Source organism: Pseudomonas palmensis (assembly GCF_017848315.1).
GTDB classification, from domain to species: Bacteria; Pseudomonadota; Gammaproteobacteria; order Pseudomonadales; family Pseudomonadaceae; genus Aquipseudomonas; species Aquipseudomonas palmensis.
In genome coordinates this window covers 1-50,300 of sequence record NZ_JAFKEC010000038.1, presented here as the reverse complement: position 1 = coordinate 50,300, position 50,300 = coordinate 1, and the positions used below count along the sequence as shown (strand labels likewise).

Annotated in this window: 44 protein-coding genes and 1 pseudogene; 22 read left to right on the top strand and 23 right to left on the bottom strand. The window is 65.7% G+C overall.

Going from position 1 to position 50,300, the window contains the following annotated elements:
- A partial coding sequence (locus JZZ72_RS18775; RefSeq protein WP_210014888.1) for a TPM domain-containing protein occupies positions 1-614 on the bottom strand: 614 nt, incomplete at its 3' end.
- A complete protein-coding gene (locus tag JZZ72_RS18770; protein ID WP_210014887.1) occupies positions 614-1,210 on the bottom strand; it encodes a LemA family protein in 597 nt (198 codons plus the stop codon). The genes JZZ72_RS18770 and JZZ72_RS18775, both read right to left, overlap by 1 nt.
- Before the next feature lie 184 nt (positions 1,211-1,394).
- Here JZZ72_RS18770 and bglX point away from each other — a divergent pair, with 184 nt between their 5' ends.
- The 6 genes and pseudogenes from bglX (at position 1,395) to JZZ72_RS18740 (ending at position 9,565) form a co-directional block, all read left to right on the top strand.
- On the top strand, positions 1,395-3,689 hold the full coding sequence (gene bglX, locus JZZ72_RS18765) for a beta-glucosidase BglX (protein ID WP_088515508.1): 2,295 nt from the start codon (positions 1,395-1,397) through the stop codon (positions 3,687-3,689).
- Positions 3,690-3,752: 63 nt separating this feature from the next.
- Positions 3,753-5,510, top strand: coding sequence for a sensor histidine kinase (locus tag JZZ72_RS18760; RefSeq protein ID WP_043860785.1), 1,758 nt, complete (start codon positions 3,753-3,755; stop codon positions 5,508-5,510).
- Positions 5,504-6,847, top strand: a complete 1,344-nt coding sequence (locus tag JZZ72_RS18755; protein WP_078479560.1) for a sigma-54-dependent transcriptional regulator — start codon at positions 5,504-5,506, stop codon at positions 6,845-6,847. The genes JZZ72_RS18760 and JZZ72_RS18755 overlap by 7 nt, the downstream gene beginning before the upstream one ends.
- A gap of 163 nt (positions 6,848-7,010) precedes the next feature.
- On the top strand, positions 7,011-8,327 hold the full coding sequence (locus tag JZZ72_RS18750) for an MFS transporter (protein WP_043860783.1): 1,317 nt from the start codon (positions 7,011-7,013) through the stop codon (positions 8,325-8,327).
- A 319-nt stretch (positions 8,328-8,646) separates the two neighbouring features.
- A pseudogene (locus JZZ72_RS18745) lies at positions 8,647-8,853 on the top strand (hypothetical protein); the annotation flags it as partial.
- Between the two features lie 106 nt (positions 8,854-8,959).
- Complete coding sequence (locus tag JZZ72_RS18740) at positions 8,960-9,565, top strand: flavin reductase family protein (protein ID WP_210014885.1); 606 nt, start codon at positions 8,960-8,962, stop codon at positions 9,563-9,565.
- Here the strand turns inward: JZZ72_RS18740 and JZZ72_RS18735 are convergent, their stop codons facing one another.
- Positions 9,566-9,796, bottom strand: coding sequence for a hypothetical protein (locus JZZ72_RS18735; RefSeq protein ID WP_054914791.1), 231 nt, complete (start codon positions 9,794-9,796; stop codon positions 9,566-9,568). It abuts the gene before it with no gap.
- Between the two features lie 40 nt (positions 9,797-9,836).
- Positions 9,837-10,145, bottom strand: coding sequence for a putative quinol monooxygenase (locus JZZ72_RS18730; RefSeq protein WP_058540919.1), 309 nt, complete (start codon positions 10,143-10,145; stop codon positions 9,837-9,839).
- A 204-nt stretch (positions 10,146-10,349) separates the two neighbouring features.
- Here JZZ72_RS18730 and JZZ72_RS18725 point away from each other — a divergent pair, with 204 nt between their 5' ends.
- On the top strand, positions 10,350-11,276 hold the full coding sequence (locus JZZ72_RS18725) for an AraC family transcriptional regulator (protein ID WP_054914792.1): 927 nt from the start codon (positions 10,350-10,352) through the stop codon (positions 11,274-11,276).
- 78 nt (positions 11,277-11,354) lie between these two features.
- Here the strand turns inward: JZZ72_RS18725 and JZZ72_RS18720 are convergent, their stop codons facing one another.
- Both JZZ72_RS18720 and JZZ72_RS18715 read right to left on the bottom strand, forming a co-directional pair.
- A complete protein-coding gene (locus tag JZZ72_RS18720) occupies positions 11,355-12,791 on the bottom strand; it encodes an aldehyde dehydrogenase family protein (protein WP_210014884.1) in 1,437 nt (478 codons plus the stop codon).
- The gene (locus JZZ72_RS18715) at positions 12,785-14,425 is read right to left on the bottom strand and encodes a 5-guanidino-2-oxopentanoate decarboxylase (protein WP_210014883.1); all 1,641 of its coding nucleotides are present in this window, start codon (positions 14,423-14,425) and stop codon (positions 12,785-12,787) included. The genes JZZ72_RS18720 and JZZ72_RS18715 overlap by 7 nt, the downstream gene beginning before the upstream one ends.
- Positions 14,426-14,538: 113 nt before the next feature.
- Between JZZ72_RS18715 and JZZ72_RS18710 the strand changes: the two genes are divergently transcribed.
- Complete coding sequence (locus tag JZZ72_RS18710) at positions 14,539-15,405, top strand: LysR substrate-binding domain-containing protein (protein WP_210014882.1); 867 nt, start codon at positions 14,539-14,541, stop codon at positions 15,403-15,405.
- Between the two features lie 205 nt (positions 15,406-15,610).
- Here the strand turns inward: JZZ72_RS18710 and JZZ72_RS18705 are convergent, their stop codons facing one another.
- Together JZZ72_RS18705 and JZZ72_RS18700 are read right to left on the bottom strand one after the other, a co-directional pair.
- The gene (locus tag JZZ72_RS18705; protein ID WP_043860774.1) at positions 15,611-16,225 is read right to left on the bottom strand and encodes an NAD(P)-dependent oxidoreductase; all 615 of its coding nucleotides are present in this window, start codon (positions 16,223-16,225) and stop codon (positions 15,611-15,613) included.
- 29 nt (positions 16,226-16,254) lie between these two features.
- Positions 16,255-17,139, bottom strand: a complete 885-nt coding sequence (locus tag JZZ72_RS18700) for an MBL fold metallo-hydrolase (protein ID WP_104571996.1) — start codon at positions 17,137-17,139, stop codon at positions 16,255-16,257.
- A 105-nt stretch (positions 17,140-17,244) separates the two neighbouring features.
- Between JZZ72_RS18700 and JZZ72_RS18695 the strand changes: the two genes are divergently transcribed.
- A complete protein-coding gene (locus JZZ72_RS18695; RefSeq protein ID WP_104571995.1) occupies positions 17,245-18,153 on the top strand; it encodes a LysR family transcriptional regulator in 909 nt (302 codons plus the stop codon).
- Positions 18,154-18,227: 74 nt separating this feature from the next.
- A complete protein-coding gene (locus JZZ72_RS18690) occupies positions 18,228-18,401 on the top strand; it encodes a hypothetical protein (RefSeq protein ID WP_167400210.1) in 174 nt (57 codons plus the stop codon).
- On the opposite strand, the gene JZZ72_RS18685 is transcribed toward JZZ72_RS18690, so the two are convergent.
- Positions 18,394-19,272 (bottom strand): helix-turn-helix domain-containing protein, encoded by an 879-nt coding sequence (locus JZZ72_RS18685; protein ID WP_078479554.1) that lies wholly within the window; start codon positions 19,270-19,272, stop codon positions 18,394-18,396. The genes JZZ72_RS18690 and JZZ72_RS18685 overlap by 8 nt on opposite strands.
- A 139-nt stretch (positions 19,273-19,411) precedes the next feature.
- Between JZZ72_RS18685 and pobA the strand changes: the two genes are divergently transcribed.
- Both pobA and JZZ72_RS18675 read left to right on the top strand, forming a co-directional pair.
- Positions 19,412-20,602 (top strand): 4-hydroxybenzoate 3-monooxygenase, encoded by a 1,191-nt coding sequence (gene pobA / locus JZZ72_RS18680; protein WP_078479553.1) that lies wholly within the window; start codon positions 19,412-19,414, stop codon positions 20,600-20,602.
- Positions 20,603-20,710: 108 nt separating this feature from the next.
- Positions 20,711-22,114 (top strand): MDR family MFS transporter, encoded by a 1,404-nt coding sequence (locus JZZ72_RS18675; protein WP_210014889.1) that lies wholly within the window; start codon positions 20,711-20,713, stop codon positions 22,112-22,114.
- On the opposite strand, the gene JZZ72_RS18670 is transcribed toward JZZ72_RS18675, so the two are convergent.
- Entirely contained in the window at positions 22,115-22,999 is an 885-nt protein-coding gene (locus tag JZZ72_RS18670; protein WP_210014881.1) for a DMT family transporter, read from the bottom strand.
- Between the two features lie 151 nt (positions 23,000-23,150).
- Positions 23,151-23,783, bottom strand: a complete 633-nt coding sequence (locus tag JZZ72_RS18665) for a TetR family transcriptional regulator (protein WP_043860768.1) — start codon at positions 23,781-23,783, stop codon at positions 23,151-23,153.
- Between the two features lie 261 nt (positions 23,784-24,044).
- On the opposite strand from JZZ72_RS18665, the gene JZZ72_RS18660 reads away from it, so the two are divergent.
- The 4 genes from JZZ72_RS18660 to JZZ72_RS18645 all read left to right on the top strand — a co-directional run bounded on the left by JZZ72_RS18660 (position 24,045) and on the right by JZZ72_RS18645 (position 31,260).
- Positions 24,045-25,196, top strand: coding sequence for an efflux RND transporter periplasmic adaptor subunit (locus JZZ72_RS18660; protein ID WP_054914799.1), 1,152 nt, complete (start codon positions 24,045-24,047; stop codon positions 25,194-25,196).
- Positions 25,197-25,199: 3 nt separating this feature from the next.
- Complete coding sequence (gene ttgB / locus JZZ72_RS18655; protein ID WP_043860766.1) at positions 25,200-28,355, top strand: multidrug efflux RND transporter permease subunit TtgB; 3,156 nt, start codon at positions 25,200-25,202, stop codon at positions 28,353-28,355.
- Complete coding sequence (locus JZZ72_RS18650; protein WP_043860765.1) at positions 28,352-29,806, top strand: AdeC/AdeK/OprM family multidrug efflux complex outer membrane factor; 1,455 nt, start codon at positions 28,352-28,354, stop codon at positions 29,804-29,806. The genes ttgB and JZZ72_RS18650 overlap by 4 nt, the downstream gene beginning before the upstream one ends.
- Positions 29,807-30,006: 200 nt before the next feature.
- Positions 30,007-31,260, top strand: a complete 1,254-nt coding sequence (locus tag JZZ72_RS18645) for an OprD family porin (protein ID WP_058540912.1) — start codon at positions 30,007-30,009, stop codon at positions 31,258-31,260.
- A 97-nt stretch (positions 31,261-31,357) separates the two neighbouring features.
- Here the strand turns inward: JZZ72_RS18645 and JZZ72_RS18640 are convergent, their stop codons facing one another.
- Complete coding sequence (locus JZZ72_RS18640; RefSeq protein ID WP_210014880.1) at positions 31,358-32,260, bottom strand: TauD/TfdA dioxygenase family protein; 903 nt, start codon at positions 32,258-32,260, stop codon at positions 31,358-31,360.
- 181 nt (positions 32,261-32,441) lie between these two features.
- Here JZZ72_RS18640 and JZZ72_RS18635 point away from each other — a divergent pair, with 181 nt between their 5' ends.
- The gene (locus tag JZZ72_RS18635; RefSeq protein ID WP_210014879.1) at positions 32,442-33,368 is read left to right on the top strand and encodes a LysR family transcriptional regulator; all 927 of its coding nucleotides are present in this window, start codon (positions 32,442-32,444) and stop codon (positions 33,366-33,368) included.
- Here the strand turns inward: JZZ72_RS18635 and JZZ72_RS18630 are convergent.
- A complete protein-coding gene (locus JZZ72_RS18630) occupies positions 33,325-34,371 on the bottom strand; it encodes an ABC transporter substrate-binding protein (protein ID WP_210014878.1) in 1,047 nt (348 codons plus the stop codon). The two genes, JZZ72_RS18635 and JZZ72_RS18630, sit on opposite strands and share 44 nt — an antisense overlap.
- A gap of 268 nt (positions 34,372-34,639) precedes the next feature.
- Between JZZ72_RS18630 and JZZ72_RS18625 the strand changes: the two genes are divergently transcribed.
- The 3 genes from JZZ72_RS18625 to JZZ72_RS18615 are packed head-to-tail and all read left to right on the top strand — an operon-like array spanning position 34,640 to position 38,658.
- Positions 34,640-36,226, top strand: a complete 1,587-nt coding sequence (locus tag JZZ72_RS18625) for an ABC transporter permease (protein WP_210014877.1) — start codon at positions 34,640-34,642, stop codon at positions 36,224-36,226.
- On the top strand, positions 36,223-37,047 hold the full coding sequence (locus tag JZZ72_RS18620; protein ID WP_043860759.1) for an ABC transporter ATP-binding protein: 825 nt from the start codon (positions 36,223-36,225) through the stop codon (positions 37,045-37,047). Before JZZ72_RS18625 ends, JZZ72_RS18620 begins: the two co-directional genes overlap by 4 nt.
- Positions 37,048-37,056: 9 nt before the next feature.
- The gene (locus tag JZZ72_RS18615; protein WP_210014876.1) at positions 37,057-38,658 is read left to right on the top strand and encodes an arylsulfatase; all 1,602 of its coding nucleotides are present in this window, start codon (positions 37,057-37,059) and stop codon (positions 38,656-38,658) included.
- Here the strand turns inward: JZZ72_RS18615 and JZZ72_RS18610 are convergent.
- Positions 38,630-39,322: a Crp/Fnr family transcriptional regulator gene (locus JZZ72_RS18610; protein ID WP_054914803.1), complete on the bottom strand. Its 693-nt coding sequence runs from the start codon at positions 39,320-39,322 to the stop codon at positions 38,630-38,632. The genes JZZ72_RS18615 and JZZ72_RS18610 overlap by 29 nt on opposite strands.
- Before the next feature lie 89 nt (positions 39,323-39,411).
- On the opposite strand from JZZ72_RS18610, the gene JZZ72_RS18605 reads away from it, so the two are divergent.
- Complete coding sequence (locus JZZ72_RS18605; protein WP_210014875.1) at positions 39,412-39,936, top strand: Mpo1 family 2-hydroxy fatty acid dioxygenase; 525 nt, start codon at positions 39,412-39,414, stop codon at positions 39,934-39,936.
- 85 nt (positions 39,937-40,021) lie between these two features.
- Here JZZ72_RS18605 and pcaC read toward each other — a convergent pair whose 3' ends face one another.
- From pcaC to pcaR, 9 genes are all read right to left on the bottom strand, one after another.
- Positions 40,022-40,414 (bottom strand): 4-carboxymuconolactone decarboxylase, encoded by a 393-nt coding sequence (pcaC, locus tag JZZ72_RS18600; protein ID WP_043860755.1) that lies wholly within the window; start codon positions 40,412-40,414, stop codon positions 40,022-40,024.
- Between the two features lie 10 nt (positions 40,415-40,424).
- Positions 40,425-41,216: a 3-oxoadipate enol-lactonase gene (gene pcaD / locus JZZ72_RS18595; protein WP_054914805.1), complete on the bottom strand. Its 792-nt coding sequence runs from the start codon at positions 41,214-41,216 to the stop codon at positions 40,425-40,427.
- Positions 41,217-41,227: 11 nt separating this feature from the next.
- The gene (locus JZZ72_RS18590; protein WP_210014874.1) at positions 41,228-42,592 is read right to left on the bottom strand and encodes a 3-carboxy-cis,cis-muconate cycloisomerase; all 1,365 of its coding nucleotides are present in this window, start codon (positions 42,590-42,592) and stop codon (positions 41,228-41,230) included.
- 12 nt (positions 42,593-42,604) lie between these two features.
- Entirely contained in the window at positions 42,605-43,894 is a 1,290-nt protein-coding gene (locus tag JZZ72_RS18585) for an MFS family transporter (RefSeq protein WP_054914806.1), read from the bottom strand.
- A 120-nt stretch (positions 43,895-44,014) separates the two neighbouring features.
- Positions 44,015-45,220, bottom strand: coding sequence for a 3-oxoadipyl-CoA thiolase (pcaF, locus tag JZZ72_RS18580; protein ID WP_173925075.1), 1,206 nt, complete (start codon positions 45,218-45,220; stop codon positions 44,015-44,017).
- The gene (locus JZZ72_RS18575; protein WP_043860750.1) at positions 45,217-45,996 is read right to left on the bottom strand and encodes a CoA-transferase subunit beta; all 780 of its coding nucleotides are present in this window, start codon (positions 45,994-45,996) and stop codon (positions 45,217-45,219) included. Before JZZ72_RS18575 ends, pcaF begins: the two co-directional genes overlap by 4 nt.
- Positions 45,993-46,853, bottom strand: a complete 861-nt coding sequence (locus JZZ72_RS18570; protein WP_043860749.1) for a CoA transferase subunit A — start codon at positions 46,851-46,853, stop codon at positions 45,993-45,995. The genes JZZ72_RS18575 and JZZ72_RS18570 overlap by 4 nt, the downstream gene beginning before the upstream one ends.
- A gap of 236 nt (positions 46,854-47,089) precedes the next feature.
- A complete protein-coding gene (locus tag JZZ72_RS18565) occupies positions 47,090-48,436 on the bottom strand; it encodes an MFS transporter (RefSeq protein WP_043860748.1) in 1,347 nt (448 codons plus the stop codon).
- Positions 48,437-48,720: 284 nt separating this feature from the next.
- Positions 48,721-49,596, bottom strand: coding sequence for a pca regulon transcriptional regulator PcaR (gene pcaR, locus JZZ72_RS18560; protein WP_173925037.1), 876 nt, complete (start codon positions 49,594-49,596; stop codon positions 48,721-48,723).
- 343 nt (positions 49,597-49,939) lie between these two features.
- Here pcaR and JZZ72_RS18555 point away from each other — a divergent pair, with 343 nt between their 5' ends.
- Positions 49,940-50,140, top strand: coding sequence for a hypothetical protein (locus JZZ72_RS18555; protein WP_043860747.1), 201 nt, complete (start codon positions 49,940-49,942; stop codon positions 50,138-50,140).
- Positions 50,141-50,300 lie beyond the last annotated feature (160 nt).

Below are 50,300 nucleotides of genomic sequence, written 5' to 3'. Positions count from 1 at the left end.
CCGCGGCCACCCCCGCCAAGGCCCTGCAGGGCGAACACGATGATGATCATCAGGATGAACAGGCCCACCGCCCAGACCGGCGCACCTTGCTGCTGCGCCTCGTCTGCCAGAGGTCGCGCCGGCTCGTCCAGCGGTGCGCCGCCCAGCACCTGAAGGATGGCCGCCGTGCCAAGCACGATGCCCTGGCTGAAGTCGCCACGGCGAAACGCCGGGGTGATCACGCTGTTGATGATGACCGAGGCCTGGGCATCGGTCAGGCGGCCCTCCAGGCCATAGCCGACTTCGATGCGCAGCTTGCGCTCCTGGGGGGCGACGATCAACAGCGCACCGTTGTCCTTGCCTTGCTGGCCGATGCCCCAGTGGCGCCCCAGCTGGTAGCCATAGTCCTCGATGGCCTGCCCCTGCAGGCTGGCCAGGGTCACCACCACGACCTGCTCGCCGGTGGCCTGCTCGTGGGCCTTGAGCATCTGCTCAAGCTGGCTGCGGGTGGCGCCGTCGAGCAGCTCGGCCTGGTCCACCACCCGTGCACTGAGCGCCGGGAACTGGGGCGCGGCCCACAGCCAGCCGCTCGCCGCCAGCAGCACCAGCAGCAGCGCCGCCTTGAGCACACGCATCAGAATTTCACTTCAGGCGCTTTGCCGGCATCGGCGCTGGTGGCCTCGAAGTTCTCGCGCAGCGGCATGTCGCTGTACATCACGCTGTGCCACAGGCGCCCGGGGAAGGTACGGATCTCGGTGTTGTAGCGCTGCACGGCGGCGATGAAGTCCTTGCGCGCCACCGCGATACGGTTTTCCGTACCCTCGAGCTGGGACTGCAGGGCCAGGAAGTTCTGGTTCGACTTCAGGTCCGGGTAACGCTCCGAGACCACCATCAGGCGCCCCAGCGCACCGCCCAGCTGGGCCTGTGCGGCCTGGAACTGGCGCAGTTTTTCAGGATCGTCCAGGGTGCTGGCATCGACCTTGATCGAGGTGGCCTTGGCCCGCGCTTCGATGACCGCGGTCAAGGTGGCCTGCTCCTGCCTGGCGTAGCCTTTGACCGTTTCGACCAGGTTGGGAATCAGGTCGGCACGGCGCTGGTACTGGTTCTGCACCTGGGCCCAGGCCGCCTTGACCTGTTCGTCGTATTGGGGAATGTTGTTGATGCCGCAACCGGCCAGCAGGCTGGCCAGTGCCAGCACCAGCCACAACCGTGCTCTGTTCGATACCTGCATTGTCGCTACGCTCCGTGAGTGCTCGAAATGCGCCGGACTTGAGGCATAATCCGACGCCGCCGCTGGATCGTGATGGCCCAATCGGCTAAAAGATGCCCCAGCAAACTACAACAATAGCCGCTTCCCCAACTTCGGCTTGCCAGTCTGCACCGTGACGACTGCCGCAGCCTTGAGAACAGAATTCATGAACAAGCTGTGTTTGCTGGGCCTGCTCGTCAGCCTGGCCAGCCAGTCGGCCTTCGCTGACTCGCCTGCCGCCGCGCCATTGCAAGACAAACAGGCGTTCATCGCCAACCTGCTCAAGCAGATGAGCGTCGAGGAAAAGATCGGCCAGTTGCGCCTGATCAGCATCGGCCCGGAAATGCCGCGCGAGAAAATCCGCGAGGAAATCGCCGCCGGGCGCATCGGCGGTACCTTCAACTCGATCACCCGTGACGAGAACCGGCCCATGCAGGACGCCGCCATGCGCGGGCGCCTGAAGATCCCGATGTTCTTCGCCTATGACGTGATCCACGGCCACCGCACCATCTTCCCGATCAGCCTGGGCCTGGCCGCCAGCTGGGACATGCAGGCCATCGCCCAGGTCGGCCGTACCTCGGCCCTGGAAGCGGCCGCCGACGGCATCGACATGACCTTCGCGCCCATGGTCGACATTGCCCGCGACCCGCGCTGGGGCCGTACCAGCGAAGGCTTTGGCGAAGACACCTACCTGGTGTCGCGTATCTCCAGGGTGATGGTCGAATCGTTCCAGGGCCGCAGCCCGGCCAACGCCGACAGCATCATGGCCAGCGTCAAGCACTTTGCCCTGTACGGCGCGGTGGAAGGCGGGCGCGACTACAACACGGTCGATATGAGCCCCACGCGCATGTACAACGAGTACCTGCCGCCCTACCGCGCCGCCATCGATGCCGGTGCCGGCGGCGTGATGGTGGCGCTGAACTCGATCAACGGTGTGCCCGCCACCTCCAACACCTGGCTGATGAACGACCTGCTGCGCCGCGACTGGGGCTTCAAGGGCGTGACCGTCAGCGACCATGGGGCGATCACCGAGCTGGTGCGCCACGGCGTGGCCGCCGATGGCAAGCAGGCGGCGCAGCTGGCGATCAAGGCCGGCATCGACATGAGCATGAACGACACGCTGTATGGCCAGGAACTGCCGGGGCTGCTCAAGTCCGGCGCGGTCAGCCCGGCCGAGCTGGACAACGCGGTGCGCGAGATTCTCGGCGCCAAGTACGACATGGGCCTGTTCGCCGACCCGTACCGGCGCATCGGCCAGGCCAAGGACGACCCGGCCGACACCTATGCCGACAGCCGCCTGCACCGCGACATCGCACGGGACGTGGCGCGTCGCAGCCTGGTGCTGCTGGAGAACCGCCAGCAGACCCTGCCGCTGAAAAAGTCCGGCACCATCGCCCTGGTCGGCCCGCTGGCCGATGCCCCGATCGACATGATGGGCAGCTGGGCCGCCGCCGGTCGCCCGCACCAGTCGGTGACCGTGCGCGAGGGCCTGCGCCGTGCCCTGGGCGACAAGGCCAGGGTGCTCTACGCCAAAGGCTCGAACGTGACCGGCGACAAGGCCGTGCTCGACTACCTCAACTTCCTCAACTTCGACGCCCCGGAAATCGTCGATGACCCGCGCCCGGCTGCCGTGCTGATCGACGAAGCGGTCAAGGCCGCCAGGCAGTCGGACGTGGTGGTGGCCGTGGTCGGCGAATCGCGGGGCATGTCCCACGAATCGTCCAGCCGCACCACCCTGGAGATCCCGGCGGTGCAGCGCGAGCTGATCAAGGCCCTCAAGGCCACCGGCAAACCGCTGGTGCTGGTGCTGATGAACGGTCGCCCGCTGTCGCTGGCGTGGGAGCGCGAGCAGGCCGACGCCATCCTGGAAACCTGGTTCAGCGGCACCGAGGGCGGCAACGCCATCGCCGACGTGCTGCTGGGCGACTACAACCCCTCGGGCAAGCTGGCCATCACCTTCCCGCGCTCGGTGGGGCAGATCCCGATGTACTACAACCACCTGCGCATCGGCCGCCCGTTCACCCCCGGCAAGCCCGGCAACTACACCTCGCAGTACTTCGAGGAGCCCAACGGCCCGCTGTACCCCTTCGGCTACGGCCTGAGCTACAGCACCTTCAGTGTGTCGGCGCCGAGCCTGTCGAGCACCACACTGAAACAGGGCCAGAGCCTGGAGGTCAGCGTGCGCGTGAAGAACACCGGCCAGCGTGACGGCGAAACCGTGGTGCAACTGTACCTGCAGGATGTGGCCGCCTCGATGAGCCGCCCGGTCAAGGAACTGAAGAACTTCCAGAAGCTCATGCTCAAGGCCGGCGAGGAGCGCACCCTGCACTTCACCGTGCAGCCGGACGACCTGAAGTTCTACAACAGCCAGTTGCAGTGGGTTGCCGAACCTGGCGAGTTCAACGTCCAGGTCGGCCTGGACTCCGAAACCGTGCAACAGCAACGCTTCGAGCTGCTGTAAGTCGCTGTGACGTTCACGGGGAAGTGCCTGGCAGCCTTCCCCCCTGCCAGGGTACTGCTTGCCATGCCGTTCACTTACCGCGCCGTGCGACTGGGCCTGATTCTGCTGCTGATCACCGCCGGCACCCTGCTGGCCGCTGGCTGGGCGATGAATCAGGCCAAGCGTCAGGCCATGCTCGACGATACCCAGCGGGCCAGCCAGCAACTGGCGCTGTACGCCAACTCGCTGCACACCCTGATCGAACGCTACCGCGCCCTGCCCGCTGTGCTGGCGCTGGACTCCGAACTCATCGCAGCCCTCGGTGGCCCGGTGGGCGAAGCGACCCAGGACGCGTTGAACCGCAAGCTCGAACGCATCAACGGCGCCGCCAGGTCGTCCACCCTCGAACTGCTCGACCACACCGGCCTGGCCGTGGCGGCCAGCAACTGGCGCCTGCCTACCACCTACGTGGGGCAGAACTACGGCTTTCGACCGTACTTCAAGCAGACCCGCACCCAGGGCAGCGGGCGCTTCTATGCAGTGGGGGTGACCAGCGGCATTCCCGGCTACTTTCTGTCCAGCGCGGTGCTGGGCGACCAGGGGCGGTTTCTCGGGGCCATGGTGGTCAAGCTGGAGTTTCCCGAGCTTGAGCGCGAATGGCGCCAGGGCAGCGACGTGCTGCTGGTCAGCGACGCCCGAGGGATCATCTTCCTGGCCAACCAGGATGGCTGGCGCTACCGCGAGCTGAACCCGCTATCGGCGGCCGATTTCAATGAGCTGGACGCCACCCGCCAGTACGACAAGAAGTCGCTCTTGCCCCTGCAGCGCCAGGTGCTGACCCGCTTTGACGACAACAGCCACCTGGTGCGCGTTCAGCGCCCCGAAGGCGACACCGACTACCTGTGGGAAAGCCTGCCGCTGGAAGCCGAGGGCTGGACCCTGCACCTGCTGCGCACACCGCGCACCGGGGATGACGAGCGCAACGCCGGGCTGACGGCCGCCGCCGTCTGGCTGACCCTGGTGTTCGCGGTGCTGTTCATCAGCCAGCGCCTGCGCCTGGCCCGCCTGCGCCAGCGCAGCCGCGACGAGCTCAAGCGCCTGGTGGAGGAACGCACCCATGAACTGCGCATGGCTCAGGAGGGCCTGGTGCAGTCGACCAAGCTGGCGGCGCTGGGGCAGATGTCCGCCGCGCTGGCCCACGAGCTCAACCAGCCGCTGACCACCCAGCGCATGCAACTGGCCACCCTGCGCCTGCTGCTCGACAGCGAGCGCCTGGACGAAGCACGCCAGGCCCTGCAGCCGCTGGACCAGATGCTCACGCGCATGGCGGCCCTTACCGGACACCTGAAAACCTTTGCCCGCAACAGCCCCAGCGGCCTGCGCGAACGTCTGGACCTGGCCACCGTGGTCGACCAGGCGCTACAGTTGCTCGACCCGCGCATCCGCGCCGAGGGCGTCAGCACCGCGCTGTACCTGGCGCGTCCGGCCTGGGTACGCGGCGACGCCATCCGCCTGGAACAGGTGCTGATCAACCTGTTGCGCAACGCCCTGGACGCCATGGCCGACAAAACCTGGAAACACCTGGAGATCCGTATCGAAAAGCAGCATGACCACTGGCACCTGAGCGTGCTCGACAGCGGCGGCGGCATCAAGCAGGAGCACCTGGGCTGCGTGTTCGACCCATTCTTCACCACCAAGCCGGTGGGCGAAGGGCTGGGCCTTGGGCTGGCGATTTCCTACGGCATCATCCATGAAGCCGGCGGACGCCTGCAGGTCGACAACCAGCCCGGCGGTGCGCGTTTCAGCCTGACCCTGCCCTGCGACCCGGAGCCTGCATGCTGAATGCGGTGATTGTCGTCGACGACGAGGCCAGCATCCGTACCGCGGTGCAGCAGTGGCTGAGCCTGGCCGGCTTCGAGGTGCAGCTGTTCGAACGTGCCGAGGCGTGTCTGGCACAGCTGCCCGAGCATTTTCCCGGGGTGATCCTGAGCGATGTGCGCATGCCCGGCATGGGCGGCCTGCAACTGCTGGAGCAACTGCAGGGGCGTGATGCCGACCTGCCGGTGATTCTGCTTACCGGGCATGGCGACGTGCCGATGGCGGTCGAAGCCATGCGCAATGGCGCCTACGATTTTCTGGAAAAGCCCTTCAGCCCCGACAGCCTGCTCGGCAGCCTGCGCCGCGCCCTGGAGAAACGCCAGCTGGTGCTGGAGAACCGCCGACTGCATGAACAGGCCGACCTCAAGGTGCGCCTGGAAAACACCCTGCTGGGCATGTCGCCTGGCCTGCAGCAACTGCGTCGCCAGGTGCTGGACCTGGCCGGGCTGCCGGTCAATGTGCTGATACGCGGCGAAACCGGTAGCGGCAAGGAGCGCGTCGCGCGGTGCCTGCATGATTTCGGCCCGCGGGCCGACAAGCCGTTCGTGGCGCTCAACTGTGCGGCGATCCCTGAGCAATTGTTCGAGGCCGAGCTGTTCGGACACGAGAGCGGCGCCTTCACCGGCGCCCAGGGCAAGCGCATCGGCAAGCTCGAATATGCCAACGGTGGCACGCTGTTCCTCGACGAGATCGAGAGCATGCCGCTGGCCCAGCAGGCCAAGCTGCTGCGGGTGATCCAGGAGCACAAGCTCGAGCGCCTGGGCGCCAACCAGAGCATCAGCGTGGACCTGCGCATCATTGCCGCCACCAAGCCCGACCTGCTGCTCGAAGCCCGCGCCGGGCGCTTTCGCGAAGACCTGGCGTACCGTCTGAACGTGGCCGAACTGCGCCTGGCGCCGTTGCGCGAGCGGCGCGAAGACATCCCCCTGCTGTTTGCCCATTTTGCCCGCGCCGCCGCCGAGCGCCTGGGCCGCAGCGCCGCCGACCCCAGTGGCGCACAACTGGGCCGGCTACTCAGCCACGACTGGCCGGGCAACGTGCGCGAACTGGCCAACGCCGCCGAGCGCCACGCCCTGGGGCTGGACGATGCGCAATCGGCGGCAGTGGCGCATACCGGGCAATCGCTGGCTGCCCAGCAGGAAGCCTTCGAGGCCCAGTGCCTGCGCGCCGCCCTCAGCCGTCATCAGGGCGACATCAAGGCGGTGCTCGAGGAGCTGCAACTGCCCCGACGCACCCTGAACGAGAAGATGCAACGCCACGCACTGGTGCGCGAAGACTTCCTCGAACGCCCCGGCTCATAGGCGGATTCTTGCCTATCGCTGCGCCGCCAATGAGCGGATTTCCGCTCATTCAACCTGCCAAACCCTTCTAAACCGGGCCTTCACTGGCTGGCACGGGTCCTGCTATGGCTCTGTCAGGCCGCGTTTACACGCGCACCACAAAAACAACTAGAAGGTTGCTTCAATGGATAACTCCACCTCTCTGCCTGCTGGGGCAGCGGCCGCACCCGCTGAAAAAACCACCTCCAGCCGCCTCAAGTCGATTTTCTCCGGCTCCATCGGCAACATGGTCGAATGGTACGACTGGTACGTCTACGCGGCGTTCTCGCTGTACTTCGCCAAGGCCTTCTTCCCGGCCGGCAACACCACCACCCAACTGCTCAACACCGCCGCGATCTTCGCCGTGGGCTTCCTGATGCGCCCGATCGGTGGCTGGCTGATGGGTATCTATGCCGACCGCAAGGGCCGCAAGGCCGCGCTGATGGCCTCGGTACTACTGATGTGCGCCGGCTCCCTGGTCATCGCCCTGACACCCAGCTACGAAACCATCGGCGTCGCCGCGCCGGTGCTGCTGGTGATCGCACGCCTGATGCAGGGCCTGTCGGTGGGGGGTGAATACGGCACCTCGGCCACCTACCTCAGCGAGATGGCAACCAAGGAGCGTCGCGGTTTCTTCTCCAGCTTCCAGTACGTCACGCTGATCTCCGGCCAGCTCATCGCGCTGGCGGTGCTGATCATCCTGCAGCAGACCCTGACCACCGAGCAGCTGTACTCGTGGGGCTGGCGCGTACCCTTCGTGATCGGCGCGCTGTGCGCGGTGGTGGCGTTGTACCTGCGTCGCGGCATGGAAGAGACGGCCTCGTTCACCAAGAAGGAAAAGGCCAAGGAAAGCTCGATGCGCACCCTGCTGCGCCACCCCAAGGAACTGGCGACCGTGGTCGGCCTGACCATGGGCGGCACCCTGGCGTTCTACACCTACACCACCTACATGCAGAAGTACCTGGTGAACACGGTGGGCATGAGCATCAGTGACTCGACCATGATCTCGGCGGCCACCCTGTTCCTGTTCATGTGCCTGCAGCCGGTGATCGGCGGCCTGTCGGACAAGATCGGCCGTCGCCCGATCCTGATCGCCTTCGGTGTGTTGGGCACCCTTTTCACCGTGCCAATCCTGACCACGCTGCACACCATCGAGACCTGGTGGGGTGCGTTCTTCCTGATCATGGCAGCACTGATCATCGTCAGCGGCTACACCTCGATCAACGCGGTGGTCAAGGCAGAGCTGTTCCCCACCGAGATCCGTGCGCTGGGCGTGGGCCTGCCGTATGCGCTGACCGTGTCGATCTTCGGTGGCACGGCCGAGTACGTGGCACTGTGGTTCAAGAGCATCAATATGGAGACCGGCTACTACTGGTACGTCACGGCGTGCATTGCCGTCTCGCTGCTGGTGTACGTGTTCATGAAGGACACCCGCAACAACTCTCGGATCGAGACCGACTGATCGGTTTGCTGCAGTAGACAAGGGGCCTCCAGCGATGGAGGCCCCTTTTTTGTGGGCTTAATTCGGCATTAATGCGGGTGCGCGATGCTGGGTTCACTCAGAACCGAGTCGTCCTCTTCGCTGTCAAGCCAGCTCCCACAGAATGCTTCGGCGCTCGCAAAACACTGTGGGCACTGGCTTGCCAGCAGAGGCCAACCTCTTTCTGATGTATCGATTTAATAGATTCATATAGGCAATATTTTGCGCTTTTTAATCAAATTAACGGGCGTAAAATCAAACCCATAGCAACAGACAACCCCTCACCACCGGAGCAACCCCCATGAAAACCAAACTGATGCTGGCCCTCACCTTCTCTGTCCTGGCCGCCAACGCTTTCGCCGAAGACGGCTTCGACCGCACCAACGCGCACAACTTCGCCGTGGAACACGCTCAGCCCGCCACCGTGGCAGAAGACGGTTTCGATCACACCAACGCGCATCGCTTCGTCGAAGATAGCTTCGACCGCACCCAGGCCCACCGCATCAGCTGACAGCCGATGCAGCGCCACAGCCCGGCTTCGGCCGGGCTTAGTCATTTTCAGGGCCGGCAACTGTTGGCACACTAGGCGCACCCTCCGCCCACAAGGCCCGATGATGTACTACTACGAACCCGCAAAAGGCCACGGCCTGCCCCACGACCCGTTCAACGCCATCGTCGGCCCGCGCCCGATCGGCTGGATCTCCTCCCAGGCCCGCGACGGCCGCCTGAACCTTGCGCCCTACAGTTTTTTCAACGCCTTCAACTACATTCCGCCGATCATCGGGTTCTGCAGCGTCGGGCGTAAAGACAGCCTGAACAACATCGAACAGACCGGCGAGTTCGCCTGGAACCTGGCCACACGCCCGCTGGCCGAGGCCATGAACCAGAGCTGCGCCGCCGTGGCGCCAGAGGTCGACGAGTTCGCCCTGAGCCAGCTGACCCCGGCAGCCTCCAGGGTGATTGCGGTACCCCGGGTGCAGGAAAGCCCGGTGTCGTTCGAATGCAAGGTGACCCAGATCGTGCAACTGCAACGTGCCGACCAGGCGCTGGTGCCAAGCTGGCTGATTCTGGGCGAAGTGGTAGCGGTGCACATTGCCGAGCACCTGCTCAAGGAAGGGATCTACGACACCGCGGCCGCCGAGCCGATTCTGCGCGGCGGCGGCCCGGCGGATTACTTCGAGCTGGGCAACCTGTTCAAGATGGCCCGCCCGCAGGCCTGATCACCAGATCAGTTCGGCGTCGTCACTGACGCCGTTCAGGCGCTGCAGTTCGACCACTGCAGCGTCATCGGCCTCCAGTGCGGTCTTGAATACCTGCCCTGGCAGCACCTTGTGAAAACGCGGTGCGCCGCCAGCGCCCAGGGCCTTGACCGCGATCGCGGCGCTGTAGCCACCCTCGCCCGGCACCACCGCCGAAACAGCCTCGAATACGTCGAATTCTTTACGTGCCATTGCCTCTCACATCCACATCGGTTGCCGGAAAGGCGCCATTCTAACTCGCCGGCTGCTCGGTGAACGTCTGCAGGTCGAGGCTGTGCACCACCCGCGCCTGCACCAGTTCACCAAACAGCTGCAGGCTGGGCGAGGCAAAGTAGTCGTGCAGCGCCGAAGTATCGGCCCACACTCCGTTGAGCAACCACAGGTCGGCATCGCAGGTGGAACGCTGCACGCTGAAATGCAGACACCCCGGGGTTTGCCGCGACGGTTCGAGCAGTTGCTGCAGGCGCACGCCCAGCTCGGCCGAACGGCCGACGCTGGCGCGCACGAAGGAAAGATGGCTGACCGGTTGTGATGACGTCATGTGCGGTGCTCCTTGAAGCGGCCAGGGAAGAAAACCCAGGCTGCCAAGGCTACGGCCCAGGCCACGCGCGGCGTTAGGCGATTCCTGTCGACGGCTTGCCTGATTCTGCACCCGTCGCAGGATCAGGCAAGAACCGCGCAGCATTCGGCTAGCGCCCCGGCGTGCGCGAACCTATGCTGCGCCCATCGGCAGAGGAACCCGCACATGTCAGCCCCAGACCCCACCCCACCGTTGCTGGACCCGGCCCTGGAGCTTCTGCGCCAGGAACTGGCCGGGCTGGTCGTTCGCCACTGCCCCAGCGGCACGGTGCCTTCGGCCATCGCCGACCTGCACCTGAGCCGCTACGAGCAGAGCACCCGCTCGATGCCGACCCTGGCGCAGCCGGCGCTGTGCATCCTGGCCCAGGGCCGCAAGGAGATCTGCCTGGGCGACGAGACCTATGTGTACGACCCGCTGCACTACATGGTGGTGTCGGTGGCGATGCCGATCAGCGGTGCACTGCTGGAGGCCAGCCCGCAGAACCCCAGCCTGGGCATTCGCCTGGACATCGACCCGGCCGAGATCAACAGCCTGATCGCCGAGGCCGGGCCGATGGGCGTGCCGTCGCAGCCGTCGTCGCGGGGGGTGTTCATCGAACGCCTGGACACCCAGATGCTCGATGCATTGCTGCGTCTGATCCGCCTGCTGGATACGCCCAAGGACATTGCCGTGCTGGCGCCGCTGATCCGTCGCGAGATTCTCTATCGGCTGCTGCGTGGGCAGCAGGGTGCGCGGCTGTACGAGATCGCCATGGCCAACACCCAGACCCACCGCGTGTGCCAGGCCATCCAGTGGCTCAATGATCATTTTCAGCGCCCGCTGCGCATCGACGACCTGGCACGGGAGGTAAACCTGAGTGCCTCGACCCTGCACCACCGGTTCAAGGCGGTGACCTCGATGAGCCCGTTGCAGTATCAGAAGCAACTGCGCTTGCAGGAAGCGCGGCGGCTGATGCTCAACGATGGGTTGGAGGCGTCGGTGGCGGGGTATCGGGTGGGCTATGAGAGCCCGTCGCAGTTCAGCCGCGAGTACAGCCGGCTGTATGGCGCGCCACCGCTGCGGGACATGGCAAGGTTGCGTAGCGCGCTCTAGATCGCTTTCGCCGGCAAGGCCGGCTCCTACAGGCAGTACGCGGTCGCCTGTAGGATCCGGCCTTGCCGGCGAAGAACGCTACACCGCCCTCACCACATGCTTGACCTCCTGAAAAGCCGCCAGCCCCCAGGGCCCCAGCTCGCGCCCCAGGCTGCTCTGCTTGTAGCCACCCCACGCTGCCTGCGGGAAGATCACCTGCGGTGCGTTGATCCACACCAGCCCGGCCTGCAGTTGGTCGGCCACCCGTTCGGCGGCCGCCGGGTCTGCACCTACCACGCTGGCCACCAGCCCGAACTCGCTGTCGTTGGCCAACGCCACCGCTTCGGCTTCGCTGGCCACCCGACGCACGCACAGCACCGGGCCGAAGATTTCCTCGCGCCACAGCGCACTGTCCAGCGGTACCTCGGCAAACACCGTGGGCTCGATGAAGTACCCAGCAGCGTGTTCGAGCGGCTTGCCACCGCACAGCAAGCGCGCGCCGCTGTGCACGCCACGCTCGATGTGCCCCAGCACGCGCTGGTACTGGGCCTGGTTGACCAGCGGCCCCATGTCGCTGTCGCCGGCAAATGGGTCACCCACCCGGATCGCCGCAGCCCGTGCCTTCACCCCGTCGACAAAGGCGTCGTACAGCGCATCGGCCACCAGCACGCGGCTGGTGGCCGAGCACATCTGCCCGGCATTGAAGAAGCCGCCGGCGCAGGCCAGCTCGAGCGCAAGCTCCAGCTCGGCCGACTCCAGCACCAGCAATGACGACTTGCCGCCCAGCTCCAGGCTCACCCCCTTGACCGTCTCGGCCGCGCGCTGCATCACCTGCACGCCGACCGCATTGCTGCCGGTGAACGACACCTTGGCGATACGCGGGTCGCTCGTCAGCGGCGCCCCCACCGCCAGCCCGGTGCCGCACACCAGATTGAACACCCCATCCGGCAGGCCGCATTCGGCGATGATCCGGGCCAGTTCCAGCTCGGCCAGGGGCGTGACCTCCGACGGCTTGAGCACCACGCAGCACCCTGCCGCCAACGCCGGGGCCAGCTTCCAGGCGGTGGTCACCATCGGGAAGTTCCACGGCACGATCAGGCCGACCACACCGCACGGCTCGCGACGCAGGCGGGCGCTGAAATCCTCGCTGGGCAAGGCCAGCGGCTGGTCCTGCTGCCTGTCAAGCGCCTGCGCCAGGCCCGCGTAGTACTCGAACGTCGCCACCACATCGTCGACGTCCATCGCCGACTCGGCCAGGGGCTTGCCGTTGTTGCGCGATTGCAGATCGATCAGCCGCTCGCGGCGGGCCTCCACACCCCGCGCGATCCTGTGCAGCAGCTCGCCACGGTGCGCCCCGGTGGTGCGCGACCAGCCGGCAAAAGCGGCCTGCGCCGCCGTGGCGGCACAGGCCACTGCATCGCCATCGCCCCCGGCCACCTCGGCCAGGGACTGCCCGGTGCTCGGATTGATGACCGTGAGCGGCTGCGCGCCGTGATGCCACGCGCCCTCGATGTAGATACCGGGCAGGTTCAGCATGGTTGCACCGCCTGCATCCACGCTGCCTGGTCGACCTCGATCAGGCTCGGGCCACTGCGTTGGCGGGCACGCAACAACGCCTCGCGCAGTTGCGCCACCCCGCTCGCCGCTTCGGCGGCGCAACCGAGGGCCTTGGCCACGCCAATGAAATCGGGGGTGTGGATATCCACGCCCACCGGTTCGATGGCGCGGTTGAGCATGTACTTCTTGATCTCCTCGTACCCCTGGTTGTTCCACAGCAACACGATCAGCGGCACCTGAGCCTCCACCGCACTGGCCAGCTCCGGCAGGGTGAACTGCAAGCCGCCGTCGCCGATCAGGCACACCGCAGGCAAGCGTCGATCCGCCTGCTCCGCACTGCCCAGCCACGCGCCCATGGCCGCCGGCAAGGCGTAGCCGAGGGTGCCGTAGCCGGTCGAGGCGTTGAACCAGCGGCGCGGCTGGTCGAGGTCCAGGGTCAGGTTGCCGGTGTACACCGGCTGGGTCGAATCACCGACCAGCACGGCATCGGGCAACGTCTGCAGCACGCTGTCGAGGAACAGCGTCTGCGCCCGCGTGGCCGCATCCCATTCGCTGGCCAGGGTATCGCGCAGGCGCGCTGCCCGCGCCGCGCCCCACTCGCCTTCGCGCGGTGGCGCCGGCTGCTCGGCCAGGGCCAGCAACAGGGCCTGCGCCGCCTGCTCTGCATCGGCTACCAGTGCCACCCTGGGCGGGCAGTTGCGCACGCACTGGTCCGGGTCGATGTCGATGCGCAGCAGGGCGCCGGGGATCTCGAAGCCGCCCTTGAAGGTGACGTCATAGTCGGTTTCGGCCAGCTCGGTGCCGATCGCCAGCACCACGTCGGCCTCGCGCACCAGTGCACGGGTCGCCACCAGCGACTGGGTGGAGCCGATCAGCAGCGGGTGCCCGGAGGCCAGCACGCCCTTGGCATTGATGGTGAGTGCAACGGGCGCCTGCAGGTGCTCGGCCAACCGGGCGAGTGCGGGGCCTGCGTCGATGGCACCGCCACCGGCCAGGATCAACGGGCGGCGGGCAGCGGCCAGCAGCGCCGCCATGCTCGCCACCGGCCCTGGCGCGGCACCGGCGCGGGCGATGTGTACCGGCTCGCAGCCAAGCAGGTGATCGGCGTCTTCGACCAGCACGTCCAGCGGGATCTCGATATGCACCGGGCGCGGGCGCGCGCCCTCGAATACCGCAAAGGCGCGGGCCAGCACGGCCGGCAGGTCATCGGCGCTCATCAGTGTGTGCGAGAACGCCGCCACACCGCTGACCAGCGCGCCCTGGTTGGGCAGCTCGTGCAGCTTGCCGCGACCGCCGCCCAGGGCATTGCGCGACTGCACGCTGGAGATCACCAGCATCGGGATCGAGTCGGCATAGGCCTGGCCCATGGCGGTGGTGATGTTGGTCATGCCCGGGCCGGTGATGATGAAGCACACCCCAGGCTTGCCACGGGTACGGGCAAAGCCGTCAGCCATGAAGCCTGCGCCTTGCTCGTGGCGCGGGGTGATATGACGGATGGTCGAGCCGGCAAGGCCGCGGTACAGCTCGACCGTGTGCACGCCGGGAATGCCGAAAACATGGTCGACGCCATAGTTTTCGAGGAGTTTTACCAATACTTCGCCGCAAGTCGCCATGGTGGTCTGCCTGGAATCATTCTGGAACAAGGTCTGATTGGACCCGCCAGGCGCTACCAGCACAATGCAAAAATCCTCATACTAGCTATGTCTACAGATCATGGCTTACCCCGATGAAACGCCTGCCTCCCTTGCCTGCCCTGCACACCTTCCTGATCACTGCGCAATGCTGCAACTTCACCCGTGCGGCGCAGCAACTGCACCTGACCCAGGGCGCGGTGAGCCGCCAGATCGCCGGCCTGGAAGCACACCTGGGCTACGCGCTGTTCGTGCGCCAGGCACGCGGCCTGAGCCTGACCCGCGAGGGCCAGGACTGGCTGCCGCGGGTGCAGCAGGTATTCGGGCTGATCGAGGAAGGCGTGCAGCAGGTGGGCGCGCAGCGCACCACCCTGCAACTGAAGGCGCCGACCTGCGTGATGCGCTGGTTGCTGCCGCGCCTGATGGAATGGCAGGCGCTGCACCCCGAAGTACCGGTGGAGCTGACCACCACGGTGCAGCACGGGGTGGATTTTCGCCGGGAAGCGTTCGATGCGGCGGTGGTGTATGGCGCCGAGCCTGATCCGGCCCTGCAGGTACTGAAGCTGTTCGATGAACAACTGACACCGGTGTGCGCGCCGCAGTTGCCGTTGTGCACGCTGGATGATCTGCAGCAGCACATGCTGCTGCACCCGGCGCGGGACGAGAAGGACTGGGCGACCTGGCTTGGCGCAGCCGGCGTGCAACTGCCCAGGCAAGGCCGGCGCCAGCATTTCGAAACGTTGGACATGGCCATGTCGATGGCGTCCCAGGGCACCGGGGTGGCGATAGGGGATTGGGCGTTGATCGGCGATGACCTGGCCAGCGGACGGCTGGTGATGCCGTTCGACCTGCGGGTCAAGACCGGCAAGGGCTATTACCTGGTGCGGCCCGCGCAGGCGGCGGCGCCGGGGTTGATGGCCTTGCTGGAGTGGTTGGGCGGGCAGGCAGGGGCACCGCGTTGATGCATTCGCCGGCAAGGCCGGCTCCTATACCTGTAGGAGCCGGCCTTGCCGGCGAATGCTTTCTAGGCTCTGTACGAAAAGCCTTGATACTCGGTGATGCTGCGTTGAAAACAGCCTCGGAATGCTCATTTACAACCCGTAAACTCCGCTTCCTCGGCTGTTTTCGCCTTGCCTGACCTTCGTCTCAAGACTTTTCATACAGCCCCTAGTACCCCACAGTAAAGCGCTGACGCGAATGCGCTGGCTTCTCTACCTCATCGAGCAACGCAATCGCATAGTCGGCAAAGGTGATCCAGCTCCTGCCCTTCGCGTCGACCAGCAGGTGATCCTTGCCCACCCTGTAGCTACCGGTGCGCTCGCCTTCGACGAACTCCGCCGACGGCGACAGGAAGGTCCAGTCCAGTTGCTGCTCCTGACGCAAGGCCTGCAGAAAATCGCCACCTGCGCTCGCCTCGGCCTTGTAGGCCTCGGGGAAGTCCGGCGCGTCGATCACGCGCTCCCCTGACGGCAGCAGCAGGCTGCCCGCCCCGCCCACCACCAGCAGGCGCTTGACCCCGGCCTTTTTGACCGGCCCGATGATCGCCTGCGCCGGCACCGTGGCAAAGTGCGCGGCGCTGAGCACCACGTCATGCCCGGCAACGGCCTGCTCCAGCCCCTCGCCCCGGGTCACGTCCAGGGCTACCGTGCTCACCCCTTCGCGCCCCTGCAGGCGCGACGGGTCACGGGCTATGGCGGTGACGCTGTGGCCACGGCGCAGGGCCTCTTCCAGCAACTGGCTGCCGGCACGTCCGGTAGCACCGATGATTGCGATCTTGCTCATGGAAACCTCCGATCAGGATTGAACGACACTTACCACTTCATTTCGCCCTTGGCGACCTTGGCGCCGAGCTCCAGCGAGCTCTCCTCGCCCAGGCCGGGGTAACGTTTTTTCATTGCAGCGATCAGCTCGGCCGAGTTGGCCGCCCTGGCGGTTTCGGCATCGAAGGCGCGGATGTAATCGGCGGTGAAGCGCACCGCCTCGAGCGACCCCTTGCTCTGCCCCAGGTAATGCCCCGGTACCACCGTCTGCGGCGCCAGCTGCTCGATGCGCGCCAGGGTCGCGAGCCAGTCCTTGTGCGACTGCGCCGACTGTGTGTCGGCCATCCACACGTGCAGGTTCTCGGCCACCACTACCCCGCCGACCACCGCCTTGATCGACGGGACCCATACAAAGCTGCGGTCGGGCTGCGGGCCGTCCAGGCCGATCACTTCAAGACGCTGCCCTTCAAGGGTGAGCACGTTGCCGGGCAGCACGTCAGGCACGACGAGCCGGGCGGGCTTGTCGGCCCCCATCTGCGGGCCCCAGTAGGCAAGCTTGGCAGCCATGGTCTGCTTGATGTGCGCGACCGTCGCCTGCGACGCCAGCACCTTGGCCTTGGGGTAGGCACGGGTCAGGGTGTCGAGGCCGAAGTAATAGTCCGGGTCGCCATGGCTGATGTAGATGGTGGTGAGTTGCTTGCCGCTATCGCGAAGCTTCTTCAGCACCTGCTCGGCCTGGCCCTTGCCGAACTGTGCATCCACCAGAATCGCCTCGTGCTGGCCACTGACGATCACCGAGCTGACCGGAAACAGCGCCTCGCTGCCGGGGTTGTACACGTCCAGTTTCAGCGGTGCGTCGCCGGCAACGGCCTGGGTGATCGCACCGAAAGCGGCACACGCCAGCAGCAGGCGACGCAGGGAAAAGAAAGCAGCCATCAAGCAATACCTGTTCAAGTCATCGATGAGGCACAGCTTAGTTGCACAAACCATCACAAAAAATGCGATGCTCCAACATAGTTTGTTTCTGAAATCGGGCAGATCATGGACCGTCTCACCGCAATGAAGGTGTTCGTCAGCGTAGTCGACCTGGGCAGCCAGTCGGCCGCCGCCGACCACCTGGACCTGTCGCGCCCTGTGGTTTCGCGTTACCTGGCCGAACTTGAAGACTGGGTGGGCGCGCGCCTGATGCAGCGCACCACGCGCAAGCTGAGCCTGACTGCCGCCGGCCTGGAAACCCTGCCGCGCTGCCGGCAGATGCTGGAACTGGTGGGCGACCTGCACGCTGCAGTGGGCGCCCCGGATGACGCGCCGCGGGGTGAACTGCGCATCAGCGTCAGTACCTCGTTCGGGCATGCGCAACTGGTGGAAGCGGTAGCGGACTACGTCAAGCGCTACCCGCTGGTGAAGGTCGACCTGCAGATGCTCGACCGCACGGTCAACCTGGTGGACGAACGCATCGACCTGGCCATCCGCGTCAGCAACGACCTGGACCCAAACCTCATCGCCCGCCGCCTGAGTGTGTGCCGCTCGGTGGTGTGCGCCTCGCCAGCCTACCTGCGCGAGCACCCCGTACCGCGCCAGGTGCAGGACCTGAGCCAGCACAACTGCCTGACCCATTCGTACTTCGGCCACAGCCTCTGGCATTTCGAGGTCGACGGCGAACAGGTGTCGGTGCCGGTGCAAGGCAATATCAGCGCCAACGAGGCCCTGACCCTGGAGCGCGCCACCCTGGCCGGCACCGGTATCGCCATGCTGCCCACCTACCTGGTGTGGCAAGCCCTGCGCAGCGGCACGCTGGTACGCCTGCTGCCCGAGGCCAGGCCCCGCGAACTGGGCCTGAACGCGGTGTACACCTCGCGCAAGCACATGCCCGCAACCCTGCGCAGCATGCTCGACTTTCTGGCGGCACGCTTCACCGACCCGCCCCACTGGGACCACGGCCTGGACTGACCGGCAGGCACCTGGCGCAATGCTGGCCTATGCTTGTAGAAGCATCTGTGTGCGGGATACAGGAGGTTGGTGCCATGACCCTGAAATCCAGAAAGTGCGCTGCCCTGTTGGCCATCACTGCCGTGCTCGGGGTGTACGGGGCAGCGGCGTATCGGGTCGAGCTGCTGCGCCAGCAACCCTATGCGGCGTCCAGCTGCAGCTCCGCCCACTGCCTGCCCCATGCCGGCACACTGAGCGTGGTCAGGTAGCCAGCGAAGGTTCACGACGACGAAAGTCGCGGGGCGAAAGGCCGGTCATGCGCCGGAAGAAGCGCGAGAAGTATGCCGGGTCGGCAAATCCCAGGCTGTCAGCCAACTGGTTGATCGTGAGGCTGGTGTAGATCAGGTCGCGCTTGGCTTCCAGCACGATGCGCTGGTGCACGATCTGCAGCGCCGACTGCCCGGCCAATGCCCGGCACAAGGTATTGAGCGTTGCCACCGACACCCCCACCTGATGCGCCAGCTGCTCCACGCTCGGCTGCTGGCGAAACTGCTGCTCCACCAGCCCGTTGAAACGCTGCAGATACTCGCGCCCACGTTCCGGCACCTGGGCACCGGCACTGCGGCGCAACTGTTGGCGGCTGATCCACACCACCATCAGGTTGATCAGCGAATGCAGCTGCAACTCGCGCCCGGGCAGGTCCTGCTGGTACTCGGCCTGCAGGGTGCTGAACAGGCTGTTGAGGTAATCGGCGTCGGCACCGGCCAGGTAACTGGCGCCGCGCTGCAGGGCGGCTGGCACGCCCGTCAGTTGCCGCTGCAGCACCTCCACCAGCGGCGCCGCCAGGGTCACCACATAACCGTCGACGTCTTCGGAAAAGCGAAAGCCGTGCACGCACAGCGCCGGCACCACCTGGATCGCCGCCTGCTCCAGGCGACACACCTGCCCCTCCAGCTCGATCTCGGCCTGGCCCCTGTACAGAAACAGCAGCTGCCACAGGTCGGCATGCCGGTGCGGCTCGATCTCCCACTGGTGCAGGCGGCTGCGCGCCGGGATCGACTCGCTGTGCAGCAGGTCGGGCGTCGGCCAGCCCAGCGTCTCGCCGTACAGCTTGAATACCGGAATCGACACCCTGCTCATCACACCCTCGCTTCCCGACCACTGTCCGATAAACGCACCCATTAGCGAAAAGTACCGCTTTGTGCTCGGTTTGTCCCTTCAGAAGGCCAGCCGGCAAGCGAAAAATGCAGGTACTCCAATCATAAAAAGTCCAACAACCATGAAAACCCAAGTCGCGATCATCGGTGCGGGCCCGTCCGGCCTGCTGCTCGGCCAGTTGCTGCACAACGCCGGCATCTCCAACGTCATCCTCGAACGCCAGGGCCCCGACTATGTACTGGGGCGTATCCGCGCCGGCGTGCTCGAACAGGGCATGGTCGAGCTGCTGCGCGAAGCCGGGGTCGGTCAGCGCATGGACGCCGAAGGGCTGCCCCATGCAGGCTTCGAGCTGGCCTTCGACGGGCGCCGCGAGCACATCGACCTCAAGGGCCTGACCGGCGGCCAGGGCGTGATGATCTACGGCCAGACCGAAGTCACCCGCGACCTGATGGCCGCGCGCGCCGACAGCGGTGCGACCACGGTCTACCACGCCGAGAACGTGCGCCCGCACGACATGAAGACTGGGCAGCCCTACGTCACCTATGAAAAGGACGGCCAGCAGCATCGCCTGGACTGCGACTACATTGCCGGCTGCGACGGTTATCACGGGGTGGCACGCCAGTCGATTCCAAGCGAGGCGCTGCAGGTGTTCGAGCGGGTCTACCCGTTCGGCTGGCTGGGCATCCTGGCCGACACCCCGCCGGTCAGCGACGAGCTGGTGTACGCGCGCCACGAACGCGGCTTCGCCCTGTGCAGCATGCGCTCGCCCACCCGCACCCGCTATTACGTGCAGGTGCCGGCCGAAGAGAAGGTCGAGGACTGGTCGGATGAGCGCTTCTGGGAGGAACTCAAGTCGCGCCTGCCCGACGAGTTGGCCGAGCGCCTGGTCACCGGCCCGTCGATCGAGAAAAGCATCGCCCCGCTGCGCAGCTTCGTGGTGGAGCCGATGCAGTACGGGCGCCTGTTCCTGGTCGGCGACGCCGCGCACATCGTGCCGCCCACCGGGGCCAAGGGCCTGAACCTGGCCGCCAGCGACGTCAGCACGCTGTACAACATCCTGCGCAAGGTCTACGCCGAAGGCCGCACCGACCTGCTGGAACGCTACTCGGCGATCTGCCTGCGGCGCATCTGGAAGGCCGAACGCTTTTCGTGGTGGATGACCTCGATGCTGCACCGCTTCCCCGACAGCGACGCCTTCAGCCAGCGTATCCAGCACACCGAGCTGGACTACTTCGTGGGCTCCGAGGCCGGGCGCAGGACCCTGGCAGAAAACTACGTGGGCCTGCCCTACGAGCCCATCGAAGACGCTTAGCAGGCTATCGAGTACACTGGGCAGCACCCGGTCCCACTTGCCCAGAGCTACCTCGTGACGCAATTGAACACTCCGCAACCCGCCCTGCGCAGCGTGCTCGTCGCGCTGATGCTGGCGATCTTCCTCGGCGCGCTGGACCAGACCATCGTCGCGGTCTCGATGCCGGCGATCTCCGCGCAATTCAACGACGTGACCCTGCTGGCCTGGGTGATTTCCGGTTACATGGTGGCCATGACCGTGGCGGTGCCGATCTACGGCAAGCTCGGCGACCTGTACGGCCGGCGGCGCATGATCCTGACCGGTACCGGGCTTTTCACCCTGGCCTCGCTGTTCTGCGCGCTGGCACAGAACATGGAGCAGTTGGTGCTGGCGCGGGTGCTGCAGGGCATCGGCGCGGGCGGCATGGTGTCGGTCAGCCAGGCGATCATCGGCGACTTCGTGCCGCCCCGCGAGCGCGGTCGCTACCAGGGTTATTTCAGCAGCATGTATGCCCTGGCCAGCGTCGCCGGCCCGGTGCTGGGCGGGCTGCTGACCGAGTACCTGTCGTGGCGCTGGGTGTTCTGGCTGAACCTGCCGCTGGGGCTGACCGCCTGGTGGGTCACCGAGCGTACCCTGCGCGGGCTGGCCACGCCGCAACGCAAGGCGCAGGTGGACTACCCCGGCGCGGTGCTGTTGATCTTGGGCCTGACGGCCCTGCTGCTGGGCATCACCCTGATCGGCCAGGGCCAGCCCATCGGGTCCGGCCCGGTTGCCGGCCTGCTGCTGGCAGCCCTGTTCGGGCTGGGCGTATTCGTGCTGCACGAACGCCGCGCCGTCGAGCCACTGCTGCCGTTGCAGCTGTTCGGCAACCGGGTGGCGGTGCTGTGCTGGTGCACGATCTTCTTCACCAGTTTCCAGGCCATCTCGCTGACCATGCTGATGCCGCTGCGCTTTCAGAGCATCACCGGGGCGGGCGCCGACAGCGCCGCCCTGCACCTGCTGCCCCTGGCCATGGGCCTGCCGATCGGCGCCTATTGCGGCGGCCGCCTGACCAGCCTGACCGGGCGCTACAAGCCGCAGATTCTGGGCGGTGCACTGTTGATGCCGGTGGCGATCATCGGCATGGCCCTGAGCCCGATCGACGGCGTGCTGCTCAGTGGCGCGTTCATGCTGCTGACCGGGATCGCCTCGGGCCTGCAGTTCCCCACCTCGCTGGTGGCAACCCAGAGCGCAGTGGAGCCGCGGGACATCGGCGTGGCGACCAGCACCACCAACCTGTTCCGCTCGCTGGGCGGGGCGATGGGCGTGGCCTGCATGTCGGCACTGCTGCTCAGCCTGCTGCACGGCAGCGGCTTCAGCCTGGCCGGCGAGGCGTTGATCGGCAGCCTCAAGGACGGCCAGGCCAGTGCGGCGGTGCAGGCGCAGTTGCTGCAGACCTTTCGCAACCTGTTGCTGGGTAGCGCCGCCGTCTCCCTGCTGGGATTGTCGGCGGCGCTGGCATTGCCCAACCGCGAGCTGCGCGGCCGGCAGTAGTCAGTTGCGCCGCTGCGCCCAGGCCACCGCCAGGCCGCTCAGGCAAATGACCGCAATGCCGACCACGCCGTAGGCGTCCGGGGTGTGATTGAAAATGAGGTAGCCGTACAGGCCGGCGAACAGGATCTGCCCGTAGCTGAAGGGCGCCAGCATGGCCGGCGCGGCATGCCGGAAGGCCTGGGTCAGCAGCATGTGCCCGAGCATCCCGCAGGTGCCCAGGCCGATCATGAACAGGCCATGCCCCAGGGTCGGCATGCTCCAGAAGAATGGCACCAGCGCGGTCATGATCAGGCTGTTGAAGATGCCGGTGAGAAAGTTGCTGGTGGTCGGGCTGTCGATGCCGCTGAGCTTGCGCGTGAGCAACTGGTAGCAGCCGAAGCAGAAGGCCGAACACAACGGTAGCAGGATTGCGGGGGTGAACAGCGCCCCGCCCGGGCGCACCACGATCAGCACGCCGACAAACCCGGCCAGCACCGCCAGCCACTGGGCGCGGCTGACCCGCTCACCCAGCAGCGGTACCGACAATGCGGTTACCAGCAGGGGCGCGAGGAAGTTCACGGCGGTGGCTTCGGCCAGGGGGATGTAACGCAGGCCGGTGGTGAAGAACAGGCTGGTGCCGATCAGGCACAGCGCCCTGGCCAGTTGCAGGCCGGGGCGGCGTGTACGCACCACCGCCGAGAAGCCGCTGCGCGGCACGAACACCACCAGCATCAGCAGGGTGTGCACCACATAGCGTGCCCACACCACCATGACGATGGCATAGAAGCCGGAAAGGTATTTGGACAGGGCATCGTGGCTGGCGAACAACAGCACCGCCATGCACATCAGGGCGATTGCCTTGAGCGGCTGCTCGGCACCTTTGAGGGTCGGGATGTGCGCACTCATGCCAGGGCTCTATGAAAAGTTGATGGTCCTTGGGGGCAGACTACCCGGTCACCGACTACCGTTCCAAGCAGCGCCGGTGTTTTTTGTTGACCGGGCACGGGGCACGACAGGGAAACGTCCTATGCCAACCTTCACAAATGCTCACAAATGCTCAATTGCGCAGCGACGGGCTCAAGCGCAGCATATCCAGCCCGGTATCCACCCACCGCTCGGCATCCCCGGCAATATCGAAACTGTCCGGCAGCAGCAGCCAGCTGCCAATGATGCCGTCGATGTAAGCGAATATTGCAATAGCGGCACGCTGCGGGTCCATGTCCGCAGGCAATTGCCCACGCCTGACTGCATTGGTCAACGTCAGCGCTATACGCTCGTAGCAGTCGCGGGTCGTGGCCTGGCGCTGCTGACGGATCTCACACATGTCATCGGTGAATTCACACTTATGATGCAGGATCTCATTGATGCGCCGGGTACGCGGCTCGTGCAGCATCTGCTGCATCAGTTGAATCAGCAACTTGCGCATGCAGCCCAGCGGATCCGGCTCGTCTTCGCTCTCGCCGGCCTGGGCCAGCGCCTCGATCGGCTCACGCAAGCTGTCGAGCAGGGCCTGCACCAGTTCGCCCTTGTCCTGAAAGTGCCAGTAGATGGCACCCCGGGTCACCCCGGCCAGCTTGGCGATATCCGCCAGGGTGGTACGCGCCACCCCACGGGCATGGAAAGCTTTTTCGGCGGCCTCGAGTATCTGTTGGCGGGTTTCCTGAGCTTCCTCTTTGGTGCGACGGACCATGGCAGTACAACCTCATCAAGGAGCCGGACGCGCGCTGCGGGCGTCCGGGTTCTGAGCCGGTATGGCCACTGTCGGGCCCTCTACCGGGTGTCTTAATCAAGCCTGTGGTCACCTCGACAAGGTGCGCCACGGGTATTTACAAACAAGCATGAATGTAAGTATATTCCTTAGCATCCTACTTATCCACCCGGAATTAATTTTCCCTTCATCCCGTTTCCATTACTCTTGAGCGTCTTCAGCTCTTTCGACCCGAGGATCTTCATGCAATTCAAGCCAGCTGTTTCCGCTCTGGTTTCCGCCGTCGCCCTGGCAACACTGCTCAGCGGCTGTAAAAAGGAAGAAGCGGCGCCTGCGGCGCAAGCTCCTCAGGTCGGCGTCGTGACCCTTCAATCCCAGGCCTATACCCTGACTTCCGACCTGCCGGGGCGCACCATCGCCTACCGCGTGGCCGAAGTGCGTCCACAGGTCAACGGCATCATTCTCAAGCGTCTGTTCAAGGAAGGCAGCGAGGTCAAGGAAGGCCAGCAGCTGTACCAGATCGACCCGTCGGTGTACGAGGCGACCCTGGCCAGCGCCCAGGCCAACCTGCAATCGACCCGCTCGCTGTCGGACCGCTACAAGCAACTGGTGGCCGAGCAGGCCGTGAGCCGTCAGGAATACGACGACGCACAAGCCAAACGTTTGCAGGCTGAAGCCTCGCTGCGCAGCGCACAGATCGACCTGCGCTACACCAAGGTGCTGGCGCCACTGAGCGGCCGTATCGGACGCTCGATGTTCACCGAAGGTGCACTGGTCAACAACGGCCAGGCCGATGCCATGGCGGTGATCCAGCAGCTGGACCCGATCTACGTCGACGTCACCCAGTCTTCGGCCGAGCTGCTCAAGCTGCGCCGCGAGCTCGAAAGCGGTCAACTGCAGAAGGCCGGCGCCAACGCCGCCAAGGTCTCGCTGAACCTGGAAGACGGCACCACCTACACCCACGAAGGCCGCCTGGAGTTCTCCGAAGTCTCGGTCGACCAGACCACCGGCTCGGTAACCCTGCGCGCCGTGTTCCCCAACCCCGAGCACAACCTGCTGCCAGGGATGTTCGTGCATGCACGCCTGGCCGCCGGCGTGAACGCCAACGCGATCCTCGCCCCGCAACAAGGCGTGACCCGTGACCTCAAGGGCCAGCCCACCGCGTTGATCGTGGACAAGGACAACAAGGTCGAACTGCGCCAGCTCAAGGCCAGCCGTACCGTTGGCAGCGACTGGCTGATCGAGGAAGGCCTGAAGCCGGGCGACCGCCTGATCACCGAAGGCCTGCAGTTCGTCAAGCCGGGCGTCGAGGTCAAGGTCAGCGAAGCCACCAACGTCAAGCCTGCCCAACCGTCCCAGGCCAATGCAGCGTCAGCAGGGGCCAAAGGGGAATAAACCATGTCGAGATTCTTTATCGATCGCCCCATCTTTGCCTGGGTAATCGCCCTGGTGATCATGCTGGTCGGGGCCTTGTCGATCGTCAAGTTGCCGATCAACCAGTACCCGAGCATCGCGCCGCCGGCCATCGCCATCGCCGTGACCTACCCGGGCGCCTCGGCGCAGACCGTGCAGGACACCGTGGTCCAGGTGATCGAGCAGCAGCTCAACGGTATCGACAACCTGCGTTATGTGCAGTCCGAGAGCAACTCGGACGGCAGCATGACCATTACCGCCACCTTCGAGCAGGGTACCAACCCTGACACCGCGCAGGTCCAGGTGCAGAACAAGCTGAACCTGGCCACCCCGCTGTTGCCGCAAGAAGTGCAGCAGCAGGGTATCCGCGTGACCAAGGCAGTGAAGAACTTCCTGCTGGTGATCGGCCTGGTGTCCGAAGACGGCAGCATGACCAAGGACGACCTGTCGAACTACATCGTCTCCAACATGCAGGACCCGATCTCGCGTACCGCCGGTGTGGGTGACTTCCAGGTGTTCGGTGCCCAGTACGCCATGCGTATCTGGCTCGATCCGGCCAAGCTGAACAAGTTCCAGCTGACCCCGGTGGACGTCAAGACCGCCGTGGCCGCGCAGAACGTGCAGGTGTCCTCCGGTCAGCTGGGCGGCCTGCCTGCCCTGCCCGGCACGCAGCTCAACGCCACCATCATCGGCAAGACCCGCCTGCAGACCGCCGAGCAGTTCGAGAAGATCCTGCTCAAGGTCAACCGTGACGGTTCCCAGGTCCGCCTGGGCGATGTCGCCGACGTCAGCCTGGGGGGCGAGAACTACAGCGTCAGCGCACAGTTCAATGGCAAGCCGGCCTCCGGCCTTGCGATCAAGCTGGCAACCGGGGCCAACGCCCTGGACACCGCCAAGGCACTGCGCAACACCATCGCCGAACTGGAGCCGTTCTTCCCGCCTGGCATGAAGGCGGTGTTCCCGTATGACACCACGCCTGTGGTCACCGAATCGATCAGTGGGGTGATCCACACCCTGATCGAGGCGATCGTGCTGGTGTTCCTGGTGATGTACCTGTTCCTGCAGAACTTCCGCGCCACCGTGATCACCACCATGACCGTACCGGTGGTATTGCTCGGCACCTTCGGCATCCTTGCCGCAGCAGGCTTCAGCATCAACACCCTGACCATGTTCGCCATGGTCCTGGCCATCGGCCTGCTGGTGGACGACGCCATCGTGGTGGTGGAAAACGTCGAGCGGGTGATGTCCGAAGAGGGGTTGTCACCCAAGGAGGCGACCAAGAAGTCCATGGGCCAGATCCAGGGTGCCCTGGTCGGTATCGCCCTGGTACTGTCGGCGGTACTGCTGCCGATGGCGTTCTTCGGCGGCTCCACGGGCGTGATCTACCGGCAGTTCTCGATCACCATCGTGTCGGCCATGGGCCTGTCGGTGCTGGTCGCGCTGATCTTCACCCCGGCGCTGTGCGCCACCATGCTCAAGCCGGTCAAGAAAGGCGAGCACCATACCGCCAAGCGTGGCTTCTTCGGCTGGTTCAACCGCAACTTCGACCGCAGCGTGCAGAGCTACGAGCGCGGCGTGGGCAACATCCTGCGTCACAAGGCCCCGTACTTCCTGGCCTACATCCTGATCGTGGTGGGCATGGTGTGGCTGTTCATGCGTATCCCTACCGCGTTCCTGCCCGAGGAAGACCAGGGCGTACTGTTCGCCCAGGTGCAGACCCCGGCCGGTTCCAGTGCCGAGCGCACCCAGGCGGTGGTCGACGAAATGCGCGCCTACCTGCTGGACAAGGAGTCCGACACAGTGGCCTCGGTGTTCACCGTGAACGGCTTCAACTTCGCCGGCCGCGGCCAGAGTTCGGGCATGGCCTTCATCATGCTCAAGCCGTGGGGTGAACGTTCTGCCGAAAACAGCGTGTTCAACCTGGCAACCCGTGCCCAACAGCACTTCTTCAGCTTCCGCGACGCGATGGTGTTCGCCTTCGCCCCGCCGGCCGTACTGGAGCTGGGTAACGCCACCGGTTTCGACGTGTTCCTGCAGGACCGCGCCGGCGTCGGCCACGACAAGCTGATGGAAGCGCGCAACCAGTTCCTGGGCATGGCCGCGCAGAGCAAGATCCTCACCCAGGTACGTCCGAACGGCCTGAACGATGAGCCGCAATACCAGCTGACCATCGACGACGAACGCGCCAGTGCCCTGGGCGTGACCATCGCCGATATCAACAACACCCTGTCGATCGCCCTGGGTGCCAGCTATGTGAACGACTTCATCGACCGTGGTCGGGTCAAGAAGGTCTACCTGCAAGGCACTGCCGATTCGCGCATGAGCCCTGAAGACCTGCAGAAGTGGTACGTGCGCAACGCCGCCGGCGAGATGGTGCCGTTCTCTTCCTTCGCCAGCGGCGAGTGGAGCTACGGTGCACCCAAGCTGTCGCGTTACAACGGTGTCGAGGCAATGGAAGTACTCGGTGCGCCAGCCCCTGGCTACAGTACCGGTGAGGCCATGGCCGAGGTCGAACGCCTGGCTGCACAACTGCCAGCCGGTGTCGGCTTCGCCTGGACCGGCATGTCGTACGAAGAGAAGCTGTCGGGCTCGCAGATGCCGGCACTGTTCGCGCTGTCGCTGCTGATGGTGTTCCTGTGCCTGGCGGCACTGTACGAGAGCTGGTCGATCCCGATCGCGGTGGTGCTGGTGGTGCCGCTGGGTATCATCGGTGCGCTGATGGCGGCCAGCATGCGCGGGCTGTCCAACGACGTGTACTTCCTGGTGGGGCTGCTGACCACCATCGGCCTGGCGGCGAAGAACGCGATCCTGATCGTCGAGTTCGCCAAGGAACTGCACGAGCAGGGCCGCAGCCTGGTCGATGCGGCGATCGAGGCGTGCCGCATGCGTCTGCGTCCGATCATCATGACCTCGCTGGCGTTCATCCTGGGCGTGGTGCCGCTGACCATCGCCACGGGTGCAGGCTCCGGCAGCCAGCACGCCATCGGTACCGGTGTGATCGGCGGCATGATCACCGCAACGGTACTGGCGATCTTCTGGGTACCACTGTTCTTCGTAAGCGTGTCGTCGCTGTTCGGTAGCAAGAAGCCCGAAGAAGAGGACGCCAAACCTGAAACCCCACGCTATGAGGCCGGGCAATGAGTAAGTCCCTGTTGTCCCTGGCAGTCACCGCCTTCATTCTCGGTGGCTGCTCGCTGATCCCTGATTACCAGACCCCCGAGTCGCCGGTGGCGGCCCAGTGGCCGCAAGGGCCGGCCTACTCGCCGACCCAGTCGGCCGACGTGGCTGCGGCCGAACAGGGCTGGCGCCAGTTCTTCCATGACCCGGCGCTGCAGCAACTGATCCAGACCTCGCTGGTCAACAACCGCGACCTGCGGGTCGCCGCGCTGAACATCGATGCCTACCGGGCGCAGTACCGCATCCAGCGGGCCGACCTGTTCCCGGCGGTCTCGGCCACCGGCAGCGGCAGCCGCCAGCGGGTGCCGGCCAACGTTTCGCAGACCGGCGAGTCGAGCATCAACAGCCAGTACTCGGCCACCCTGGGCGTGAGTGCCTACGAACTCGACCTGTTCGGTCGGGTGCGCAGCCTCAGCGAGCAGGCCCTGGAAACCTACCTGTCGAGTGAACAGGCGCGTCGTTCCACGCAGATCAGCCTGGTGGCCAGCGTGGCCAACGCCTACTTCACCTGGCAGGCCGACAAGGAGCTGCTGACGCTCACCGAAGACACGCTCAAGACCTACGAGCAGAGCTATGCCCTGACCCGTCGCAGCAGCGAAGTCGGCGTGGCCTCGGCCCTGGACCTGAGCCAGGCGCGTACCTCGGTCGAGGGCGCACGGGTCAAGCTGGCCCAGTACCAGCGCCTGGTGGCGCAGGACCTGAACAGCCTGGCCGTGCTGGTCGGCACCGGCGTGCCGGCGAACCTGCCCAACGGCATGAAACTCGACAGCGACCTGCTGGCCGACGTGCCGGCCGGCCTGCCGTCGGACGTGCTGCAGCGTCGTCCCGACATCCAGGAGGCCGAGCACCTGCTCAAGGCCGCCAACGCCAACATCGGCGCGGCGCGCGCAGCGTTCTTCCCGAGCATCAGCCTGACCGCCAACGCCGGGACCCTGAGCCCCGACATGGGCGGGCTGTTCAAGGGCGGCTCGGGCACCTGGCTGTTCCAGCCGCAGATCAACCTGCCGATCTTCAACGCCGGCAGCCTGCGTGCAAGCCTGGACTACTCGAAGATCCAGAAGGACATCAACGTCGCCAAGTACGAAAAGACCATCCAGACTGCCTTCCAGGAAGTCTCCGATGGGCTGGCGGCGCGTCAGACCTTCAACGAGCAGTTGCAGGCCCAGCGTGATCTGGTCGAAGCCAACCAGGACTACTACCGCCTGGCCGAGCGTCGCTACCGTATCGGTATCGACAGCAACCTGACGTTCCTGGATGCCCAGCGCAACCTGTTCAGTGCCCAACAGGCCCTGATCAGCGACCGGCTGTCGCAGCTGGTCAGCGAGGTCAACCTGTACAAGGCCCTGGGTGGCGGCTGGTACGAGCGCACCGGTGATGCCCGCCAGCAAGCGTCGATCGAGTCGCCCAAGGGTTGATTCGATAGCGTGGCGACACAACAGCCCACCCTTCGCGGTGGGCTTTTTTGTGCCTGCAAGCCTGCCCCTACCAAAAGTAACCAGACAGTTAGTGTTCGGTTATCGCCCAATTCCGCCTGTAACGAATTGATTCCCTCCTGCCTGCCACAGCACCATCCATCCGCCATCGCCCCAACATAAAAACAAGAGACGCCCTAACGATGAACACTTTCCAGCCCGCACGTCACCTGTTCCCCGGCCTGCTTGCCATGAGCTGCGCCCTGCCCGCCCTGGCCGACGAAGGGGGCTTTGTCGAAGACGCCAAGGTTGGCCTCAACCTGCGCAACTTCTACATCAACCGCAACTTCGTCGACCCGGCCAACCCCCAGGGCAAGGGCGAGGAATGGACCCAGAGTTTCATCCTCGACGCCAAGTCCGGCTTCACCCAGGGCACCGTCGGCTTCGGCGTCGACGTGCTGGGCCTGTACTCGGTCAAGCTCGACGGCGGCAAGGGTACCGCCGGCACGCACCTGTTGCCGGTACACGATGACGGCCGCCCGGCCGATGACTTCGGACGCCTGGGCGTGGCGCTCAAGGCCAAGGTCTCGAAGACCGAGCTGAAGGTCGGCGAATGGATGCCGGTACTGCCGATCCTGCGTTCGGACGACGGCCGCTCGCTGCCGCAGACCTTTCGCGGCGGCCAGCTGACCTCCCAGGAAATCGACGGCCTGACCCTGTATGCCGGGCAATTTCGCGGCAACAGCCCGCGCAACGACGCGAGCATGGACGACATGTCCATGAACGGCCGCGCCGGTATCACCTCCGACCGCTTCAACTTTGCCGGTGGCGAGTACACCTTCAACAACAAGCGCACCCTGGTCGGGGTGTGGAACGCCCAGCTCAAGGACATCTACAACCAGCAATACATCAACCTGGTGCACAGCCAGCCGCTGGGCGACTGGACCCTGGGCGCCAACCTGGGCTACTTCATCGGCAAGGAAGACGGCGCCGAGCGTGCCGGCAAGCTCGACAACCGCACCGCCTCGGCGCTGCTTTCGGCACGCTATGGCAGCAACACCTTCTACGTGGGGCTGCAGAAGGTCAGCGGCGACGACTTGTGGATGCGGGTCAACGGCACCAGTGGCGGCACCCTGGCCAACGACAGCTACAACGCCAGCTTCGACAATGCCAAGGAGCGCTCCTGGCAGCTGCGTCACGACTTCAACTTCGCCGGGCTTGGCGTGCCGGGGCTGACCCTGATGAACCGCTACATCAAGGGCGACAACGTGCACACCGCCGTGGTCAGCGACGGCAAGGAATGGGCGCGGGAATCGGAGCTGGCGTACGTGATCCAGTCCGGCAGCCTGAAGAACCTGTCGTTCAAATGGCGCAACTCGACCATGCGCCGCGACTTCAGCACCAATGCATTCGACGAGAACCGCCTGATCGTCAGCTACCCGATCAGCTTTCTCTGAACCCCTTCGCCGGCAAGGCCGGCTCCTACAGGCCCGCGCTACCCTTGTAGGAGCCGGCCTTGCCGGCGAATAGGTATGTTCAGACACTACAAACTCATTACCCCTTCAGCGTGCGGCTACGCTGCCCCTGCACCCCCACCGGCACATCCCCCTGCAGCGTCACCCGGCGCACCACGCGCCCCTGGGTACCGTAGTCATCCACCGCATAATGCTGGGTCGCGCGGTTGTCCCAGATCGCCACGTCCCCGGCCTGCCAGCGCCAGCGCACGGTGTTCTCCAGGCGCGTCACATGGCTCTGCAGCAGGTTGAACAGGTGATCCGAATCGGCCTTCGAATAGCCCTTGATGCGCTTCACGAAATGCCCCAGCAGCAGGTGCTTCTCACCGCTCACCGGGTGCACCCGCACCACCGGATGCTCGGTCTCGTATACCGTCGAAGTGAACACCTTGCGGTAGTTCTCCAACTGCTCGAGGCTCACGTTCGGCTTGGTCGCGGCATAGTCGTACTCGTTGCTGTGCACCGCCCACAACTGCTCGGCCAGCGCCTGCAAGGCCGGTGACAGGTCATCGTACGCGCTGGCGGTATTGGCCCACACCGTATCGCCCCCCGACGCCGGCGCCACCACCGAACGCAGGATCGACGCCTTGGGGTACGCCTCGACGAAGGTCACGTCGGTGTGCCAGGAGTTGGCCCGACGCCCTTGCCCGCCATCGAGTTCCAGCAGGTAGCGGGTGCCGTCGCGCACCGGCACGGTCGGGTGCGCGATGGGCTCGCCCAGCAGGTGCGCGAAGGCTTCCTGGGTCTGGTCGTCCAGCTGCGTCTGGCCCCTGAAGAAGATCACCTTGTGCTGCACCAGCGCGGCCTGGATCGCCTCCACCACCGCCGGGGCCAGGTCGGCGCCCAGTGTCACCCCACTAATTTCGGCACCGATGCGCCCGGCCACCGGATGAATCTCCAGCGCATGGCTGACAGGTGCTGCGGCAAATGCGGTGTTGCTCATGGTTCGTCCCTCATCGGTTGCGTCACGGTAAGTGCCGATGAAACTCTGGCGCTATCTATATGCAAATAAGCTCTAACAGATATGCAAGTGCTTCATTGACGGAATAAGAGCTTGCATTTAAAACCCAGACTCCCGGGGCGGCAAATACCTTCGCCCTATTTTTGGAATGCCGGAAAAGCATATGGATCTTCGCCAACTGCGCTACTTCATCGCCCTCACCGAACACCGCAGTTTCGTGCGCGCCGCCGACGCCATGGGCATCACCCAGCCCGCCTTCAGCCGCAGTATCCAGGGCCTGGAGCAGGAGTTCGGCTGTGTGCTGGTGGACCGCGCCAACAAGGATCTGCGCCCCACGCCCGAAGGCCAGGTGGTGTTGCAGCACGCCCTGCGCCTGGTGCAGGGCGCGGCGCAGCTGAGCAGCGAGGTGCAGCAGATGACCAAGCTCGATGCCGGCGAGCTGCGCTTTGGCTGCGGCCCCGCACCGGCGGTGAACCTGGTGCCGCAGGCGGTGGCGCAGTTCATCAACGCCCACCCCAAGGTGCGCACGCATTTCGAGGTTTCAAACTGGGAAACGCTCAGCCGGGCGCTGAGCCGCGAAGAGATCGAGTTCTTCGTCGCCGACATCCGCCACTTCGAAGCCGACCCCAACTTCCAGACCCTGGCCCTGACCCCGCGCCGCGGCCTGTTCTTCTGCCGCCCCGGGCACCCGCTGCTGGCCAAGGACAGCCTGTCGACCAACGACATGTTCGACTACCCGCTGGCCTGTTCGCTGATTCCGCCAGGGGTGCGCAAGCTGCTGGCCAACCTCAGCGGCAAGACCGACTTTTCGCCGCAGATCCAGAGCGAGCACCAACCCACCCTGCTCAAGATCGTGCTCGGCACCAATGCCATCGGCATCGGCAGCGAAGAGGCCTACGGCGCGGCGGTGCAGGCCGGCGAACTGGTGCGCCTGCACTGGCGCAACCTGCCGGCCAACCTCGACAGCTTCAATGCCCGCTGCGGCATCGTCAGCCGCAGCGGCTACCGCCTGTCCCCTGCGGCGCGGGCGATGATCGAGACCCTGATCAACCTTGACCGCCAGCCTGCGCCACAGGCGCTGATCGGGTAGCCTGCGGCGCCAGCCACTGGTCGACCTTGAACGGTTTGCGAATCAGGCGTTGCTGCGCGGCGAGGTCCACCGAGGCTTGCAGGCGGGCGAGAAAGTCGGGGTCCAGGGTCGAGTCGAACACCGCGCTCAGGCGCTCCTGGCTGAGGTCACGCTGCAGGATCGCCGGCGGGTAGCTGGCACGCTCCGACACCAGCTGGATGTAGGCGTCCTTGTTGGCATCGTCGGTCAGCCATTGCACCGCCGGCTGCTGCGCGGCGACGAACTTCTCGACCACTGCCGGGTACGCATCGACGAAGGCACCAGCGGCCACCAGCACCGCCTGCACATTGCCCGCCCCGCCCAGATCGCGGGTATTGAGCGGCAGTTCGGCCAGGCCGCGATCGGCCAGCGCACTGATGCCGGTGGAGCCCCAGGTGGCGTCGATCTGCCTGGCCGCCAGGGCAGCGATGGCCGCGCTGAAATCCAGGTTGATGACCTTGAGGTCCTTCTCGCTCAGGCCCTGGCTGGCCAGCGCGGCATCGAACGAAAGCTGCGTGGCGGTGCCACGGAACACCGCCACGCGCTTGCCCTTGAGGTCCTGCAGGGTCTTGATGCCGCTGCCCGGCACCACCCCAAGGTAGTGCTTGACCCCGCGCGCGGTGGCGGCCACCAGGCGGGTGTCGACGCCATTGGCCTTGCCGATGATCGCCGCCAGGTCGCCCAGGTAGGCGAAGTCCACCTGGCCATTGGCGAACGCCTCGTTGATGACCGGCCCCGCACCCTTGAAGTAGTTCCACTGGATGCTGATGCCGTCGGCGGCGAAGGCTTTCTCCAGCAGCTGTTGCTGTTGCAGCACGTCGGTGATGCCACCGCCCGAATGCTGGGTGCCGGCACTCAGGTCGGGCACCGCGATGCGGATCTGCTTGAGCTCGGCGCCCTGCGCCAGTGTCGGCATCCAGCCGATCACGGCGGCCAGTGCGGGGGTGGCGAACAGGCTGAAAACACGATTGATCGACAGGTTCATGGCACACAGCTCCTTGTAATGGTGCGGCCACGCTACCCATAGCGGATGCCAATCTTTAAATACTATTAAATTACATTTTAATAACCATATTACATATAAGCCCTGTCAGGCCCGGCCCTGCGGGGTATGCATTGCACACAACCAAAATATGCTTCGAATGCATTGGCTGCGCGGCGAGTCAGCGGCTTTAAATGCAGTTCTTATCGCTCAATCGAATGTAATTTCTTCTGCATATACCCATAAGAAATATACAAATAGCGAGGCCTGCATGACCCGTACCGCCCTTTCCTCACTGGCCCCCGCCCCTGGCCTGCCGCGTCTGCGCAGCCTGCCCTGGCAACGCCTGCAAGCCTGGTATCTGCCCCTGCTGCTGGCGGCGGTGTGGTGGCTGGCCAGCCGCAACCACTGGATGAGCGAGCAGATACTGCCACCGCCTGCGCTGGTATGGGACAGCGCCGTGGAACTGGGTCGCGGCGAGGTGTGGGCGCACCTGGCCATCAGCCTGCAACGCCTGCTGCTGGGGCTGGTGGCCGGGGTCGGGGCCGGCGCGGTGCTCGGCGCCTGGCTGGGCTTCAGCCAGCGCGCCGAACGCCTGGTACTGCCGACTTTCAACGCCCTGGCGCAGATCCCCACGCTGGCCTGGGTGCCGCTGTTCATGGTGCTGTTCGGCATCGGCGAAGTGCTCAAGCTGGTGGTGCTGGTCAAGGCGGTGATCGTGCCGGTGACCCTGCACACCCTGGTGGGCGTGCGCGATGCCCAACCGCGCCTGCGCGAAGCGGCGGCGGTACTGCGCCTGCCCACGCACCTGCTGGTTCGCCGGCTGATCCTGCCCGCTGCGCTGCCGGCGTTTCTGGCCGGTGTGCGCCTGGCCCTGGCGGCCGGCTGGACCTCGCTGCTGGCGGTCGAGCTGCTGGCCTCCAGCGAAGGCCTGGGCTACCTGATGGTGTGGGCACGGCAACTGTTCATGCTCGACATCGTGTTCGTGTGCATCGCCGTGATCGGCGTGCTCGGGCTGCTGATGGACCGCGGCCTGGGCTGGCTCGACCGGCGCCTGCTGCACTGGCCGCACCCGGCCACCGCACAACTGCGGGTGCGCCCGCTGCGTGGCTGGCAGCGCCTGCATGCCCTGGGCCTGCCGCTGGCGCTGCTGGTGCTGTGGCAACTGGCAAGCCAGTACGGTTGGGTCGATGCGAACATCCTGGTGGCGCCGCTGGAGGTGGTGCACAGCACCTGGGCCGGCGTGCTCGACGGCACCTTGAGCGGCGCGCTGGCCGTCAGCGTCGGGCGAGCGCTGGGCGGCCTGCTGCTGGGCGGCAGCCTGGGCTTTGCCTTCGGCCTGCTGCTGGGCCTGTCGCGCCGCGCCGAGCGCCTGCTGGGCCCGAGCCTGGCCGGACTGCGTCAGATCGCGATCTTCGCCTGGGTACCGCTGCTGACCGCCTGGTTCGGCCTGGGCGAACTGGCCAAATGGGTATTCGTCGGCCTGGCGGCATTCTTCCCGCTGTTCATCGCCACCCAGCGCGCGGTTGCCAGCCTGCCTGCGCAGCTCGACGAAGCCGCCCGCGTGCTGCGCCTCAGCGGTGCCCAGCGCCTGCGCAGGCTGGTGCTGCCGGGCGCCGCGCCGGGCATCTTCGCCGGGTTGCGGGTCGGCCTGATCTACGCCTGGCTGGGCACCATCGGCGCCGAGTACTTCATGCCGTCCGGCGGCGGCATCGGCAGCCTGATGATCGGCGCCCAGCAACTGCTGCGCATGGACCTGATCATGGCCGGCATGCTGCTGGTCGGCCTCACCGGCGCCCTGCTCGGCGCCGTCGGACAACACATCGAACTGCGCGCCACGCGCTGGAGACGGGCATGAACGCACTCGCTCACCCACGGGTCAGCTTCAACCAGGTCGGCAAGCGCTTCAGCGTGGCCGACGGCGAACTGGAAGCGATCCGCGATTTCAACCTGCAGATCGCCGACGGCGAATTCGTCGCCATCGTCGGCGCCAGCGGCTGCGGCAAGTCCACCCTGCTGCGCCTGCTGGTGGGCCTGGACGCCGAGTACCAGGGGCAGATCCTGATCGACGGCCAGCCGGTGCACGGCATCGGCAGCGAGCGCGGCATCGTGTTCCAGGAGCACCGCCTGTTCCCCTGGCTGACAGTGGCCGAGAACATCGACCTGGGCCTGGTCAACGAGGGCCTGGAGCGCACCCGGCGCGCCCGGCGGGTGGCCGACTTCATCAGCCTGGTGGGCCTCGAAGACTTTGCCCAGGCCTACCCGCACCAGCTCTCGGGCGGCATGGCCCAACGCGTGGCGATTGCCCGCGGGCTGGTGGCCAGCCCGCGCATACTGCTGCTGGACGAACCCTTCGGCGCCCTCGACGCCCTTACCCGCCAGCAGATGCAGGACGAACTGCTGGCCATTCGCGAACGGGCGCGCATCACCACCCTGCTGGTGACCCACGATGTCGAGGAAGCGATATTCCTGGCCGACCGCGTGGTGGTGCTCGAACCGCGCCCGGGGCGGATCAAGCGCATCGTCGAGGTCGACCTGCCGCACCCGCGCCAGCGCGCCAGCCTGGCGTTCCACCGCTTGCGCGAAACCCTGCTGCACGAACTGACCCACGATGAGCGCTACCTGCCGCCCGCCGTGGAGCAGATCCGCGACCTGCCCCTGACCTACCTTGCCTGCTGAGTGCCGACCATGAGCCAACGCCCCAACTTCCTGATCATCGTTGCCGACGACCTGGGCTTTTCCGACCTGGGTGCCTTCGGCGGCGAAATTGCCACGCCGCACCTGGACGCCCTGGCCAATGCCGGCCTGCGCCTGACCGACTTCCACACCGCGCCCACCTGCTCGCCGACCCGCTCGATGCTGCTGACCGGTACCGACCACCACATCGCCGGCATCGGCACCATGGCCGAGGCGCTGACCCTGGAGCTGATCGGCAAGCCGGGCTACGAGGGCTACCTCAACGACCGCGTGGTGGCGCTGCCCGAGCTGCTGCGCGAGGCCGGCTACCAGACACTGATGAGCGGCAAGTGGCACCTGGGCCTGAAGGCCGAGCTGGCGCCACATGCGCGTGGCTTCGAACGTTCGTTCGCGCTGCTGCCGGGCGCGGCCAACCACTATGGCTTCGAACCCACCTACGACGAACACACCCCCGGCCTGCTCAAATCGACCCCGGCGCTGTACATCGAGGACGACACCTTCGTCGAAGCGCTACCCGAAGGTTTCTATTCCTCCGACGCCTTTGGCGACAAGTTGCTGCAGTACCTCAAGGAGCGCGACCAGAGCCGGCCGTTCTTCGCCTACCTGCCGTTCTCCGCGCCGCACTGGCCGTTGCAGGCGCCGGCCGAGGTGGTGGCGCGCTACAAGGGGCGCTACGACGCCGGGCCCGAAGTACTGCGCCAGGAGCGCCTGGAAAAACTGCGCGCCCTGGGCCTGATCGGCGCCGAGGTGCAGGCGCACCCGGTGGATGAACAATGGCAGGCGCTGAGCGACGAACAGCGCCAGCGCTCGGCACGCGCCATGGAGGTGTACGCGGCGATGGTCGAGCGCATGGACTGGAACATCGGCCGGGTGCTCGGCTACCTGCGCAACCAGGGCCTGCTGGACAACACCCTGGTGCTGTTCATGTCCGACAACGGTGCCGAGGGCGCGCTGCTCGAAGCCTTCCCCAAGTTCGGCCCGCACCTGGCCAGCTACCTGGACCAGCACTACGACAACAGCCTGGACAACATCGGCCGCGCCAACTCCTACGTGTGGTACGGCCCGCACTGGGCCCAGGCGGCCACCGCACCGTCGCGGCTGTTCAAGGCCTTCACCACCGAAGGCGGCATTCGCGTGCCGGCCCTGCTGCACTACCCGGCACTGGCGCGCCAGGGGCAGGTCAGCCATCAGTTCAGCACCGTGATGGACATCACCCCGACCCTGCTGGACCTGGCCGGCATCCGCCACCCGGGCAAACGCTGGCGCGGGCGCGACGTGGCGCCGCTGCGCGGCAAGTCGTGGCTGGGCTACCTGTCGGGCGAGACCGAGCAGGTACACGACGAGCACACCGTCACCGGCTGGGAGCTGTTCGGGCGCCGGGCTATTCGCCAGGGGCACTGGAAGGCGGTGTACATTCCGGGCCCGGTGGGGCCGGCCACCTGGCAGCTGTACGACCTGAGCATCGACCCCGGCGAGGTCCACGACCTGGCGCAGGCGCAGCCGGCAAAACTGCAGGCCCTGCTCGGCGAATGGCAGAAGTACGTCGAGGAAACCGGGGTGATCCTCAGCCAGTCGCCGTTCCAGCCGGATTAGCCATCAGTGCCAGGCGCGCGGGGTCGAGAATCTCGATCTCGCCGTAGCTCAGGCGCAGCACGCCATCCTGCTCCAGCGCCTTGAGAATCTGGTTGGTGGTCTGGCGCGACAGCGCGAGCATCAGCGCCAGTTGCTCCTGGGACAATTGCAACACCCTCCTGGCCCCCTCCACTTCGCCGTAACCGGCGGCGATCTGCAGCAGCCGGTAGGCCACCCGCGGCGCGGCACTCATCAGGCTCTGCTGCTCCAGCGCGACAAAGGCCAGGCGCAGCTTGTGGCTCATCAGCAAGGCGAATTCACGCCAGTAATGCGGTTGCGCATCCAGCAATTTCACCAGCGCGCCCTGGGGCACCCGCAGCAGGTGGGTGGCACCTTCGGCATAGGCGTCGTGGGTACGTGGCTGGTCGTCGAACAGGCAGATCTCGCCGAACCAGTGCGGGGCCTCGATCAGGGTCAGCACCGCCTCCTTGCCCTGGGCGCTGACCGCACCGATGCGGATGGCGCCATCGAGCACCGCGTACAGTCCGCAAGGCGGGTCGCCGCGCTGGAACAGGCAGGCGCCGGCCTCCAGGCTCACGGGCCGGGCCAGGTGCAGCAGGCTATCCTGCAGGGTAGCGGGCAACTGTTTGAACCAGTGACCCTGCCGCAAGGTTGAAGCGTTCATCGGGGGCCTCGTGGTGACACTGTCGGCTAGCCGACAGACGACGGTGCCTGCGCAGGGCAAGCTCGGGCAATCCTACAGGAGGAACAACAATGAAAAGCCTCGTCGAGCACCTGAGTCAATACGCGGCCTACCACCGCGACCCACGCAACATCGCCACGCACTTCGTGGGTATCCCGCTGATCGTGGTGGCGGTCACGGTGCTGCTGTCGCGTCCGGGCATGGCATTGGGCGGGGTGTGGCTTTCGCCTGCATTGCTGGTGGCGCTGTGGTCGGCGTGGTTCTACCTGCGCCTGGACACCCGCTTCGGGTTGCTGATGAGCGTGTTGCTGGGCTTGTGCCTGTGGGCCGGCCAGGTACTGGCGGTTCAAGGCACGCTGGTGTGGCTGAGTGCGGGGCTGGGGCTGTTCGTGGTGGGCTGGGTGATCCAGTTCGTCGGCCACTATTACGAGGGGCGCAAGCCGGCGTTTGTGGACGACATCAGCGGGCTGATCGTGGGGCCGTTGTTCGTGGTGGCGGAGATGGCGTTCGTGCTGGGGTTGCGCGGGGAGTTGAAGCGGTCGATCGAGGCGAATGCGGGGCCGGTGGGTAGTCGCTCGAAAAAGGCGGCGATCTGAAGGCCCGTTCGCCGGCAAGGCCGGCTCCTACAACGGCACGCACACACTGTAGGAGCCAGCCTTGCTGGCGAAGAGGCCCTGAAGATCAGGCGCGGGATTCGACGCCCAGTTCATCCCACACCGACTCCGCCAGGTGGAACGTGGCATTGGCCGCAGGGATCCCGCAATAGATCGCGCTCTGCATCAGCACTTCCTTGATCTCTTCGCGGGTCACGCCGTTGTTCGCCGCCGCCCGCAAGTGCAGCTTCAGCTCTTCATTGCGGTTCATGCCGATCAGCATCGCGATGGTGATCAGGCTGCGGGTATGGCGTGGCAACCCCGGCCGCGTCCAGATATCGCCCCACGCGTGCCGGGTGATCATTTCCTGGAACTCGCCGTTGAACTCGGTGAGGTTGCTCAGGCTGCGGTCCACATGGGCATCGCCCAGTACCGCACGCCGCACCTGCATGCCGGCCTCGTAACGTTCTTTTTCGTCCACAAGCTACTCCTCAGCGGGCCAGCAGAAAATCGATCACGCGGCGGCTGAACGGCGCGCCGACTTCAACGTTGGACAGGTGCGCCGCCTGGAACTCGGCATACTCGGCACCCACCACATGCTCCTGGATGAAGCGCCCGCCAGCCGGCGGCGTGACCGCATCGGCACTGCCGGAAATCACCAGCAGCGGCACCTTGATCTCACCCAGCTGGTCCCGGAAATCCGCATCGCGCACCGCGCCGCAGTTGGCCGCATAGCCATCGGGCGAAGTGCCCGCCAGCATGTCGGTGATGCGCTTGGCCTGGTCCGGGTTGGCCTGCGCATAGGCCTTGGTGAACCAGCGCTCGATGGAGGCGTCGCGCAGCCCCACCATCGCCGCCTCGCGGTCGCGCAGCACCATGTCGATGCGCGGGTTCCACACCTCGTCGTTGCCGATCTTGGCTGCGGTGTTGCATACGATCAGGCGGTTCAGGCGCTCGCCGGCATGGATGCCCAGCCACTGCCCGATCAGCCCGCCCATGGACAGGCCGCAGAAATGCGCCCGCTCGATCTTCAGTGCGTCCAGCAGTGCCAGCACGTCACGCCCCAGTTGCTCGATGCTGTATGGCCCCTCGGTCACCAGCGACTGGCCATGCCCGCGGGTGTCGTAGCGCAGTACCCGAAAATGCGCGGCAAATGCCGGCAGTTGCGGGTCCCACATGGTGTGGTCGGTGCCCAGCGAGTTGGACAGCACCAGCACCGGTGCGCCCTCGGGCCCGTCGAGCCGGTAGTTCAGTACGCCATCAGCGAGTTGTACGCTAGCCACAACGGCCTCCTTCAACGCTTGAATTGTTGGTGTTCAGCCACCGCCCGCGCCACCCACACGCGGGCCTGGCCCAGGTAATGAGCAGGGTCGAGCAGGCGGTCGAGTTCGTCCGCCGACAGCTCGGCAGTTACCTGCGGATTGTCGCCCAGCACGTCGCGCAGCTGACGCTGTTCGGCCACCGCACGCTTGCAGCAGGTTTCCAGCAGGTGGTGCGCGGTGTCCCGGCCCAGTCGCTGGGCCAGCACGATGCTGACCGCCTCGGCCAGCACCAGGCCCTGGGTCAGGTCGAGGTTGCGGCGCATGCGCGCAGCATCCACCTCCAGGCCCTCGGCAATCACCTGGGCCTGGCGCAGGGCGCCGGACACCAGGCAGCAGATCTCGGGCAGGGTTTCCCATTCGGCATGCCACAGGCCCAGGCTGCGCTCGTGCTCCTGGGGCATGGCCGCGAACAGCGTGGACACCAGCCCCGGTACACGGGTAGCGGCGCCGATCAGCACCGCCGCGCCCACCGGGTTGCGCTTGTGCGGCATGGTCGACGAGCCGCCCTTGCCCGGCGCAGCAGGCTCGAACACCTCCGCCGCCTCGGTCTGCATCAGCAGGCTCACATCGCGTCCCAGCTTGCCCAGGCTGCCGGCGATCATGCCCAGCACCGAGGCGAACTCCACCAGGCGGTCACGCTGGGTATGCCAGGGCTGCTCGGGCAGGCTCAGCTTGAGCTGCCCCGCCAGCGCCTCGGCCACCGGCAATGCCTTGTTGCCCAGTGCCGCCAGGGTGCCGGAGGCGCCGCCGAACTGGAGGCTCAGCAGGCGCGGCTTGAGCTCCTGCAGGCGCTGACGGTGACGGGTGAGTGCACCGAGCCAGCCGCCGATCTTCATGCCCAGGGTCACGGGCGTTGCATGTTGCAGCCAGGTGCGCCCGGCCAGCGGCGTGTCGGCATGCTGCAGCGCCTGCTGCGCCAGGCTGTCGGCCAGGCGCGCCAGGTCGGCTTCGATCAGGCCCAGGGCATCGCGCAATTGCAGCACCAGCCCGGTGTCCATCGCATCCTGGCTGGTGGCGCCCAGGTGCACGAAGCGCTCGGCTTCGGGCACGCCGCTGGCAATCACCTTGCCCAGCGCCTTGACCAGCGGGATGGCCGAGTTGCCGGCCACCGCGATGGCCTCGGCCAGGGCCGCGAAGTCATAGCGCTCGGCCTGGCAGGCCGCTTCGATCGGTGCCACCGCCACCTGCGGGATCAGCCCCACCGCCGCCTCGGCGCGGGCCAACGCGGCTTCGAAATCGAGCATGCCCTGCACCCGGCCACGGTCGGAAAACACGGCGCGCATGGCCGGCGCGGTGAAGTAGGCATCGAACAGCTGATTGCCCGGACGTTGGTTCATCGGTGGTCCTTCTCAATGATCGTGGTGCAGGTACGCCGCCTGCTTGGGCAGGCGCAGGCTGAACAGGAAGGCAATCGCCATCATCACCGTAACGTACCAGTAAAAGGCGTTTTCCATGTTCAGCGACTTGAGCCCCAGTGCCACATATTCGGCCGAGCCGCCGAAGATCGCGTTGGCCACCGCGTAGGCCAGGCCCACGCCCAGCGCACGTACCTGCGGCGGGAACATCTCGGCTTTGACCAGCCCGCTGATCGAGGTGTAGAAGCTCACGATGGCCAGCGCCAGGGTGATCAGCACAAAGGCCAGGAACGGGCTGGTGACGGTTTTCAGGGTAAGCAGGATCGGTACCGTGCACAGGGTGCCCAGGGCGCCGAACCAGAGCATCGAGGTGCGCCGGCCGATGCGGTCCGAGAGCATGCCGAACAGCGGCTGCATGCACATGTACAGGAACAGTGCACCGGTCATGATGAAGCTGGCGGTCTTGGCGCTCATGCCCGCAGTGTTCACCAGGTACTTCTGCATGTAGGTGGTGAAGGTGTAGAAGATCAGCGAGCCGCCGGCGGTGTAGCCAAGCACGGTGATGAACGCCGCCTTGTGGTTGCGGAACAGGCCGCCGAGGCTGCCGGCGTCCTTGTCGTTGCGGGTTTCGGCGCTGCTGGTCTCTTCCAGCGAGCGACGCAGGAACAGCGAGATCACCGCCGCGATGGCACCCACCACGAACGGGATGCGCCAGCCCCAGGCGCGCAGCTCATCTTCGGTGAGCAGTTGCTGCAGGATCACCACCACCAGCACCGCCAGCAGTTGCCCGCCGATCAGGGTCACGTACTGGAACGAAGCAAAGAAACCGCGCTGGCCGCGCAGGGCCACCTCGCTCATGTAGGTGGCGGTGGTGCCGTATTCGCCGCCCACCGACAGGCCCTGGAACAGCCGCGCCAGCAACAGCAGCGCCGGTGCCCAGGCACCGATGCTGGCGTAGGTCGGCAGGCAGGCGATCACCAGCGAGCCGGCGCACATCATCAGCACCGAGATCATCATCGAATTCTTGCGCCCGTGGCGGTCGGCCACACGGCCGAACAGCCAGCCGCCGATGGGCCGCATCAGGAACCCGGCGGCGAACACGCCGGCGGTGTTGAGCAGCTGCACCGTCGGGTCGTCGGAGGGGAAGAAAGCCGGGGCAAAGTAGATCGCGCAGAAGGCATAGACGTAGAAGTCGAACCATTCCACGAGGTTGCCCGAGGAGGCACCGACGATGGCGAAAATGCGTTTGCTGCGTTCTTCGCCGGTGTAATGGATTGAAGTCATGGCAATTCACTCTGGGAGGATGTCTGAAGTCTAGACACACTCGGTAACACTCACGTTCCACAGAACAATCACCCCGCTGCCCCGACCTTGCGTGGAGGTCGCAGCAGCGGGGTCATTGATTTACACGCGCTCGATGGCCAGGGCCAGGCCCTGCCCGACACCCACGCACATGGTCGCCAGGCCTTTGCGCCCGCCGGATTTCTCCAGCTGGTGCAGCGCTGTCAGCACCAGGCGTGCGCCGCTCATGCCCAACGGGTGACCCAGGGCAATGGCGCCGCCGTTGGGGTTGACCTGCGGCGCGTCGTCGGCAATGCCGAGTTCGCGCAGCACGGCCAGGCCTTGGCTGGCGAAGGCTTCGTTGAGCTCGATCACGTCGAAATCGGTGACCGCCACGCCCAGGCGCTCGATCAGCTTGCGCACCGCCGGCACCGGGCCGATGCCCATTACCCGGGGGGCAACGCCGGCACTGGCCATGCCGAGCACGCGCGCGCGCGGGGTCAGGCCATGCTTTTGCACCGCCTCGGCCGACGCCAGTATCAGCGCCGCGGCGCCGTCGTTGACGCCCGAGGCGTTGCCGGCGGTGACCGTCTTGTCCGCGCCGTTGACCGGCTTGAGCCTGGCCAGGGCTTCGAGGGTGGTGTCGGCGCGCGGGTGTTCGTCGTGCTCGACCACGGTCTCGCCCTTCTTGTGCGCGATGCGCACCGGCACGATCTCTTCGGCGAAGTAGCCGGCGGCCTGGGCCTTGGCGGTGCGCTGCTGGCTGCGCAGGGCGAAGGCATCCTGGTCGGCGCGCGATACCTGATAGTCGTCGGCCACGTTGTCGGCGGTCTGCGGCATCGCGTCCACGCCGTACTGGGCCTTCATCAGCGGGTTGATGAAGCGCCAGCCGATGGTGGTGTCTTCCAGCTTCATGTTGCGCGAGTAGGCGCTTTCGGCCTTGCCCATCACGAACGGTGCACGGGACATCGACTCGACGCCGCCGGCAATCGCCAGCTCCATCTCGCCGCTGGCAATGGCGCGAAACGCCGTGCCGATGGCGTCCATGCCCGAGGCACACAGGCGGTTGAGGGTCACACCTGGCACGCTGTCGGGCAGCCCGGCCAGCAGCAAGGCCATGCGCGCCACGTTGCGGTTGTCTTCACCGGCCTGGTTGGCGCAGCCGAAGAACACTTCGTCGAGCTGGTCCCATTGCACCGTGGGGTTGCGCTCGATCAGCGCCTTGAGCGGGACCGCCGCCAGGTCATCGGCGCGCACGCCGGCCAGGGCGCCGCCGAAGCGGCCGATGGGGGTGCGAATCGCGTCGCAGATGAATACGTCACGCATCAGGCTTCTCCCGGCGCTTGGCCGTGGGCGGCCGCGGTGCGCGCTTCGAGGTCGCGCAGCGCAGTCAGCTCGACTTCGCTCGGCGCCACGGTGGTTTCGACGCTGTCGGCAAAGCGGATCGCCCAGCCGGTGGCGGCGACGATCTGCTCGCGGGTCACACCCGGGTGAATCGAGGTGACCACGAATTCGTTGCTGCCGGCTTCAGGTTCCATGATGCACAGGTCGGTGATGATGCCCACCGGGCCGGCACCGGGCAGGCCCAGGCGTTTGCGCGAGTCGCCGCCTTCGCCGTGGCCGACCGAGGTGATGAAGTCGAGCTTGTCGACGAAGGCGCGCGAGGACTGCTTGAGGATGATCAGCACGGTCTTGGCGGAGCCGGCGATTTCCGGTGCGCCACCGGCACCCGGCAGGCGTACCTTGGGCTGGTGGTAGTCGCCGACCACGGTGGTGTTGATGTTGCCGAAACGGTCGACCTGGGCGGCGCCCAGAAAGCCCACGTCGATGCGCCCGCCCTGCAGCCAGTAGCGGAAGATCTCGCCGGTGGGCACCACGGTATCGGCGGTTTCGGCCAGCTCGCCGTCACCGATGGACAGCGGCAGTACCGTTGGCTTGGCGCCGATAGGGCCCGATTCGTAGATCAGCACCACGTCGGGCGAAGAGGTCAGGCGTGCCAGGTTGGCGGCCTTGGACGGCAGGCCGATGCCGACGAAGCACACGGCGCCGTTGCGCAGGCGGCGGGCAGCGGCAACGGTCATCATTTCATTGGTGGAGTAGCTCATTGTGCAGCCTCCGAAGCGCTGGCCAGTTTTGCCTTGAAGGCAGGGAAGTCGGCGGTGCCGCGAATGTATTCGTCGATCCAGGCGGTGAAGGTCTCACGGCTGCGGGCAATCGGGTCCCAGGCCTGGTAGAAGCGGTTGTCACGCTCGGAGTAGCCGTGCGCGTAGGACGGGTGCGCCCCGCCCGGTACCAGGCACACGGCCGACAGTGCCCAGGTGGGCAGCACGCAGGCATTCATTGGCGCGTTGAGGTCGTCGACGATCTCTTCCACGGTGACGATGCAGCGCTTGGCGGCCAGGGCGGCCTCCTTCTGCACACCCAGGATGCCCCACAGCAGCACGTTGCCCTTGCGGTCGGCCTTCTGCGCGTGGATCACGGTGACGTCCGGGCGAACCGACGGCACGGCGGCCAGCACCTCACCGGTGAACGGGCAGGTCACGCTCTTGATCAGCGGGTTGACCTTGGGCAGGTCGGAGCCGGCGTAGGCGCGCAGCACCGCGAACGGCAGGCCCGAGGCACCGGCAACGTAGGCGTTGGCGAGGTCGGCGTGGCTGTGTTCTTCGATTTCCATGGCGTGCGGCCACTGCTTCTCGACCGCGTCACGCAGGCGGTGCAGCGACCCGACACCCGGGTTGCCGCCCCACGAGAAGATCAGCTTGCGGGCGCAGCCGGCGCCGATCAGCTGGTCGTAGATCAGGTCGGGGGTCATGCGCACCAGGGTCAGATCCTTCTTGCCCTGACGAATGATTTCGTGCCCGGCGGCGGTCGGGATCAAATGCGTGAAGCCTTCAAGGGCGACGCTGTCGCCGTCGTTGACGAACTGCTTCACGGCGTCGTGGAGCGAGAGGATTTCAGCCATTGCAGACTCCTGGAGAGCGGTTTCAGAGGTGCCTCTGGGCGGCACCGGCATGAGCTCAGATTAAGGCGGCGCATTGGGCCGTACAATCCGATAATCGCCATAGCGTTCGATTATCGAACGTATTGTTGTTGTGCTAAGGATCCACAAACCATCGCGGGTCAAGCCCGCTCCCACAGGTACGGTGGAGATCCATGTGGGAGCGGGCTTGACCCGCGATAGGGGCTACTGCCAGCCGGTCAGGTCGCGTCAGCGTGGCTCACCACACCCTTGATCACCACCGCCACCGTCGCGATCGCGGCCGGGATCACCAGGGCCGTCAGCACCTGTTCGAAGTTCCAGCCCAGGCCCAGCAACGTGGCGCCCATCCAGGCCCCGAGAATCGCGCCAAACCGGCCGATGCCCAGCATCCACGACACGCCGGTGGCACGGCCCTGGGTGGGGTAGAAGCGCGCCGCCAGCGACGGCATCGCCGACTGCGCCCCGTTCACGCACATGCCGGCAATCAGCACCAGGGTCGCCAGCAGCGTGATGTTGCCCAGGCTCTGGCCCACCGCGTAGGCGAACACCCCGGCCAGCAGGTAGAAGGTGCCGATCACCTTGTGCGGGTTGTAGCGGTCCATCGCCCAGCCTACCGCCACCGCACTGAGCACGCCGCCGAACTGGAACAGCGCACCGATGAACGCCGCCTGCTCCATGCTCGCGCCGCTGTCACGCATCAGCGTGGGCAGCCAGCTGGTCAGCAGGTAGACGATCACCAGGCCCATGAAATAGGTCAGCCACAACAGCAGCGTGCCGACGCTGTAGGTGCCCGAGAAGATCACCGCGAACACGTTGCGCGCCTTGACCGTCTTCTGTTCCGGCACGCTGAAGCTGGCAGCCTGGTTGACGATGCCCGGCTCGATCGGCGCCAATGTGCGGCGTACCCGGTCGGTGCCCTTGTTGCGCACCACCAGGTAACGCGCCGACTCCGGCAGCCACACCATCAGCACCACCACCAGCAGCAGCGGCAGGATGCCGCCGATCAGCAGCAGGCTGTGCCAGCCGAACATCGGGATCAGCTTGGCGGAAATGAACCCGCCACCGGCCATGCCCAGGTTGAAGCCGCAGAACATGCTGGTGACCAGCAACGACTTGTGCCGCTCGGGGGTGTATTCGGACAGCAGCGTGGTGGCGTTCGGCATGCCGGCACCCAGGCCCAGGCCGGTCAGAAAGCGCAGCACCAGCAACTGGTCGACGTTGGTGGCATAGGCCGAGGCCAGACTGAACGCGCCGAACAGCAACACCGCGCCCACCAGCACCACCTTGCGCCCGAAACGGTCGGCCAGCGGCCCCGAGCCCAGCGCACCGAACACCATGCCGATCAGCGCGGCGCTCATCACCGGGCCCAGGCTGGCGCGGTCGATGCCCCAGTCCTGGGACAGTGCCGGGGCAATGAAGCCCATCGCGGCGGTGTCCAGGCCGTCGAGGAACACAATCAGAAAGCACAGGATGACCACCCGCCATTGGTAACGCGACAACGGCTGGGCATTGATGAACGACTGCACATCCAGGCAGTTTCCAACAGCAGCTTGGGGACTATTCATTGTTTTTATCCAGAAGATGCGCGCGAGTGTGCGGGTGCGCGCGTGAACGGCACAGACGGTCGGGTACGGGTCTTTTGGAAAGGGTCAGCTACCGTGCAGCCGGCAGGCGGGCAGGTACAGGCTGAAGCAGGACAGGGTGCAGGTCATGGGGTGTTCTCTCGCTCATTATTATTGGAGGCCGTCAGGGGCCACTTGATGCGAGGGACATTAATAAGGCGCGCGACGCGGCGCAATTCGATAAACGCAAGACTGTGCGTTTATCGAACAGGAACCGCTCGACGCATTCAACTGAACAGCTGGGTACTCAGGTCGCGGCTGGCCGCCACCATGATCGGCAGGAACTTCTGCTCCAGCTCGCTGCGACTCACCCGCCCGGCGTGGGTACTGATGTTCAGCGCCGCCAGTACCTGGCCGGAGGCGTCGTACACCGGCACCGCGATCGAACGCAGGCCCTGCTCCAGCTCCTGGTCGACCACGCACCAGCCCTGCTCGCGCACCTGCTGGAGGATTTCCAGCAAGGCTGCCGGGTCGTGCACGGTACGGCTGGTCTTGGCCTGCAGGTCGGCGTGCTCCAGGTATTCGTGCAGGGTGGCGTCGTCCAGCGCCGCCAGCAGGATGCGCCCCATCGAGGTGCAATAGGCCGGCAGGCGCCCGCCCACCGACAGGTCCACCGAAATAAGGCGCTGCACCGTCGCCGAGCGGGCGATGTAGAGAATGTCGTCACCTTCGAGGGTGGCCATGTTGCAGGCCTCGTGCAACTGGTCGCTCATGCGGTCCAGGTACGGCTGCGCCGATACCGCCAATGGCGTCGAGGACAGGTAGGCATGACCCAGGGTCAGCACCTTGGGCAGCAATGAATAGGTGCGCCCGTCGGTGGTGGCATAGCCGAGCTTGATCAGCGTGTGCAGGCAACGGCGAACCGCCGCGCGCGGGATCTCGGTGCGGTGGCTGATCTGGGCGATGGTCAGGTGCCGCTTGCGCTCCTGGAACGCCTGCACCACCGCCAGGCCCCGCGCCAGCGACGTCATGAAATCCGGGTCGCCGGTGAACGCCTGGATGCGCTTGGCCGGCGAGGCCACGATGGGCGGCGCCAACGAAGCGAAAGAGCTGCGCACGTTGTCGTTCAGGCCTGGGCCCTTGCCCCCTGTTTCTTCACTCATGACTCACCTCGGCAAACTTCACTTGGGCGATTATCGAACCATCGGCCGATAATCGCAATTGACCGATACCTACAATTGCTTATACCTTTCGCCTGCCACATGTGGCTTCTTGGAGAGACTGGTCAGGTACCCACCGTAGAAGTCCCAGGCACGGCCTTGCCCACCAGCAAGGCCGTTTTTGCTTCTGCCGGGCTGACAGGCCCCGACAGAAGGTGTAAAACAGCCATTCAACTGCAATCACCCTCGTCTTATATAGACGCTCGACACAATGGCCTGTGCCGCTGTCGTCGGGTTAAACGTGCTTGTGTTGAAATCGGCATCAACTCCAACTTCAGGAAACACTGTGACGAAAGATGAACTGCGCGCTGAACTCGAGCGCCAGGAACAACGTTACAAGGACGTTTATGGCGGAGAAGTCACCACATACGCCGCCCAACCAGACCCCGAACGCAAACCCTGGCGCAAACGTGCCAGCCTGCTGGACCAGGCATTTGCCGTGGAACTGCAAAAGATCGAAAAGGAGCTCAGCCCACAGGAGCCCTGACCCTCGGACAAAGCGCCCGCCCCTGGGCACGGCACCGGCACGAAGACGGTGCCTTGGGCGACCCTTGCGGCGTCGAAGATGAAACCGTTACGTAATCTCACAAATTTAATACGGTCGTTTGAATTATTCAGCCGTGGAAAACATCGGTTTTTTCTTGACC

Bases quoted from the DNA above. Each gene is read 5' to 3' on its own strand.
- JZZ72_RS18645 (WP_058540912.1), top strand. From the start codon at position 30,007: ATGAACACTTTCCAGCCCGCACGTCACCTGTTCCCCGGCCTGCTTGCC.
- JZZ72_RS18720 (WP_210014884.1), bottom strand. From the start codon at position 12,791: ATGCTGAACCTGCCCGGTATCTACATCGAGGGCGCGTGGCATCACGGC.
- JZZ72_RS18605 (WP_210014875.1), top strand. From the start codon at position 39,412: ATGAAAAGCCTCGTCGAGCACCTGAGTCAATACGCGGCCTACCACCGC.
- JZZ72_RS18665 (WP_043860768.1), bottom strand. From the start codon at position 23,783: ATGGTCCGTCGCACCAAAGAGGAAGCTCAGGAAACCCGCCAACAGATA.
- JZZ72_RS18575 (WP_043860750.1), bottom strand. From the start codon at position 45,996: ATGAGCTACTCCACCAATGAAATGATGACCGTTGCCGCTGCCCGCCGC.
- JZZ72_RS18715 (WP_210014883.1), bottom strand. From the start codon at position 14,425: ATGGCGACTTGCGGCGAAGTATTGGTAAAACTCCTCGAAAACTATGGC.
- JZZ72_RS18705 (WP_043860774.1), bottom strand. From the start codon at position 16,225: ATGAGCAAGATCGCAATCATCGGTGCTACCGGACGTGCCGGCAGCCAG.
- JZZ72_RS18685 (WP_078479554.1), bottom strand. From the start codon at position 19,272: ATGAGCAGGGTGTCGATTCCGGTATTCAAGCTGTACGGCGAGACGCTG.
- pcaR (WP_173925037.1), bottom strand. From the start codon at position 49,596: ATGAGTGAAGAAACAGGGGGCAAGGGCCCAGGCCTGAACGACAACGTG.
- JZZ72_RS18755 (WP_078479560.1), top strand. From the start codon at position 5,504: ATGCTGAATGCGGTGATTGTCGTCGACGACGAGGCCAGCATCCGTACC.
- bglX (WP_088515508.1), top strand. From the start codon at position 1,395: ATGAACAAGCTGTGTTTGCTGGGCCTGCTCGTCAGCCTGGCCAGCCAG.
- JZZ72_RS18585 (WP_054914806.1), bottom strand. From the start codon at position 43,894: ATGACTTCAATCCATTACACCGGCGAAGAACGCAGCAAACGCATTTTC.
- JZZ72_RS18710 (WP_210014882.1), top strand. From the start codon at position 14,539: ATGAAACGCCTGCCTCCCTTGCCTGCCCTGCACACCTTCCTGATCACT.
- JZZ72_RS18690 (WP_167400210.1), top strand. From the start codon at position 18,228: ATGACCCTGAAATCCAGAAAGTGCGCTGCCCTGTTGGCCATCACTGCC.
- JZZ72_RS18740 (WP_210014885.1), top strand. From the start codon at position 8,960: ATGTACTACTACGAACCCGCAAAAGGCCACGGCCTGCCCCACGACCCG.
- JZZ72_RS18570 (WP_043860749.1), bottom strand. From the start codon at position 46,853: ATGGCTGAAATCCTCTCGCTCCACGACGCCGTGAAGCAGTTCGTCAAC.
- JZZ72_RS18670 (WP_210014881.1), bottom strand. From the start codon at position 22,999: ATGAGTGCGCACATCCCGACCCTCAAAGGTGCCGAGCAGCCGCTCAAG.
- JZZ72_RS18730 (WP_058540919.1), bottom strand. From the start codon at position 10,145: ATGACGTCATCACAACCGGTCAGCCATCTTTCCTTCGTGCGCGCCAGC.
- JZZ72_RS18725 (WP_054914792.1), top strand. From the start codon at position 10,350: ATGTCAGCCCCAGACCCCACCCCACCGTTGCTGGACCCGGCCCTGGAG.
- JZZ72_RS18590 (WP_210014874.1), bottom strand. From the start codon at position 42,592: ATGAACCAACGTCCGGGCAATCAGCTGTTCGATGCCTACTTCACCGCG.
- JZZ72_RS18635 (WP_210014879.1), top strand. From the start codon at position 32,442: ATGGATCTTCGCCAACTGCGCTACTTCATCGCCCTCACCGAACACCGC.
- JZZ72_RS18750 (WP_043860783.1), top strand. From the start codon at position 7,011: ATGGATAACTCCACCTCTCTGCCTGCTGGGGCAGCGGCCGCACCCGCT.
- JZZ72_RS18660 (WP_054914799.1), top strand. From the start codon at position 24,045: ATGCAATTCAAGCCAGCTGTTTCCGCTCTGGTTTCCGCCGTCGCCCTG.
- JZZ72_RS18735 (WP_054914791.1), bottom strand. From the start codon at position 9,796: ATGGCACGTAAAGAATTCGACGTATTCGAGGCTGTTTCGGCGGTGGTG.
- JZZ72_RS18625 (WP_210014877.1), top strand. From the start codon at position 34,640: ATGACCCGTACCGCCCTTTCCTCACTGGCCCCCGCCCCTGGCCTGCCG.
- JZZ72_RS18610 (WP_054914803.1), bottom strand. From the start codon at position 39,322: ATGAACGCTTCAACCTTGCGGCAGGGTCACTGGTTCAAACAGTTGCCC.
- JZZ72_RS18650 (WP_043860765.1), top strand. From the start codon at position 28,352: ATGAGTAAGTCCCTGTTGTCCCTGGCAGTCACCGCCTTCATTCTCGGT.
- JZZ72_RS18620 (WP_043860759.1), top strand. From the start codon at position 36,223: ATGAACGCACTCGCTCACCCACGGGTCAGCTTCAACCAGGTCGGCAAG.
- JZZ72_RS18695 (WP_104571995.1), top strand. From the start codon at position 17,245: ATGGACCGTCTCACCGCAATGAAGGTGTTCGTCAGCGTAGTCGACCTG.
- JZZ72_RS18640 (WP_210014880.1), bottom strand. From the start codon at position 32,260: ATGAGCAACACCGCATTTGCCGCAGCACCTGTCAGCCATGCGCTGGAG.
- pobA (WP_078479553.1), top strand. From the start codon at position 19,412: ATGAAAACCCAAGTCGCGATCATCGGTGCGGGCCCGTCCGGCCTGCTG.
- JZZ72_RS18760 (WP_043860785.1), top strand. From the start codon at position 3,753: ATGCCGTTCACTTACCGCGCCGTGCGACTGGGCCTGATTCTGCTGCTG.
- JZZ72_RS18700 (WP_104571996.1), bottom strand. From the start codon at position 17,139: ATGGCTGCTTTCTTTTCCCTGCGTCGCCTGCTGCTGGCGTGTGCCGCT.
- JZZ72_RS18770 (WP_210014887.1), bottom strand. From the start codon at position 1,210: ATGCAGGTATCGAACAGAGCACGGTTGTGGCTGGTGCTGGCACTGGCC.
- JZZ72_RS18615 (WP_210014876.1), top strand. From the start codon at position 37,057: ATGAGCCAACGCCCCAACTTCCTGATCATCGTTGCCGACGACCTGGGC.
- ttgB (WP_043860766.1), top strand. From the start codon at position 25,200: ATGTCGAGATTCTTTATCGATCGCCCCATCTTTGCCTGGGTAATCGCC.
- JZZ72_RS18675 (WP_210014889.1), top strand. From the start codon at position 20,711: ATGCTGGCGATCTTCCTCGGCGCGCTGGACCAGACCATCGTCGCGGTC.
- JZZ72_RS18630 (WP_210014878.1), bottom strand. From the start codon at position 34,371: ATGAACCTGTCGATCAATCGTGTTTTCAGCCTGTTCGCCACCCCCGCA.
- JZZ72_RS18565 (WP_043860748.1), bottom strand. From the start codon at position 48,436: ATGAATAGTCCCCAAGCTGCTGTTGGAAACTGCCTGGATGTGCAGTCG.